This window comes from Streptomyces sp. NPDC016677 (assembly GCF_055562815.1).
Genome location: NZ_JBVHEO010000015.1, coordinates 54,627 through 109,994, shown reverse-complemented (window position 1 = coordinate 109,994; position 55,368 = coordinate 54,627). Strand labels below are relative to the sequence as shown.

The 55,368-nt window shown below is 73.6% G+C and carries 51 protein-coding genes (2 of these 51 running past the window's edge); 26 read left to right on the top strand and 25 right to left on the bottom strand.

The genetic code is table 11. From position 1 onward, the window contains the following. Positions 1–54, bottom strand: partial view of a nucleotidyltransferase family protein gene (locus ACZ3IG_RS29595; RefSeq protein WP_467435883.1) — the 5' portion only. 639 nt of this gene lie to the left of the window's left edge; the window shows 54 of its 693 coding nt (coding positions 1–54); the start codon lies at positions 52–54; its stop codon lies off the left edge, out of view. A gap of 140 nt (positions 55–194) precedes the next feature. Between ACZ3IG_RS29595 and ACZ3IG_RS29590 the strand changes: the two genes are divergently transcribed. Continuing rightward, the gene (locus ACZ3IG_RS29590; protein WP_467435882.1) at positions 195–545 is read left to right on the top strand and encodes a hypothetical protein; all 351 of its coding nucleotides are present in this window, start codon (positions 195–197) and stop codon (positions 543–545) included. A gap of 21 nt (positions 546–566) precedes the next feature. Here the strand turns inward: ACZ3IG_RS29590 and ACZ3IG_RS29585 are convergent, their stop codons facing one another. Beyond that, complete coding sequence (locus ACZ3IG_RS29585; RefSeq protein ID WP_467435881.1) at positions 567–1,748, bottom strand: PP2C family protein-serine/threonine phosphatase; 1,182 nt, start codon at positions 1,746–1,748, stop codon at positions 567–569. A 194-nt stretch (positions 1,749–1,942) separates the two neighbouring features. On the opposite strand from ACZ3IG_RS29585, the gene ACZ3IG_RS29580 reads away from it, so the two are divergent. Beyond that, positions 1,943–2,344 carry an SRPBCC family protein gene (locus ACZ3IG_RS29580; RefSeq protein ID WP_467435879.1) on the top strand — a complete coding sequence of 134 codons (402 nt, stop codon included), beginning with the start codon at positions 1,943–1,945 and terminating at the stop codon, positions 2,342–2,344. 107 nt (positions 2,345–2,451) lie between these two features. Beyond that, positions 2,452–3,078 (top strand): hypothetical protein, encoded by a 627-nt coding sequence (locus tag ACZ3IG_RS29575; RefSeq protein WP_467435878.1) that lies wholly within the window; start codon positions 2,452–2,454, stop codon positions 3,076–3,078. A gap of 99 nt (positions 3,079–3,177) precedes the next feature. Here the strand turns inward: ACZ3IG_RS29575 and ACZ3IG_RS29570 are convergent, their stop codons facing one another. After that, positions 3,178–3,552, bottom strand: a complete 375-nt coding sequence (locus tag ACZ3IG_RS29570; protein ID WP_467435877.1) for a hypothetical protein — start codon at positions 3,550–3,552, stop codon at positions 3,178–3,180. A gap of 191 nt (positions 3,553–3,743) precedes the next feature. On the opposite strand from ACZ3IG_RS29570, the gene ACZ3IG_RS29565 reads away from it, so the two are divergent. Further along, the gene (locus ACZ3IG_RS29565) at positions 3,744–4,967 is read left to right on the top strand and encodes a cytochrome P450 (protein ID WP_467435875.1); all 1,224 of its coding nucleotides are present in this window, start codon (positions 3,744–3,746) and stop codon (positions 4,965–4,967) included. Between the two features lie 9 nt (positions 4,968–4,976). Here ACZ3IG_RS29565 and ctaD read toward each other — a convergent pair whose 3' ends face one another. Next, the gene (ctaD, locus tag ACZ3IG_RS29560) at positions 4,977–6,689 is read right to left on the bottom strand and encodes an aa3-type cytochrome oxidase subunit I (RefSeq protein ID WP_467435874.1); all 1,713 of its coding nucleotides are present in this window, start codon (positions 6,687–6,689) and stop codon (positions 4,977–4,979) included. A gap of 292 nt (positions 6,690–6,981) precedes the next feature. On the opposite strand from ctaD, the gene ACZ3IG_RS29555 reads away from it, so the two are divergent. The 3 genes from ACZ3IG_RS29555 to ACZ3IG_RS29545 all read left to right on the top strand — a co-directional run bounded on the left by ACZ3IG_RS29555 (position 6,982) and on the right by ACZ3IG_RS29545 (position 9,991). Beyond that, a complete protein-coding gene (locus ACZ3IG_RS29555; RefSeq protein ID WP_437089262.1) occupies positions 6,982–7,119 on the top strand; it encodes a hypothetical protein in 138 nt (45 codons plus the stop codon). A gap of 955 nt (positions 7,120–8,074) precedes the next feature. Further along, the gene (locus ACZ3IG_RS29550; RefSeq protein WP_467435872.1) at positions 8,075–9,385 is read left to right on the top strand and encodes a cation:proton antiporter; all 1,311 of its coding nucleotides are present in this window, start codon (positions 8,075–8,077) and stop codon (positions 9,383–9,385) included. A gap of 162 nt (positions 9,386–9,547) precedes the next feature. Then, complete coding sequence (locus ACZ3IG_RS29545) at positions 9,548–9,991, top strand: hypothetical protein (RefSeq protein ID WP_467435870.1); 444 nt, start codon at positions 9,548–9,550, stop codon at positions 9,989–9,991. Positions 9,992–10,300: 309 nt separating this feature from the next. Here ACZ3IG_RS29545 and ACZ3IG_RS29540 read toward each other — a convergent pair whose 3' ends face one another. Beyond that, positions 10,301–11,443 carry a S1 family peptidase gene (locus ACZ3IG_RS29540; RefSeq protein ID WP_467435869.1) on the bottom strand — a complete coding sequence of 381 codons (1,143 nt, stop codon included), beginning with the start codon at positions 11,441–11,443 and terminating at the stop codon, positions 10,301–10,303. Between the two features lie 593 nt (positions 11,444–12,036). On the opposite strand from ACZ3IG_RS29540, the gene ACZ3IG_RS29535 reads away from it, so the two are divergent. Continuing rightward, positions 12,037–12,789, top strand: a complete 753-nt coding sequence (locus ACZ3IG_RS29535; RefSeq protein WP_467435867.1) for an alpha/beta fold hydrolase — start codon at positions 12,037–12,039, stop codon at positions 12,787–12,789. 75 nt (positions 12,790–12,864) lie between these two features. Here ACZ3IG_RS29535 and ACZ3IG_RS29530 read toward each other — a convergent pair whose 3' ends face one another. Further along, entirely contained in the window at positions 12,865–13,773 is a 909-nt protein-coding gene (locus ACZ3IG_RS29530) for a hypothetical protein (protein WP_467435866.1), read from the bottom strand. Between the two features lie 400 nt (positions 13,774–14,173). On the opposite strand from ACZ3IG_RS29530, the gene ACZ3IG_RS29525 reads away from it, so the two are divergent. Both ACZ3IG_RS29525 and ACZ3IG_RS29520 read left to right on the top strand, forming a co-directional pair. Then, complete coding sequence (locus ACZ3IG_RS29525; protein ID WP_467435865.1) at positions 14,174–14,686, top strand: SRPBCC family protein; 513 nt, start codon at positions 14,174–14,176, stop codon at positions 14,684–14,686. Then, on the top strand, positions 14,679–16,307 hold the full coding sequence (locus tag ACZ3IG_RS29520) for a phytoene desaturase family protein (RefSeq protein ID WP_467435863.1): 1,629 nt from the start codon (positions 14,679–14,681) through the stop codon (positions 16,305–16,307). Before ACZ3IG_RS29525 ends, ACZ3IG_RS29520 begins: the two co-directional genes overlap by 8 nt. Positions 16,308–16,453: 146 nt before the next feature. Here the strand turns inward: ACZ3IG_RS29520 and ACZ3IG_RS29515 are convergent, their stop codons facing one another. The 3 genes from ACZ3IG_RS29515 to ACZ3IG_RS29505 all read right to left on the bottom strand — a co-directional run bounded on the left by ACZ3IG_RS29515 (position 16,454) and on the right by ACZ3IG_RS29505 (position 20,062). Then, positions 16,454–18,007 carry an FAD-dependent oxidoreductase gene (locus tag ACZ3IG_RS29515; protein ID WP_467435862.1) on the bottom strand — a complete coding sequence of 518 codons (1,554 nt, stop codon included), beginning with the start codon at positions 18,005–18,007 and terminating at the stop codon, positions 16,454–16,456. A gap of 94 nt (positions 18,008–18,101) precedes the next feature. Continuing rightward, a complete protein-coding gene (locus ACZ3IG_RS29510; protein ID WP_467435861.1) occupies positions 18,102–18,839 on the bottom strand; it encodes a class I SAM-dependent DNA methyltransferase in 738 nt (245 codons plus the stop codon). A 32-nt stretch (positions 18,840–18,871) separates the two neighbouring features. After that, the gene (locus tag ACZ3IG_RS29505; protein ID WP_467435859.1) at positions 18,872–20,062 is read right to left on the bottom strand and encodes a lycopene cyclase family protein; all 1,191 of its coding nucleotides are present in this window, start codon (positions 20,060–20,062) and stop codon (positions 18,872–18,874) included. Between the two features lie 412 nt (positions 20,063–20,474). Here ACZ3IG_RS29505 and ACZ3IG_RS29500 point away from each other — a divergent pair, with 412 nt between their 5' ends. From ACZ3IG_RS29500 to ACZ3IG_RS29470, 7 genes are all read left to right on the top strand, one after another. Next, positions 20,475–20,828 carry a hypothetical protein gene (locus ACZ3IG_RS29500; protein ID WP_467435858.1) on the top strand — a complete coding sequence of 118 codons (354 nt, stop codon included), beginning with the start codon at positions 20,475–20,477 and terminating at the stop codon, positions 20,826–20,828. Further along, complete coding sequence (crtI, locus tag ACZ3IG_RS29495; protein WP_467435857.1) at positions 20,825–22,312, top strand: phytoene desaturase family protein; 1,488 nt, start codon at positions 20,825–20,827, stop codon at positions 22,310–22,312. Before ACZ3IG_RS29500 ends, crtI begins: the two co-directional genes overlap by 4 nt. Then, positions 22,309–23,277 carry a phytoene/squalene synthase family protein gene (locus ACZ3IG_RS29490; RefSeq protein ID WP_467435855.1) on the top strand — a complete coding sequence of 323 codons (969 nt, stop codon included), beginning with the start codon at positions 22,309–22,311 and terminating at the stop codon, positions 23,275–23,277. The genes crtI and ACZ3IG_RS29490 overlap by 4 nt, the downstream gene beginning before the upstream one ends. A gap of 9 nt (positions 23,278–23,286) precedes the next feature. After that, positions 23,287–24,285, top strand: a complete 999-nt coding sequence (locus ACZ3IG_RS29485; RefSeq protein ID WP_467435854.1) for a DUF5914 domain-containing protein — start codon at positions 23,287–23,289, stop codon at positions 24,283–24,285. Positions 24,286–24,412: 127 nt separating this feature from the next. Then, positions 24,413–24,886 carry an MSMEG_6728 family protein gene (locus ACZ3IG_RS29480; protein WP_467435853.1) on the top strand — a complete coding sequence of 158 codons (474 nt, stop codon included), beginning with the start codon at positions 24,413–24,415 and terminating at the stop codon, positions 24,884–24,886. Between the two features lie 9 nt (positions 24,887–24,895). Continuing rightward, positions 24,896–25,378: a MarR family winged helix-turn-helix transcriptional regulator gene (locus ACZ3IG_RS29475; RefSeq protein WP_467435852.1), complete on the top strand. Its 483-nt coding sequence runs from the start codon at positions 24,896–24,898 to the stop codon at positions 25,376–25,378. 129 nt (positions 25,379–25,507) lie between these two features. Then, a complete protein-coding gene (locus tag ACZ3IG_RS29470; RefSeq protein WP_467435851.1) occupies positions 25,508–27,583 on the top strand; it encodes an MMPL family transporter in 2,076 nt (691 codons plus the stop codon). A 3-nt stretch (positions 27,584–27,586) separates the two neighbouring features. On the opposite strand, the gene ACZ3IG_RS29465 is transcribed toward ACZ3IG_RS29470, so the two are convergent. Beyond that, the gene (locus ACZ3IG_RS29465; protein ID WP_467435949.1) at positions 27,587–29,080 is read right to left on the bottom strand and encodes an MFS transporter; all 1,494 of its coding nucleotides are present in this window, start codon (positions 29,078–29,080) and stop codon (positions 27,587–27,589) included. A 405-nt stretch (positions 29,081–29,485) separates the two neighbouring features. Between ACZ3IG_RS29465 and ACZ3IG_RS29460 the strand changes: the two genes are divergently transcribed. Next, complete coding sequence (locus ACZ3IG_RS29460; RefSeq protein ID WP_467435849.1) at positions 29,486–30,328, top strand: RNA polymerase sigma factor SigF; 843 nt, start codon at positions 29,486–29,488, stop codon at positions 30,326–30,328. Positions 30,329–30,382: 54 nt separating this feature from the next. Here ACZ3IG_RS29460 and ACZ3IG_RS29455 read toward each other — a convergent pair whose 3' ends face one another. The 5 genes from ACZ3IG_RS29455 to ACZ3IG_RS29435 form a co-directional block, all read right to left on the bottom strand. Further along, on the bottom strand, positions 30,383–31,708 hold the full coding sequence (locus ACZ3IG_RS29455) for a lipase family protein (RefSeq protein ID WP_467435848.1): 1,326 nt from the start codon (positions 31,706–31,708) through the stop codon (positions 30,383–30,385). A 380-nt stretch (positions 31,709–32,088) separates the two neighbouring features. Continuing rightward, positions 32,089–34,158, bottom strand: a complete 2,070-nt coding sequence (locus ACZ3IG_RS29450; RefSeq protein ID WP_467435846.1) for an iron ABC transporter permease — start codon at positions 34,156–34,158, stop codon at positions 32,089–32,091. A 7-nt stretch (positions 34,159–34,165) separates the two neighbouring features. Beyond that, entirely contained in the window at positions 34,166–35,146 is a 981-nt protein-coding gene (locus ACZ3IG_RS29445; protein ID WP_467435845.1) for an ABC transporter substrate-binding protein, read from the bottom strand. Then, positions 35,143–36,003: an ABC transporter ATP-binding protein gene (locus tag ACZ3IG_RS29440; protein WP_467435844.1), complete on the bottom strand. Its 861-nt coding sequence runs from the start codon at positions 36,001–36,003 to the stop codon at positions 35,143–35,145. Before ACZ3IG_RS29440 ends, ACZ3IG_RS29445 begins: the two co-directional genes overlap by 4 nt. A 92-nt stretch (positions 36,004–36,095) precedes the next feature. Next, the gene (locus tag ACZ3IG_RS29435; RefSeq protein WP_467435842.1) at positions 36,096–36,662 is read right to left on the bottom strand and encodes an MSMEG_1061 family FMN-dependent PPOX-type flavoprotein; all 567 of its coding nucleotides are present in this window, start codon (positions 36,660–36,662) and stop codon (positions 36,096–36,098) included. Between the two features lie 170 nt (positions 36,663–36,832). Here ACZ3IG_RS29435 and ACZ3IG_RS29430 point away from each other — a divergent pair, with 170 nt between their 5' ends. Genes ACZ3IG_RS29430 through ACZ3IG_RS29415 form a run of 4 tightly spaced genes read left to right on the top strand, consistent with a single transcriptional unit; the run spans position 36,833 to position 40,858 of the window. Further along, the gene (locus ACZ3IG_RS29430) at positions 36,833–37,900 is read left to right on the top strand and encodes a FecCD family ABC transporter permease (RefSeq protein WP_467435841.1); all 1,068 of its coding nucleotides are present in this window, start codon (positions 36,833–36,835) and stop codon (positions 37,898–37,900) included. After that, positions 37,897–38,949, top strand: coding sequence for a FecCD family ABC transporter permease (locus ACZ3IG_RS29425; RefSeq protein ID WP_467435840.1), 1,053 nt, complete (start codon positions 37,897–37,899; stop codon positions 38,947–38,949). The genes ACZ3IG_RS29430 and ACZ3IG_RS29425 overlap by 4 nt, the downstream gene beginning before the upstream one ends. 54 nt (positions 38,950–39,003) lie before the next feature. Next, positions 39,004–39,810 (top strand): ABC transporter ATP-binding protein, encoded by an 807-nt coding sequence (locus ACZ3IG_RS29420; protein WP_467435838.1) that lies wholly within the window; start codon positions 39,004–39,006, stop codon positions 39,808–39,810. A gap of 31 nt (positions 39,811–39,841) precedes the next feature. Continuing rightward, complete coding sequence (locus tag ACZ3IG_RS29415; protein ID WP_467435837.1) at positions 39,842–40,858, top strand: iron-siderophore ABC transporter substrate-binding protein; 1,017 nt, start codon at positions 39,842–39,844, stop codon at positions 40,856–40,858. Positions 40,859–40,862: 4 nt separating this feature from the next. Here the strand turns inward: ACZ3IG_RS29415 and ACZ3IG_RS29410 are convergent, their stop codons facing one another. Continuing rightward, positions 40,863–42,029, bottom strand: coding sequence for a spore photoproduct lyase family protein (locus ACZ3IG_RS29410; RefSeq protein WP_467435836.1), 1,167 nt, complete (start codon positions 42,027–42,029; stop codon positions 40,863–40,865). Positions 42,030–42,183: 154 nt separating this feature from the next. Between ACZ3IG_RS29410 and ACZ3IG_RS29405 the strand changes: the two genes are divergently transcribed. After that, complete coding sequence (locus ACZ3IG_RS29405) at positions 42,184–42,360, top strand: hypothetical protein (RefSeq protein ID WP_403539451.1); 177 nt, start codon at positions 42,184–42,186, stop codon at positions 42,358–42,360. A gap of 3 nt (positions 42,361–42,363) precedes the next feature. Here ACZ3IG_RS29405 and ACZ3IG_RS29400 read toward each other — a convergent pair whose 3' ends face one another. The 6 genes from ACZ3IG_RS29400 to ACZ3IG_RS29375 form a co-directional block, all read right to left on the bottom strand. Continuing rightward, on the bottom strand, positions 42,364–43,155 hold the full coding sequence (locus ACZ3IG_RS29400; RefSeq protein WP_467435835.1) for an SAM-dependent methyltransferase: 792 nt from the start codon (positions 43,153–43,155) through the stop codon (positions 42,364–42,366). Positions 43,156–43,205: 50 nt separating this feature from the next. Next, on the bottom strand, positions 43,206–43,874 hold the full coding sequence (locus tag ACZ3IG_RS29395; protein WP_467435834.1) for a sugar O-acetyltransferase: 669 nt from the start codon (positions 43,872–43,874) through the stop codon (positions 43,206–43,208). 66 nt (positions 43,875–43,940) lie between these two features. Continuing rightward, positions 43,941–45,989, bottom strand: a complete 2,049-nt coding sequence (locus ACZ3IG_RS29390) for a beta-galactosidase (RefSeq protein WP_467435832.1) — start codon at positions 45,987–45,989, stop codon at positions 43,941–43,943. Positions 45,990–46,067: 78 nt separating this feature from the next. Further along, positions 46,068–47,408: an ABC transporter substrate-binding protein gene (locus ACZ3IG_RS29385; RefSeq protein WP_467435831.1), complete on the bottom strand. Its 1,341-nt coding sequence runs from the start codon at positions 47,406–47,408 to the stop codon at positions 46,068–46,070. A gap of 99 nt (positions 47,409–47,507) precedes the next feature. Next, positions 47,508–48,461: a carbohydrate ABC transporter permease gene (locus tag ACZ3IG_RS29380; protein WP_467435830.1), complete on the bottom strand. Its 954-nt coding sequence runs from the start codon at positions 48,459–48,461 to the stop codon at positions 47,508–47,510. Between the two features lie 7 nt (positions 48,462–48,468). Beyond that, complete coding sequence (locus tag ACZ3IG_RS29375) at positions 48,469–49,395, bottom strand: carbohydrate ABC transporter permease (RefSeq protein ID WP_467435828.1); 927 nt, start codon at positions 49,393–49,395, stop codon at positions 48,469–48,471. A 313-nt stretch (positions 49,396–49,708) separates the two neighbouring features. Here ACZ3IG_RS29375 and ACZ3IG_RS29370 point away from each other — a divergent pair, with 313 nt between their 5' ends. Continuing rightward, complete coding sequence (locus ACZ3IG_RS29370; protein WP_467435827.1) at positions 49,709–50,698, top strand: LacI family DNA-binding transcriptional regulator; 990 nt, start codon at positions 49,709–49,711, stop codon at positions 50,696–50,698. A 198-nt stretch (positions 50,699–50,896) separates the two neighbouring features. After that, on the top strand, positions 50,897–51,943 hold the full coding sequence (locus tag ACZ3IG_RS29365) for an SDR family oxidoreductase (RefSeq protein ID WP_467435826.1): 1,047 nt from the start codon (positions 50,897–50,899) through the stop codon (positions 51,941–51,943). Between the two features lie 34 nt (positions 51,944–51,977). Here the strand turns inward: ACZ3IG_RS29365 and ACZ3IG_RS29360 are convergent, their stop codons facing one another. From ACZ3IG_RS29360 to ACZ3IG_RS29350, 3 genes are all read right to left on the bottom strand, one after another. Next, positions 51,978–52,808 (bottom strand): ribonuclease BN, encoded by an 831-nt coding sequence (locus ACZ3IG_RS29360; RefSeq protein WP_467435825.1) that lies wholly within the window; start codon positions 52,806–52,808, stop codon positions 51,978–51,980. A gap of 208 nt (positions 52,809–53,016) precedes the next feature. Continuing rightward, positions 53,017–53,679 (bottom strand): GAF and ANTAR domain-containing protein, encoded by a 663-nt coding sequence (locus ACZ3IG_RS29355; RefSeq protein WP_467435948.1) that lies wholly within the window; start codon positions 53,677–53,679, stop codon positions 53,017–53,019. Positions 53,680–53,808: 129 nt separating this feature from the next. Beyond that, positions 53,809–54,570, bottom strand: coding sequence for a FadR/GntR family transcriptional regulator (locus tag ACZ3IG_RS29350; RefSeq protein WP_467435824.1), 762 nt, complete (start codon positions 54,568–54,570; stop codon positions 53,809–53,811). A gap of 232 nt (positions 54,571–54,802) precedes the next feature. Between ACZ3IG_RS29350 and ACZ3IG_RS29345 the strand changes: the two genes are divergently transcribed. Beyond that, positions 54,803–55,368, top strand: partial view of an MFS transporter gene (locus ACZ3IG_RS29345; RefSeq protein WP_467435822.1) — the 5' end (the start) only. 802 nt of this gene lie beyond the right edge of the window; the window shows 566 of its 1,368 coding nt (coding positions 1–566); it begins with the start codon at positions 54,803–54,805; the stop codon falls past the right edge of the window.

Genomic DNA, 55,368 nt, shown 5'->3' with positions numbered 1-55,368 from the left:
TTCCGACACGCCGGCGCGCTGGTCGAGAGCGTGATCGTCGGCGGGCTGCGTCATCGCTGTCCTCCCTTTCCGGACCGGGCCTCCCCGCGGCCGCCGGGAGCGGGCCCCCGGTGGCGAGGTGCCCTTCGGGTACCCGGCGGACCACCGTCGACACGAGACGGTACGGGTCATGCCGCCCTGGGCACCCGGGCGGCATGAAGGGCGACGAGCGGAGCAACCGGGGCGATGTGAACGGCGGCGAGCGCGGCACCCCGGACGGCGCGAACGGCGACGAGCGGACCACCGTGGAACGGCTGGTGTCGGCGTGGCTGGCGGAGACCGCGCGGCACGACCCCGCGGCGGCCCGCGAGGCCCGCGCCGGCTGGGCACACGGCAGCCTGTCCGACCGGGCCGCCCAGGACCTGGCCACCTGGGTCACCGCCCGGGTCACCGACACCGGCTTCAACGCGGACGAGGGCCCCTGTGTCGCCGGCCCGGTACGCATCACGCCGTCGGACAAGGAGACGGTGCACGGCTGGCTGCGGGCCCGCGGACACCCGGTCTGACCGGGGCGGGACCCGGCACTCTCAGCGGGCCGGCGGACGCCACTCGAACATCAGCAGCGTCGCGTCGTCCCGCAGCCGGTCCGTCTGCGCGTCCAGGATCGAGTGGATCAGGCGGCGCAGCGTCTCCGGCGCCAGCTCCCCGCCGGACGTGGCCCGGATGACGTAGTCCGCGAACCGTTCCAGGCCCATCAGCCTGGCCTCACGGGTGCGGGCCTCGGTGATCCCGTCGGTGTACATCAGCACCCGGTCACCGGGCTCCAGCGACATCTCGTGCGTCTGGCGCGGCCGGGGGGACAGCTGCGACGGCAGCCCCATGGGAGGGTCGGGCTCCCGCTCCAGGGCGTCCATGAGCAACTGGTCGTCGCGGATCAGCAGCGGCGCCGGATGCCCGCAGTTGCTCCAGCGCAGCACCCCGGTGGCCAGGTCCAGCTGGGCGATGACCGCCGTGCAGAACTTTTCCGGCAGCCACCGGGCGAGCGCCTCGTCGACGGAGCGGACCAGCTCGGGCAGGTCGGCACCGGAACGACGGGCGTTGCGGCAGGCGGCCAGCGACACGGCGCTGGTCAGCCCGGAGGCCAGGTCGTGCCCCATGGCGTCCAGGACCGCGACGTGCAGGGTCGTCTCGGTCAGCGAGTGGTCGAAGGCGTCGCCGCCGATCTCGTAGGCCGGTTCCAGGACGGCGGTCGACACCACCTGGCCGTCGCCGATGGTGCGCGGCGGCAGGAAGGCGCGCAGCATCTCGGAGGGCAACTGCATCCGTTCGGTGCGGGTGCGCCGGATGAAGGAGTCCTCGAAGGCCCGCTTCGACGTGATCATCATGGCGAGCAGCGAGGCCAGTGCCCGGCCCCGGGTGAGCCCCCCGGAGGTGAGCGTGGACTGGTTGACGGCGAGCACCCCGAGCCGCTCGGCGCCGTCCAGCAGCGGGAACCAGACGGTGACCCCGCCCGCTTCCCCCTCCTCCACCCGCAGCGACTGGGTCCGGTACGCCCAGCCCGCCAGTGAGTCGTCGACGGGCAGCGTGGCGGCCACGTCGGTGTGCGGGACGAGGTGCCGCTGCTGGAGGTCGACGAGGTAGACCACGGCATGCTGGAGCGCCAGGGCCTTGGCGCAGCGCGCCACCGCGGTGGACAGATCCAGCGTCAGATGTTCCGGATCGGCGAGGAACTCGTACAGCCGCCCGGCGTCCGGCTCTGCCGTCGACACCTCGTCCTCCCTCGTCGCGCGGGTGGGGCACGTCGTCCTGGATGAGTCACGCACCGGCCCGGGCGCGTTGCGCGCCAGTCTGGCACCGCCCGCCGTACCCCGCCCGTCGAGCGCGGCCGGACGCATCGACCGCGCCGGACCGGGCACGCGGGGGGTGTGGCAGGACCACCCCCGAGCCGAGGAGCGGTGCCGCGATGACCGAGTACGAGCGTTCCCGCACCATGCCCGCCGACGCCGGACGCGTCTTCGACCAGGCCGCGGACGCCGGGCGGCTGGACACCTGGATGCCCCGCGACCTGCACGTCCGCGTCGAGGACCCGCCCGCCGTCACCGTGCACGAGGACCGCACCGACCAGGACACCTCCGCACTGCTGCGGGCCCGGCCCGAGCAGCTGCGGCTCGAATGGGGCACCCGCGACGAGGGCGCCTATGCCGGCTGGCTCCAGGTCGCCGGCGTCGAGGGCGGCACCAGCGAGGTGACGGTCCACCTGTCCTTCTTCGACGACAGCCACGACCCGGGGCACCGGGCGGTGGCCGACGCCCTCGACACCAGCCTGCGGCGGCTGGAGGAACAGGTACGGCGGCACACCGGCTGAGCGCCGCGCGCGCCCACGGACGCGGGGCAACCTTTCAGAGGCGTGACGGGTCATACGGTGCATAAGCGACCGATCCGCTCGATCGGCCTGATCCACCTGGGGGAACCATGTACGTCCGTGCCCGTGCCGCCCGCCTCGCCGTCGCCGCGTCGGCGGGCGTGGCCGCGCTCGCCGTGGCCGCCGTCCCGGCCGCCGCCGTCCCGTCCGTCCCGACGGGATCGGAAGCACCCGGATTCCTGGAACCGGCCGACCTGCCGCCGCACCCGTCCTCCGACTGGTCCGCCGGCCCGGTCACCGCCGGGCAGCCGGACCCGCTGCCGATGTGCGTGGGCGACACCCTGCCCTCCACCTCCACGCACCGCCGCTACTGGACCGAGTACGACACCGGCGCGCTCCAGGTCACGGTCGTGGAGCGGGACGAGGGCCGGGCGGCCGCGTTCGCCGCCCTGCTCCGCGACGGCCTGGCCGGCTGCGCGCGCACCCTGGAGGAACAGGACCCCGAGGTCACCGCCACCCAGCGGTACTACGGCCGGCTGGACGTCGAGGAGGGTGCCGACGTCTTCGGCGTCCACACCGGCACCACCTGGGGCGCGTCCGACGTCGCCCTGTTCTCGGTGGGCCGGGACGGCAGGATCGTGACCGTCGTCCAGTGGGGCCGGATGGGCGCCCTCGCCGACGCCCCGGTCGACGCCTTCGAGGCGACCACCGTCACGGCCGTCGGCAAGCTTTCCTGACGGCGGGTCCGGGCCCCCGGGGCGGGCCGGGACCCGCCGTCAAGCAGGTCGCCGAGGCGGGCAGGCCGCCGTACGCCCCGCCCTCCGGATGGACGGCGCTCACATGGCCCGCCAGGACCCGGACCCAGACGTCGTCGCTGCGGCCGTTCCCGGTGACGGTCCCGCCGTGCGTCCAGCAGTAGGCGCCGCGGGCCGGCCGGGCGCGACGGACCCGGTCTTCGCGTGGGACCGGGCGGGGCCCGAGCGGACGTCGGCCCTCTCGCGGGCCTCGACCGTGCGGGGCGCCGCCGGGCCCCGGCCGCCGCTCCGTACGCCGGCGTCGGCCGCGACGGGGGACGTGGCGGCGGCCGGGCCGGTGACGGTGGCCGGGCCGGCGACGGTAGCCGTGCCGGCGGTGGTGACGGCGAGCGGTGCGAGCAGGACCAGGGTCCCGGCCGCGAGCATCGCGACCCCGCTGGAGGGACGGTTCGGCATGTCTGTCTTCCCTGTGCTGGTCTGCCGTGACCCGCACGGACGTACCGCGACGCGGCACCTGTCGGTCACCCGGCACTGCAGGGGGGCGGGGAGCGCCAGGGGTCCCTGACAAAAGTCAGGGCGGCGCCGACGGGTGTTTCGGCGGCCGGCCAGGGCACCCACCCCGCCTGAACGCACTGCGCCGCCCGCTGATGGACCGCACCCTCCCGGCACGGGCCGAGGGCTACGCGTGGCTGCCCGACCGGATGCGGGAGAGCGACGGTCCCGTGGTCGCCACCCGGCTCCTCGGCCGCCCGGCACTGGCCGTACGCGGACCGGAGGCGGTGCGCCTCTTCTACGACGAGAGCCGCGTCCGCCGCCACGACGCCCTGCCCGGGCCGGTCCTGCACACCCTCTTCGGACAGGGCGCGGTGCACACCCTCGACGGGGACGCCCACCGCGCCCGCAAGGCACTGTTCCTGCCGCTGCTCGGACCCGAGGAGGTCGCGGGCGTCACCGCAGAGGTCACCGCGGCCTGGGACGAGGCCGTCCGCGCCTGGAGCGCACGCCCCCGCGTGGTGCTGTTCGACGAGGCCGGCGTGGTCCTCACCCGCGGCGTCTGCCGCTGGGCCGGCGTTCCGCTCGCCGCGGATGAGGTGGAGCCGCTGGCCCGGGACCTGCTGGCGATGGTCGACGGGTTCGCCACCCTCGGCCCCCGCCACTGGCGGGCCCGGCGCGCCCGCGCCCGCCAGGAGGACCGGTTCGCCCGGCTGATCGAGGACGTACGGTCCGGCGCGGTCACCGCGCCCCCGGGCTCGGTGCTCGACCGGACCGCCCGGCACCGCGACAGGCCGGACGGGCCGTTCGACGCGCGGACGGCGGCGGTGGAACTGCTCAACGTGCTGCGGCCCACGGTCGCCGTCAGCTGGTTCGTGGCCTTCAGCGCCCACGTCCTGCACCGGTGGCCGCACCACCGCGACCGGCTGCGGACCGGCGACGCCGCCTTCACCACCGCGTTCGCGCACGAGGTGCGCCGCTTCTACCCGTTCGCCCCCTTCCTCGGCGGCCTGGCCGTCACCGACCTGACCTGGCACGGCGAGACACTGCCCGCCGACGGCATCCTGCTGCTCGACGTCCACGGCCAGAACCACGACGAGGAGCTGTGGGGCGATCCGTACGTCTTCCGGCCGGAGCGCTTCCTGGACCGGCCGATCGGGGCCGACGAACTGATCCCGCAGGGCGGCATGGACCCGGCCACCGGCCACCGCTGCCCCGGCGAACGCGTCACCGTCGGCCTGCTGGAGGCCCTCGCGACCCGCCTCGCCCGGCTGACGTACACGCTGCCCGCGCAGGATCTGTCCATCCCCCTGCGCCGCATCCCGACCCGGCCCCGCGACAAGGTGGTCCTCACCGGCGTGCGGGCGCCCGGCGCCTGACGCCGCCGGTCAGGGCCGGTCGCTCTCGTGGCCCGGCGCGTCCAGCACGTCGCGCTGTCCCGCCGTCTCCTTCTCGTCCAGCTTCGCCAGCGCCGGGTGGTGCAGGTCGAAGGCGGGCGACTCGGAGCGGATCCGGGGCAGCGCGCAGAAGTTGTGCCGCGGCGGCGGGCAGGAGGTCGCCCACTCCAGGGAACGCCCGTACCCCCAGGGGTCGTCCACCGCGACCGGCTCGCCGTAGCGGGCGGTCCGCCACACGTTGTAGAGGAACGGCAGGGTGGACAGGCCCAGCAGGAAGGCGCCGACGGACGAGACGGTGTTGAGCGCGGTGAAGCCGTCGGCGGCCAGGTAGTCGGCGTAGCGGCGGGGCATGCCCTGGGCCCCGAGCCAGTGCTGGATCAGGAACGTGGTGTGGAAGCCGACGAACAGCGTCCAGAAGTGGACCTTCTCCAGGCGCATGTCGAGCATGGTGCCGGTCATCTTCGGCCACCAGAAGCTGAAGCCGCCGAACATCGCGAAGACGATCGTGCCGAACAGCACGTAGTGGAAGTGGGCGACCACGAAGTAGCTGTCGGTGACGTGGAAGTCCAGCGGCGGTGAGGCGAGGAGCACGCCGGTCAGACCGCCGAAGAGGAACGTGACGAGGAAGCCGGCCGCCCACAGCATCGGCGGCTCGAAGGAGAGCGACCCCTTCCACATCGTGCCGATCCAGTTGAAGAACTTCACCCCGGTCGGCACGGCGATGAGAAAGCTCAGGAAGGAGAAGAACGGCAGCAGCACGGCCCCGGTGGCGAACATGTGGTGCGCCCACACGGTCGCCGACAGACCGGTGATGGCGATGGTGGCGCCGACCAGCCCCGTGTAACCGAAGATCGGCTTGCGCGAGAAGACCGGGATGATCTCGCTGACCACGCCGAAGAACGGCAGCGCCAGGATGTACACCTCGGGATGGCCGAAGAACCAGAACAGGTGCTGCCACAGGATCGCCCCGCCGTTCTCGGGGCTGAACACCTGTGCCCCGAACCGCCGGTCAGCCTCCAGCACCAGCAGCGCCGCGGCCAGCACGGGGAAGGCCAGCAGCACCAGCACCGAGGTGAGCAGCACGTTCCAGGTGAAGATCGGCATCCGGAACAGCGTCATGCCCGGCGCCCGCATACAGGCGATCGTGGTGATGAAGTTGACCGCCCCGAGGATCGTCCCGAACCCGGTCAGCGCCAGCCCCATGATCCACAGATCGCCCCCCACATAGGCACTGTGATCGGCGCCGCTCAGCGGTGTGTACGCCGTCCAGCCGAAGTCGGCGGCGCCCTGCGGGGTGAGGAAGCCCGCCAGCACGATCAGCCCGCCGAAGAGGAACAGCCAGTACGAGAACATGTTGAGCCGCGGGAAGGCGACGTCGGGGGAGCCCAGTTGGAGGGGCATGACCACGTTGGCGAACCCGGTGAAGGTCGGGGTGGCGAACAGCAGCAGCATGATCGTGCCGTGCATCGTGAACGCCTGGTTGTACTGCTCGTTGGAGACGATCTGCAGTCCCGGCCGGGCCAGCTCCGCCCGGATCATCATCGCCAGGGCGCCGCCGATCAGGAAGAAGCAGAACGAGGTGATCAGGTAGAGATGGCCGATCCGCTTGTGGTCGGTGGTGGTCAGCCAGGAGATGATCACCCGGCCGCCGCCGCGGGGAACTGCCTCCCGCACCGGAGCGAGCGGTTCCGTCTGTGTCGCCATCAGTTTCCTCGGGTCGGACCCATCAGTACTCCTGCGGTATTCCGACAACACGTCAGACGTCCACGGACGAGGGGCCGGATGGCTGATCGTTTTCTCTCCACCGGGTGTGTCACGGCCCTCGCCCCGGGCCCGGCCCTGCCGGTCCGTTCACCCGAATGGCCCCCGCACGGTAGGAGTGACCCCCGACTCGGTGTCTCCTGGAGAGTGACAGCGGCGTCCAACCTGGGAGGCCGGTATGTACGAGATGTGCGTAGGCCCGGAAAAGCCGGGCGGAGCCCTGGTGTGGCATGTGATGGCCAAACAGGCCGCGGCGACGTTGTGCGGGCAGAAGCTCCGCCGGCGTATCGCGGCGACCGACGGCGAGCGGGCACGGCACTGCCCGGACTGCATGTCCTCGTTCGAGAAACTCATGGCCACCACGCCGTGCTGACCGACCGTCGGCCACGGCGCCCGGCCCGCGGGGTCATGTGCCCGGTGATCCCCGCGTGTCCAGGATGCCCACACCGTTCGTGAGCCGGCCCCGCCGCACATCCCGCGGCGGGGCCGGCGCACGTCCGCGTGCCGTCGTCCGGGCCGTCCGGGCCGTCCGGGACTTGGGCGTGTCATCGTCCGGGCCCTGGACGTGCCGCCGTCCGGGCCCTGGACGCAGGCCGTGCTCCTCCGGCGCACGGCCGGGCGGACATCCGGGCTCCCGCGCCGGGCGCGGCGGCCGGTCCACCGGTGGGGCGGCGGTGGACCACCCGGACGGCGGAGTGTCCCCTTCCGCGGGTCGGGAAGCCGCACGGCGTACCCGGGCGTCACGTCCTCCCGCGCCCGGGTGCGGCGGTGGGCCGCGGCCGGCATCCCCGAGTCGGCCGCGGCCCTCTCGCGCGGGGCGGCTCCGGCGTACTGGGTGGCGGCCTCCCGCGGAATTGGGTGTCACCCCCGATGGTCGCCGCCGCCACGACATGTGACGGTGGAGGCACGCCGCGCCCCGGGCCGCCGGGGCGGGAAGGTGGCCGCGAGCCCGGACGCGGCCGGACCGTAGCCCGGCCGTAGCGGCCGGGACCGCGGGCCGCGTGCCGTGGTCCGGCCGGGCACACCGTCGTGCTCCGCGCAGGGCACGCCGTCGCGTCCCGCGCAGGGCACGCCGTCGCGTCCCGCGCAGGGCACGCCGTCGTGTTCCGCGCCGGGCCGGCCGACCGTCGGACCGCCGTACACCGTCGTCGTGCCCTTCCCGTCCGGCCGTTCGCGCCCCGCGTTCCTGCCGCCGCCCGATGGGCCGGTGGTTCCGGGCGGTGTCACCGCAGCTGAAGACAGTCGAGAACAGCCGAAAAGGAGGACCCGCATCCACCCCCGTGAAGTGAAGCGATCCCGACTCTCCGCGTGGTCGAAGGCGGTGCGCCATGGGGCACGCTGACACCCTGCTCGCCATGGGCGGCGCGTTCCTGGCCGCCGCGTTCCTGGCCCGGCTCGGCGGCCGGATCGGACTGCCGACGATCCCGCTGTTCATGCTCGCCGGCATCCTGCTCGGCCCGCACACCCCGGGCTTCGTCCTGGTGGAGGACGCGCACGACTTCGAGATGCTCTCGGCGCTCGGGCTGGTGCTGCTGCTGTTCTACCTGGGCCTGGAGTTCCACCTCGACGACCTCAAGAGCGGCGGCAGGCGGCTGCTGTCCGCGGGCGGCGTCTACCTGGTGCTGAACGTCGGGGCCGGCCTGGGCTTCGGGTTCGCCCTGGGCTGGGGGCTGCGGGAGGCGCTGGTCCTGGCCGGTGTGCTGGGCATCTCCTCGTCCGCGATCGTCACCAAGATCCTCATCGACACCGGGCGCATCGGCCGCCCGGAGACCCGTCTCATCCTCGGCGTCATCGTCGTCGAGGACATCTTCCTCGCGCTGTACCTCGCCGCCCTCCAGCCGGTCATCAGCGGGGCCGAGGGATTCGGCGAGACGGCCCTCCAGGCGGGCAAGGCGTTCGGCTTCCTGCTGGTGCTGGCCGCCGCGGCCCGTTACGGCACCCGGCTGGTCGGGCGTCTGATCGCCACCCCCGACAACGAGTTGCTGGTCATCAGCTTCCTCGGGGCCGCGGTGCTCGTCGCCGGTGTCTCGGAGGTCCTCGGGGTCGCCGACGCCATCGGCGCGTTCATGGTCGGCCTCATCCTCGCCGGGACGCCCTCCGGGCCCCGCATCCGGGAGCTGGTGCATCCGCTGCGCGACGCGTTCGCCGCCATCTTCTTCTTCGCCTTCGGTCTCGCCATCGACCCCGGCGACCTGGCCTCCGTCGCCGTACCGGTCGCCGTGGCCGCGGCCCTCACCCTCGTCATGAACGTCGTCGCGGGACTGTGCGTGGCCCGCGTCTACCGTTACGGGTCCGAGCCCGCCGCGGAGATCGCCACCACCCTGGTGGCCCGCGGGGAGTTCGCGCTGATCCTGGCCGCGATGGCCGCCAGCGCGGGGCTGGACGCGCGGCTCGCCCCCTTCATCGCCGGCTATGTCCTCGTGCTCGCCGTGCTCGGCCCGATCGTCGCGGGGCGGGCGCATGTGCTCGCCTCGGGCCTGCGGGCCGCCCGCGCGCTCGTCGCCGGCCGCTCCGGGCGGGACGGGGAGGAAGGCCGGAAGGGGAAGGAGGGCCGGACGGGGAAGGACGCCGTCGGCATCGACGACGACGCCCCGACGGAGCCGCCCGCCGCGCCGCTGCCCGCGGAGGCCGAGCGGTAGGCGGACCCGACGGCGACGGCTCCCGGGGGACCGGTCCGGTCGTGGCAGGGGCGTTGTTCGGCCGGGCCGCCGTACCGTCTCCGCGTCGGTGGGACAATCTGCCCGCGGGATGGGCGGCCGACGTCGTGGTCGACGCCGCCCGGGAGCGGAAGGAGCCGTCAGATGGTCGAGTGGGTGCCGTTGGGCCGCGGTGCGCGGCCCGTCCCCCAGCCGGTGGCGGCTCCGCTGGTGTGGACGGGAGCCTTCTGCGGCGCGCTGGCCCTGGTGGCCCTCCTCAACAGCGTCGTCGGCCCCGGCCGCCCGGGGCTCGCCCTGTCGGTACTGTCCCTGCTCGCCGCCGTACTGGGACTGTGCGCCCGGTTCACCGCCGCCCCCGGCACGGCCGTGCTGTGCTGGCTGTCCCTGAACGGCTTCGCCATACCGCCCGCCGGTACCCTCACCTGGGCCGGCGCCCGGGACGCGGGCTGGCTGGCCTGCCTGTTCGCCGCGGCCCTCGGTGGCACGGCCCTGGCCCGCATACGCCACGCCCGCGCCGCCTACCGCCGGCTGACGACGACGGGCGGCCACGAGGCGTGGGGGGCCGGCCGGCGCGCGGGGGACGACTGAACGGGTCCGCTGATCTCCGGGCTGTTCCCCGAGCCGACCTCCGGGGACGCGTGGCGCGGGCGAGTCCGTCGTACGCGGCGTCCCCGCCGTACCCGACGAGGTCCCCGTCGAAACCGTCGACGAGGTGTACGTGCCCCTGGTGCGGGGGCGCGGCACGGTGACCGGCTGAGCCCGGCGGGCGGCGACGGGCCGGGCTCGCTCCGGGCTGCGGCCGAAGGGGACGGCGCCGGTACTCGCCGTCCCCGCCCGGAAGGGGCCCGCCCGCCGGTGGCGGACCAGGTGGCGGGCCCCGGTGCGCCGCCGGGCCGGTCAGGCCGTGTGCAGGGTCAGCCCGTAGCGGTTGAGGATCTCGTTGACCGGCTGGAACCAGGTCTCGCCGCCGCTGGTGCAGTTGCCCCAGCCGCCGGAGGTGACCCCCTGGGCCTGGTCGCCGCTGATGAAGGAGCCGCCCGAGTCACCGCCCTCGGCGCAGACGCTGGTCTTCGTCATCTGGTGGACGGCGCCCTGGGCGTAGTTGACCGTCTCGTTCTTGGCCAGCACGGTGCCGCAGTGCCAGTGCGTGGTGGAGCCGGAACGGCAGATCGACGCGCCGATCGGGGCCTCCGCCGAACCACGCACCAACTGGTCGGAGACGGTGCCCCAGCCGAGCACGACCGGCACCGTCCACCAGCCGCTGCCCACGCTGACCCAGGCGTAGTCGTTGTCCGGGAACGACGAGCCCTGGAATGTACCGATGTACGAGCCGTCCCAGCCGCTCACCCCGGCTCCCGCCCCGCCGCAGTGACCGGCCGTCACGAACCCGCCGTGCACCGAGAAACCGATGGAGCAGCGGACGTTGCCCGTGTAGTACGGGTCGCCGCCGACCGTGCCGGCGGCGAAGGTGGACGGCGCGTCGGGCACCGTCCGCACGGTGACCGGACCGGCCGTACGGGCCCGGTCCAGGAAGCGCTGGACATCGTTGTCGGCACGCTCGTCCTCGACGACCTCGACGACCACCGAGTTGGCGGCCGGATCGACGTGCCAGCCGGCGACCCCCGACGGCGCGGAGAAGCCGTCGATCCGGGTCTTGGCGGCGTCGAGGGCGCGGGCGCTGTGCTCGACGGTGCGTACGCGGGCGCCGGTGGCCTCCACGGCCTCCGTCGTCGCGGGGGGAGCGTCGGAGGTGACGGCGACGGTCAGCCGTCCGGTGGCGGCGTCGAACCAGGACCCGCCGAAAGCGCCGCCGGCGGCGCGGCGGGCGACCGGCTCCAGGTCGGTGGCCCGTCCCTCGGCCGCCAGGCGGTCCTCGGCCTGCGCCCGGGTGAGGCCGAAGTCCTGCTGCATGGCCTGGAGAAGGCCGGCGGAGGCCGGTGCCTTGTCGTTCGCCGCGGCCGGCAGGGAACCGGCCGCGGTCCAACTGCCGAGCATGAGCAGGACGGCCAGCCCGGCGTGCTTGAGTCTGCTGCGTCTCACGGGAGTTGCCCTTCGTCGTTCCAGCAAGGTGGGGGTGGAACAACCGCTGTCTGAGAGCGCTCTCACAAGGGGTTGGGCAGAGCTTAGCCAGGCCGGTGCCGTCAGGTCCATGCCAATGCGGGACTCCGTGGGTGTGATGTGGTGCGGCACGCGCGGCGCGAGGAGCGTCACCAGCGTGGAAGCGCGGCGTAAGTCATCTCGCGGTCTGCTCGGGAGCCGGCCGACCCGGGGCCGGCCCGCAGGTCCGCCAGGAGCGCGGATCAGCTCGTCGCGCCGGCGGTGGACGGTGGACTCGGACACGTGGTCGCCGGCCGTGTCGGCCAGAAGCCGGCCGTGACGCGGCACCACCAGGACGATCACCACGATCCGTACGAGCGGCACGGCTCGCCGTCCGGAAGGGATCGCCTTCGGATTCGTCCAGTTGCGCGTGCCGCGCGATGAGCCGGCTGCCCTGGGTGAAGTACCGGACCAGCCGCAGATCCAGATCGGGAAGCATGCCCGTGCCGCACAGCCTGGCCGTTATGCGATTACTGCATGACGAGGTGCGAAACGGGTCTTGGACGGCCCGCTCCGGCCGCTGCTGTCATTCACCCATGACCATTGTCTTCGTCAACGGCGTTCCCGTGACCTCCGCGGTGTGGACGCCGCTGATCAACGAGTTGTCCACGTCCCAGCAGCAGGAGACGGTCCTGCTCTCACCTCCCGGCTTCGGCGCTCCGCTTCCCTCGGACTTCGGGGCCGCGTTCGTCGACTACCGGGACTGGCTCATCGACGAGCTGTCCCGGTTCGAGGCGCCCGTCGACCTCGTCGGCCACGACTTCGGCGGAGGGTACGCCCTGGAGGTGGCGATGGCCCGTCCCGACCTGCTCCGCAGCTGGGTCAGCGACACCATCGGCGGTTACGAACCGGACTTCACCTGGCACGAGATCGCGCAGCTCTGGCAGACGCCGGGCGACGGTGAGCGCCACGTCGAGGAGATGTTCTCCGGAAACGTCGAGGAGCGGGCAGCGCGCATGGTCGACTGGGGCATTCCCGAGCCGGCGGCCCGCGAGGTGGCGCTCGGTCAGGGACCGCAGATGGGCAAGGCCATTCTCGCTCTGTACCGGTCCGTGCCCCAGGCGGTGCTGATCGAACGCGGCCTCGATCTGCCCGGGGCCGCTGCCAGGCCGGGTCTGGTTCCCGTTGCCACCGAGGACCACACGGCCGGCAGTGTCGCCCTTCGCCACCGCGCCGCCCGGCGGGCCGGCGCTCGCGCCGTCGACCTCGACGGACTCGGTCATTGGTGGATGCTCCAGGACCCGGTGCGGACAGCCCGCGTGCTGTCCGAGTTCTGGAACAGCCTGTAGCGGACCACGGCGCTCGCCGCCCTCGCTGCCGGACAAGCGCCGCGCGGGCTGGCCCGGCTGCGGTGCCGCGTACTCTCAGGGGCGCCCGCCCCGGCGCAGATCGCGTTCCAGGAGAATCAGGGAGCGCTCGCGCACGCAGTCGCCGTGCACGACCACCTCGCAGGGGCCGAGGCCGTCGATGGCGGACTGCACGGCCGCCAGCGCCTCGTCGAACCGCCGCAGCCGGCGCAGCGCCGACGCCTTGCGGAGCAGGGCCTCGGCCCCCAGACCGTGCGCGAACGCCGGGGCGCGCAGCAACTCCAGCATCCTGCGCGGCTGTTCGGGGAGATCCTCGCCGAGCCAGAGACCGTGCAGCAGGGCGTGCACGACCTTCTCGTCGTGTGCCGCCCGGGCCAGTACGGTCTCCAGCAGCGGGAGACCGGACGCCTGGGACCGCCCGAGGAGGGCGAAGGCGCGCATGGCGGCGCTGTACGGGTCGAGGCCGGCTCCGTCGTCCGGCGCGCCGGCGAAGAACTCCTCGATGTCGCCGCACCGGAAGTCGTAGCGCAGGGTCGTCAGGAAGCAGTGCCACAGGGCCCTGCCGTACGGTGTGCCGGGATCGGTGCCCGCCACGTGAGGGCCGGTGAGGAAGACCAGGGCGCTGTGCCCCTCGGCGCGGGCCCGCCAGGCCAGGTCGCCCGTCAGCCGCGCCGACTCCTCCCAGCCGGCCCCGGCCAGCGCCAGCCAGGCCGCCGCCTCCCGCGTCCAGTCGCGCTCCGAGGCGATCTCCTCGGCCACCCGGGTCCGCACCATCACCCAGCCCCGGTCGCGCCCGGCCGGACCGCCCCCGGTCAGCGCGTGCGCCACGGCGTCGGCCGCGCGGGGCAGCCGCCACAGGCCGCGCGCGGTGTGCTCGGCGACCGGCGTCCACCGCGAGGGCAGGCCGTCGACCGCCTCGACCGCCCGCCGCAGGCCGGGGTCCCGCGCCACGTCCATCGCGTTCATCGAAGGAGACCTCCTGGTGACGGTGGTGGTCCATGTCTCCCGTGCCCGCGCCGCCGTGTAACGCCGGTGGGCGGTCGGTCCCGCGCCGGGCGGCCGATACGCGGCGGGAACGACGCCAGCCGTCCGCGGCGCCGCCGGTGCGAACCGGCGGCGCCGCGGAACCGGCTCCCCCGCGTCGCCCGCCGCGAGACAGCCGACGCGCCGGCCGCCCGGCCGCAGCCCGCCCGCGCCGCGACGGCTGCCGGGCGGCCCCGGGCGGCGGGTCCGCCCCTGAGAGCCGTTCTCCGCCCGCGAAGCCGGCAATCACCGTGAGCCTGGTTGACGGGGCGCGGAACGGGCACTCAGTGCGCGGTGCGAACGCGCCGTCGGTTGTGCACAGGATCGGACAGGGGAGAAGCGCGTGGCAGTGCGTCATCGACTGGTCCAGGCGAGCCCGCGGTCGGTGTGGGCGGTACTCGCCGATCCCGAGAGTTACGTGAAATGGGTGGTGGGCCCCTCCCAGGTCACCCCCGAACGGGGCCACTGGCCGGAGGTCGGCGCCGCCATCCACTACGAGGTGTGCCTGGGGCCCGTGCGGCTGACCAACGAGACGGTCGTCCGTCACCGCGAGGAAGGCACCCTGTTGGAACTGGAGGCCAAGGCGGGCCGGCTCGGCACGGCCCGCATCGCCGTGGAGCTGCGGCCCTGGGGCGAGGACTGCCTGGTCATCGTCGACGAGCACCCGCTGCGCGGACCGGGCGGGATGCTCCACAACGCCGGAGTGGAACTGATCATCCAGCTGCGCCACCGCGCCATGCTGGCCAGACTGGCGCAGCTGTGCGAGGCGCGGGACGGAGCGGACGACGGGCGCCACCGGGGCGCTCCGGTCCGGCACGGGGCCCACCGGACCGAGCCCGGAGCGGGCCGTGCCTGACGCGGTGGTGATCGGCGCCGGCCCCAACGGGCTGGTCGCGGCGAACCTGCTGGCCGACGCCGGCTGGAGCGTGGAGGTCCTGGAGGAGCAGCCGGAACCGGGCGGCGCGGTACGCCACGACAGCGGGGTCGCCCCCGGCTTCGTCAGCGACCTGTGCAGCTCCTTCTACCCGCTGGCCGCCGCGTCCCCGTTGCTGGCCGGCCTGCGGCTGGAGGACCACGGGCTGCGCTGGAGCCACGCGCCCCACGTCCTGGCCCACCCGCTGGGCGACGGCACCTGCGCGGTCCTCGACCGCGACCCCGGCACCACCGCGGCCTCCGTCGACGCCTTCGCGCCCGGCGACGGAGCGGCCTGGCACCGGCTGCACGAGGTCTGGGAACGGTACCGGCCGGACATCCTGGACGCCCTGTTCACCCCCTTCCCACCGGTACGGGCCACCGCCCGGCTCGCCCTGCGGCTGCGCGCCGGGGGCGCCCTGCGGCTGGCGCGCACCCTGGTGCTGCCGGTGCGCCGCCTGGGGGAGGAGGAGTTCCGGGGCGAGGGCGGCAAGCTGCTCCTGGCCGGCAACGCCCTGCACGCCGATCTGGCCCCGGAGGCCGCCGGCAGCGGGGGCTTCGGCTGGCTGATGTCCATGCTCGGACAGACGTACGGCTTCCCCGTCCCGGTCGGCGGCTCCGGCGCCCTGACCGAGGCGCTCGTCCGCCGGCTGCGCGCCCGGGGCGGCACCCTGCGCTGCGGGCGGCGCGTCGACCGGGTGCTCGTCCGCGACCGCCGTGCCGTCGGGGTGGTGACCGCCGACGGCGAGACGGTCGCCGCGCGGCGTGCCGTGCTCGCGGACGTGTCCGTGCCCGACCTGTACGGCACCCTCGTCGACCCGGCCGATCTGCCCGCCCAGGTCCTGGACGACCTGCGGCGCTTCCAGTGGGACTTCGCCACCTTCAAGGTCGACTGGGCACTGGACGGCCCCGTGCCCTGGCGGTCCGAGGCGGCGGCGCGGGCCGGGACCGTGCACCTGGCCGACGGCCTCGACGAACTGACCCGGTTCATGGCCCAGATCTCCCAGCGGCAGGTACCCGACCGGCCCTTCTGCCTGTTCGGGCAGATGACGACGTCCGACCCGTCCCGCTCGCCGCGCGGCACCGAGTCGGCCTGGGGCTACACGCACGTCCCGCACGACATCCGGGGTGACGCCGGTGACGAGGGGCTCACCGGCCGCTGGGACGCCAGGGAGCGGGAGGTCATGGCCGACCGGGTGGAACGCCAGGTGGAGCGGTTCGCCCCCGGCTTCCGCGCCCTGATCCGCGCCCGGCGCGTCCTGGCCCCGCCCACCCTCCAGGCGCTGGACCGCAACCTGTACGGCGGCGCCATCAACGGCGGCACCACCGCCCTTCACCAGCAGCTGTTTTTCCGCCCCCTGCCCGGCACCGGACGCCCGGAGACACCGGTGGCCGGCCTCTTCCTCGCCTCCGCCGGCGCCCACCCGGGCGGCGGCGTCCACGGAGCGCCCGGCGCCAACGCGGCCCGCGCGGCCCTGCGCCGGCACCGGGGCGTGGGGCTGGAGCGTCTGCAACGCACGTTGACCCGGCGCGACCGGATCGGCGACCGGCGCCCTGCCCGGTAGGGGGCTTCGGTACTCGGTCGGCCGCGGGTGGCCGGTGGTTGCTCGCGCAGTTCCCGCGCCCCTCCAGGCGCGTGCACCGCACGTACCTCAAGGGGCGCGGGGCCTGCGCGACCAGCCACGACGTACCCGCGGCCGAACGCGAACCCCTACACGTCAGCACCCCCGCGGCGGGCCAGCGCCCGCAGCACCGCGTTCCGCCCTCCGTCCGGCACCGTCCACAGCGTCTGCCCCCGCACCCCCCACCGCTCCAGCAACGCGGCCGCCGCGAGGAAACCGGAGGTGGCCGCACGTTCCATGAGGGCCACGGGCAGGCCCGTGCGCACCAGGTCCCCGGCGACGACGAGCGCCGGGTCCGGGGTGCGGACCGTGAGCCGGCCGGCGTACCCCCCGACGGGGAACAGCGGACAGTCCGCCCGCCACTCGTGCCGCTCGGCGACGACCCGCGCCGCCCGGGTCTCCGGCCAGACCCGGTGCAACTGGCCCGCCAGCCGCTTCTCCTCGACGTCCCGGACGGCGGTCCTCGGCAGCGCGTAGGCGTGGAGTTCGACGACCGAGCCTCCCGTGCGGGCCGCCCAGCGCGCCGCCTCGCCCTCCCAGTGGGAGAGCACACTGACGTTGTCCAGCGTCCCGTAGCCGCTGGTGCCGAGGAAACCGGGGCGGCCGGGCGCCACCGGCCGGTCCAGCCACAGGCGGCTGACCAGGAACGGCGGCGCGGTCCGCAGCCGCGCCACCCGGTCCCGCCAGGCCGGGTCGCCGAGTTCCGGCGAGCGGCCCACCACCGTCCGCAGCCCCCCGGTGTCGAGGGCGAGCACGACGGCGTCGTACCGCCGGGTGCCGCCGGCGGCGCTCACCTCGTGGCCGCCGCCCGGGTGCGGACGTACCGCCTCCACCGGCGTGCCGGTGCGCACCCGCACGCCGTGCGCGGTGAGGTGACGGGTCAGCGGGTCCCACAGGGCCTGCGGGTACGGTTCGCGCGGTACGTCGAACAGCAGTCCCTCGCTGGAGCCGAGGAAGTAGATGTGGAACATCAGCGCCATCTCGGCGGCCGACAGTTCCCGGGGGTCGGCGAAGAAACTCCGGGAGAACACCTCGAAGGCCAGGTGCCGGGCGGCGGCGGGGAAGCGCAGGGCGTCCAGGAAGTCATGGGCGCTGATCCGGTCCCACTGCCGGTGGACGCGCCCGGCGCGGATGTCGAGCAGGGGCAGCGCGGCGGCCGGGCGGAGCCCCAGCAGGTCCCGCAGACCGAAGCTGGGGCTGAGGGCGACGAAGCCGAGGGCACTGAACGGGGGCGTGCGCGGCACGCGGCGGAAGCCGTCCCGCAGGCCGTCGGCGTGGACGAGGGGGTAGTCGGGCAGCCCGGTCAGCATCCCCAGCGCCGGGTCGGCACGGCGCAGCAGGCTCCGCAGGTTGTAGTACTGGCGGAAGAAGGCGTGGAAGCCCCGGCTCATCGTGGCGGGCGTGCCGTCGGGCAGGGTGAGGGGCCATCCGGCGACCCGGCCGCCGAGCACCGGCTCACGTTCGTACAGGACCACGCGTACGCCCCGCTCGGCGAGGAGGGCCGCCGCCGCGAGTCCCGCGATGCCGCCGCCGACCACCGCCACGGAGGGCGGATCGCCGGTCACCCGTTCCCGTCCCGGCCGCGCGGGCAGTGCCCGGGCCCGCCGGTCGCGGCCCGGTACCGTGCCGCCACGCCGCCTCATCGGACGCCTTCCCGGTCCGCAGGTCCGGACGGCGGGCCGCCGGCGAGCCGCTTCCCGACCGGCCCGGACACCCGCGCCCGCCGCACGGGCCGCCTCATCGGACGTCCTCCCGGTTCCCGGCCGGCGGACGCCGGGCGAGGAAGGTGTGGGTGACGCCGGTCTGCCAGCCCGGCAGCGGCAGCACCCGGACCCGGTCGAAGCCCGCCCGGCGCAGCCGCGCGCCGAAGGCCGGCGCGGTGTCGAAGGACAGGACGCTGCGCCACAGATGGCGGTACAGGCCCCGGTTCCCGGTGGCCGTGCCGAGCGGCAGCACCACCCCCCGGCACACCGCCGACCACACCAGACGGTCGGCGCGCCGCCCGCCGAGGGCGTAGTCGTGCACCGCCAGCACACCGCCCGGCGCCAGCAGCCCGCGCACCGCGCGCAGCACGGTGTCCGGGTCGGACAGGTTGCGGAACAGGTACGCGGCGAAGACCGCGTCGAACGGGCCCCGCACCCCCGCGCGTTCCAGCCCCTCGGCCGGGGCGCGCAGGAACCGCACCCGCGCCGGCCAGGTCTTGGCCCGCGCCCGGCGCAGCATCCCCGCCGACGCGTCGACGCCGGTGATCCGCGCGGCGGGCAGGGCGGCGGCCAGCGCCGCCGTCGAGGCACCGGTGCCGCAGCCCAGGTCCAGCACCCGCCGCACCGGCGCGCCGCCGACGCCCAGCACGAGGCGGCGGGCGGAGCGGCGCAGGTGGGCGTGGTAGCCGGGGTTGACCGCGACCAGCCGGTCGTAGGTGTCGGCGCCGTGGTCGAAGGCGGCGGCCAGCGCGGTGTCGCGCAAGAGCGGCATCGTGGACTCCAAGGCTCCGGGAGGGCGAGAGGTCAGGGGGCGGGGCGGCGGCGCAGCCACGGCAGTTCCGCCGCGGTCCGCAGCATCGGCAGGACCGGCGTGCGCGCGCCGACCACCAGGTCCTCGTACAGCCGGGTCCCCCCGTCCAGGAAGCGCAGCAGCCGCCCCGCCGGTACCCGGTCGAACAGCCGGAAGAACAGGTCGGGGCCGTCCACCCGGCCGGTGTCCAGGGCACGCAGCAGCACCGCGTCCATCAGCCGGGCCCGCCCTGGGTACGGGGGCGGCGGCACCGGGCGGCGGCCCGCCCGGACCGCACCGGCGACGGCGTCCGACTGCCGCTGCACGGCGGCGAACGTGTACCCCGTGGAGGGCCGGGTCGCCCCGCCCGCCACGCCGATCGGGAAGACCGGGCCGGCGGTCCGCCGGGGGAAGACCGCGTCGGTCATCGGGATCACGCCCTGCTCCGTCGACAGGATGCGGGTGGCGCCGGTTCCCAGGACGCGGCGCGTGTAGTGGTCCAGCGCGCGGTCGTACGCGGCCCGGGTGAGCGGGGCCGGACCGAACTCCGTGTACTCGACCAGGGCGGTACGGCGGCCGGTGGGCAGGACGTAGCCGAAGGACAGGCCGCGTGCCGGTTGCGGGGTGCGGAAGTCCATCAGGTCGACCACCGCCGGGTCGAAGACCGGCCGTTCGGTACGGACGAACCAGCCGCGGAAGTGCTGGAGCAGACGGGTCCGGGCGGCCGGCGGGCGGGGCGTCGGACGGGAGTCGAACACCCAGCGGGCGCGCAGTTCCACGGGGCCGCCCGCGGCGTCCGTGCCCCGCACCCGGACGGTCCCGTCGGGCTGCGCGGCCACCGCGGTGACGGTCGCCTCGACGCGCCGCGTCAGCGGACACCCCGCCAGATCGCGGTCGACCAGGGCCTCGAAGTCGTCGGAGCGGATCATCTTGTAGCGCAGCGGGGCGATGTGCCGCCGGACCACCGCGCCCCGCGGGCCGCGCACCCGCAGCCACTCCCAGGACGCCGTCACCGCGGGGTCGAAGCGGCCCGGTCCCGCCTCCCAGAAACACCAGGTGCGCGCGGGCGCCCGCAGCGGGCCGGGCGGAGCGCCGACCAGGGCGACGGAGGGAGCGGTACGGCGGGCGCCCGCCGCCGGCAGCCGGTGCGCCAGCGACAGGCCCGCCGCGCCGGCTCCGACGATGACGATGTCCGTGTCCAGCACGACCGCCTCTCTCCGCACCGCCCGCCCGGTGCCCGCCCGGTGCCGGTCCCGCGTCGGGCCCGCGTCGGTCCGTGGCGGCTTCGGCGGGAGTATCGCGTCCCGCCGCCCGTCCCGGACGCAGCCGCGCCGACGGTACGGCGCCCGGCGCCGCCGAGCGGGTGAGCGGCGTAGGTGATCGGGCGAAGGCGGCGTGACGCGGCTCCCGCCGGGGGAACACATGAGCCCACCCCGCGGGGTCGCCACCGGGACGGGCGGCCGGCGGCCGGGGACCCGCGTCCGGAGCGCCCCACCGCACGAACGACCTCACGGAAGGCGCCTGGACCGCCACCGGCGACAAGACGACGAGACAGCGGCACGACAAGGCGACGAGACGACGAGACGACGAGACGACGAGACGACGGAAGGACACGGGATGCGCTCCAGCCGGGCCGGTCACACCCCGCACGACAGCCGCCCCCGCGCACGGAACGCCGCGGCGCCGCCCGCCCGCCCGCCCGGGTCGCCGGGTGCCGGTTCACCCGGGCCGCGCGCCACCGCCGCCGTCCGGGTCCCGTCCGCCACCCACCGGGAGCACACCCACCGGGAGCACACCCACCGAGGGCACACCGACCGGCAGCACACCGGCCGGGGCGCCCCGCGCACCGCCGGGGCCGCTCCCGCCCCCGCCACGCCCGCCTGTCCGGACCGGCCGCCCCCTGCGGAGCCGCCGTCGGACGCCGGCGCCGGCCCGGGCGCCGGCGCCGGGATCGGGCAGGGCACCCGGTGACCCGCACGGTCACCGGCCCTACCGACCACGTCGTGGTCGTCGGTGCCGGGCTGGCCGGGCTGTCGGCCGCCCTGCACCTGCTGGGCGCCGGGCGGCGGGTGACCGTCGTCGAGCGCGAGGCGGTGCCCGGCGGCCGGGCCGGGCAGCTGGAGCGCGGCGGCTACCGCTTCGACACCGGGCCCACCGTCCTGACCATGCCCGACCTCGCCGACGAGGCCTTCGCCGCGGTCGGCGAGCGGCTGCGCGACCGCGTCGACCTGCTGCCCCTGCACCCCGCCTACCGGGCCCGGTTCGCCGACGGCAGCACCCTCGACGTGCACACCGACCCGGACGCGATGGAGGCCGAGGTCGAGCGGTTCGCCGGCGCCCGGGAGGCGGCCGGCTACCGGCGGCTGAGGACCTGGCTGACCCGGCTGTACGCCGTACAGATGCGCCGGTTCATCGACGCCAACTTCGACTCCCCGCTCGGCCTGCTCACCCCCGACCTGGCCCGGCTGGCCGCACTCGGCGGCTTCGGCCGCCTGGACACCCGTATCGGACGGTTCCTCGACGACGAGCGGCTGCGGCGCGTCTTCTCCTTCCAGTCCCTGTACGCGGGGGTCGCCCCGGCCCGCGCGCTGGCCGCGTACGCCGTCATCGCCTACATGGACACTGTCGCCGGGGTCTGGTTCCCGCGCGGCGGCATGCACGCGCTGCCCCGGGCCATGGCCGACGCGGCCGTCGCCGCCGGGGCCGAGCTGCGCCTCGGACACGCCGTCACCCGCCTGGAGCGGTCCGGCGACCGGGTCACCGCCGTCGTCACCGGCCAGGGGCGCGTCCCCTGCGACGCCGTCGTCCTCACCCCCGACCTGCCCGTCGCCCACCGGCTGCTGGGCCGCCGGCCGCGCCGTCCGCTGCGGCTGCGGCACGCGCCCTCCGCCGTGGTGCTGCACGCCGGCACCACCCGCACCTGGCCCGGACTGGCCCACCACACCCTCTCCTTCGGCGCCGCCTGGCGCCGCACGTTCGACGAACTCACCCGGACCGGCACCCTCATGACCGACCCGTCCCTGCTCATCACCCGGCCCACGGCCGGCGACCCCTCACTCGCCCCCGAGGGCAGGCACACCCACTACGTCCTCGCCCCCTGCCCCAACACCGACATCGGACCGTCGGCCGCGCACTGGGCCGACCTCGCCCCCGGCTACCGCGCGCGGCTGCTCGCCACCCTGGAACGCCGCGGTCTGACCGGCCTCGCCGCCGCCATCGAGGAGGAGTGCCTGGTGACCCCCGCCGACTGGACCGCTCTCGGCCACGCCGCCGGAACCCCGTTCTCGGTGGCCCACACCTTCGCCCAGACCGGCCCGTTCCGGCCCCGCAACCTGGTGCGGGGCACCGCCAACGCGGTCCTCGCCGGCTGCGGCACGACCCCCGGCGTCGGGGTGCCGACCGTCCTGCTCTCCGGGAAACTGGCCGCCGCCCGCATCACCGGCGGCCGACGATGACCGCGCGCGAACTGGACGCCGCCGGCATCACCGACCCGCGGCTGCGCGCCGCCTACACCCGGTGCCGCCGCCTCAACGCCCGGCACGGACGCACCTACTTCCTCGCCACCCGCCTGCTGCCCGCCGACCGCAGACCGGCCGTGCACGCCCTGTACGGCTTCGCCCGCCGGGCCGACGACATCGTCGACGACCTGGCCGCCGCGCCCACCGAGGAACGCGCCGCCGCCCTCGACCGGCTCGACGCCCGGCTGCGCACCGCCCTGAGGGGCGGCCCGGCCGACGGAGACCCGGTGGTGCGTGCCGTGGCCCACACCGCCGCCCGGCACGCCATCGACCCGGCGCACTTCACCGACTTCATGGCGTCCATGCGCAGCGACCTGACCGTCACCGACTACGCCACCTACCAGGACCTGCGCGCCTACATGCACGGCTCGGCCGCCGTCATCGGCCTCCAGATGCTGCCCGTGCTGGGCACCGTGACCTCCCGTGACACCGCCGCCCCGCACGCCGCCGCGCTCGGCGTCGCCTTCCAGCTGACCAACTTCCTGCGGGACGTCGGCGAGGACCTGGACCGCGGCCGGATCTACCTCCCGGCGGACCTGCTCGCCGCGCACGGTGTCGACCGGGCGCTGCTGGAGTGGAGCCGCCGCACCGGCCGCCACGACCACCGGATCACCGCCGCCCTGCGCGCCGCCGAGGACCTCACCCGGTCCGTGTACCGCGAGGCCGTGCCCGGCCTGGCGATGCTGGACCCGGTGGCCAGGCCGTGTATCCGCACCGCCTGCGTGCTCTACCGGGGCATCCTCGACGCCATCGCGGCCGGCGGCCACGCCGTGCTGCACCGGCGGGCCGTGGTGCCGCGCCGCCGCCGCGCGCTCGTCGCGGCCGACGGGCTGGCCCGGGTGGCCGCGGCCCGGCTGCGGGCCCGTGGCCCGGCATGTCCGCCGTCCGAGAGCCGAGTGTGAGGAGGCCGGATGAGTCCCGACCCGGGCCGTTACCCCCTGCGGCTCAGGCGCCGCCCCGTCCCCTGGGAACGCCAGCCGCCGACCTGGCGCGCGGCCCGGCCCGCCGTCATCGCCGGGGCGCTGGAGCGGGCCCGGGCCCGCTCCTCCGGCAACTGGTACGTCATCGGTGCCCGGACGGACGTACGCCCTGGCCGTCCGCTGGCGGCCACGGTCGCCGGCGAGGAGGTCGTCGTCTGGCGGGACGCGCGCGGACGCCTGGTGGGCGGGCCCGGCGTCTGCCCGCACCTCGGCGCCCCGCTGGCCGACAGCCCGGTGCGGTGCGGCACGCTCGTCTGCCACTGGCACGGACTCGCCCTGGACGGCACGGCGCGGGCCGGCTGGGAGCCGCTGCCGGTCCACGACGACGGCGTCCTGGTGTGGGTACGGCTCGACGCGGCCGGCGGCGAACAGCCCACCGGGGCGCCCGTGGTGCCCACCCGGCCCGCGCTCCCGACGGCCGTCCGGTCGGTGTGGCGCGGAGCGGGGCGCTGCGACCCTCAGGACGTGGTGGCCAACCGTCTCGACCCCTGGCACGGAGCCTGGTTCCACCCCTACTCCTTCACCGACCTCACCGTGGTCCGGGAACCCGACGGGACCGACGACGGCGACCGCTTCGTCGTCGACGTCTCCTTCCGGCTCGGCGGGCGGCTCGTCGTCCCCGTGCGTGCGGAGTTCACCGCGCCCGGACCCCGTACCGTGGTCATGCGCATCACCGAGGGGGAGGGGACGGGCTCCGTCGTCGAGACCCACGCCACGCCCCTGGGCCCGGACGCCCTCGGCACACCCCGTACCGCCGTCGTGGAGGCCGCGCTGGCCACCTCCGACCGGCCCGGATTCGCGCTCGCCCGGCGGCTGTCGCCGCTGCTGCGCCCCGCGATGAGGGCCGCCGCCGGCCGGCTGTGGCGCGACGACCTCGCCTACGCCGAACGGCGCCGGCACCTCCGCGTCCGCGGACGCTTCCCCGGCTGACCGACGGATGACCGACGCTGACCGACGGCCGACCGACGGCCGACCGATGTCCGGTCCACGGCCGACCGATGTCCGGTCCACGGCCGACCGATGTCCGGTCCACGGCTGACCCACGAAGGACGAGGCCATGCAGACCTTCCTTCCGCACCCCGACTTCTGCGCGTCCGCCCTCGCCCTGGACCGTCGCCGGCTCGGCAAGCAGCGGGTCGAGGCGCTCCAGGTGCTGCGCGGTCTGACCGTGCCCGGTTACGGGTGGCGCCATCACCCCGCGGTGAAGATGTGGACGGGGTACGAGGAGGCCCTGGTCCGCTACGGCCTGGAGATCTGCCGTGTCTGGCGCGAGCGGGGACACCAGGACAGCTGTGCCGCCTCCCTCGTCGCCGGACTGGCCGGAGTGCGCCCCGGCGCCCCGGTGCGCGACCAGGCGGAACTGGCGGACGCCGGTGAACTGCCGCCCTGGCTCGGCGACGAGCCGTTCCACCGCAGCCACCGCTCGGCGCTGGTGCGCAAGGACCCGGAGACCTACGGCGCCCTGTTCCCGGGCGTGCCGGACGACCTGCCGTACGTCTGGCCGGACTCCGACCGGGAGAGCCTTCTATAGGCTGATCACGTGGCCAGTGCGGAAGACAAGAGCGGGGCGGCGGACGGCGGGACCGATCTGTGGAGCTTCGCCGTCCAGTTGCGCAGGGTGAACGGCGAGATCAACCGGCTGGCGCACGGGTTCGCCGCCGACCAGGGGCTGCACCCCACGGACGTCCAGGCGCTCGCGGCGATCCTCGACGCCGAGGAGCCGATGACCCCCGGGCGGCTGCGCGAGCACCTCGGCCTGACCTCCGGCGCCGTGACCGCCTGCGTCGACCGGCTGGAACGCGCGGGCCACATCCGCCGGGTCCGGGAGAGCGCCGACCGCAGGGTCGTCCACCTCCACTACGCCGCCGACGCGATGGCAGCGGCCCGCTCCTGGTTCCGGCCGCTCGCCCAGGCGACCGACGCCGCCCGTGACCGGTTCACCGAGGCGGAGCTGTCGGTGGTGGTGCGCTTCCTGGCCGCGCTGAACGAGGAGATGGCCACGCTGGAGACCGGCCGGCACTGATCCGCCGTCCGGGTGCCTCCGAGCGGCGGGGCGCGGGCAGAAGGAGCACGTGTCGGATACGCTCGACCCGAAACTATCTTGATGATTAAGATTGTTTTTGGTTGAGATACCTTGTCGCTCGGGAGAGTCATGCCTGTCACCACGCGCCGGGCCCGTCGGGTCCGGTTGCTGCTGCCCGCCCTGCTGCTGATCGCCTGGCTGGGCGTCGGCACGACCACCGGCCCGTTCGCCGGACGCCTCGGCGAGGTCGCCACCAACGACCAGGCCGCGTTCCTGCCGCGCAGCGCCGAGTCCACCGAGGTGATCGACGAACAGGAAGCCTTCCGGCAGGACGAGACGCTGCCCGCGATCGTCGTGTGGACCGCCGACGGCGGCGGCGAGGTGAGCGGCCGGCGGGCCGCGGCCACCGAGGCGCTCGCCTCGCTCGCGGACACCCCCGGGGTGACCGGGCGGGTGTCGCCCGCCGTCGTGTCCGAGGACGGCGAAGCCCTGGAGGGCGTCGTCCAGTTGCGGCCCGACCTCGGCGACGACCTCGCCGGCGTCCTCGACCGCGTCCGGGACGCCGCCGGGAAGGTCCCCGGCACCCAGGTCGGCATCGCCGGACCCGCCGCCGTCCAGGCCGACCTGTCCGACGCCTTCGCGGGCATCGACGGCCTGCTGCTGATCGTGGCGCTGGTGGCGGTCCTCGTCATCCTGCTGCTGGTCTATCGCAGCGTGCTGCTGCCCTTCCTCGTCATCCTCGGCGCGGTCTTCGCCCTCGGCGTGGCCTGCGCGGTCGTCTACGTCCTCGCCGACCTGGACGTGGTCCGGGTCGACGGCCAGGTCCAGGGCATCCTGTCCATCCTGGTGATCGGCGCCGCCACCGACTACGCCCTGCTGCTGACCGCCCGCTACCGCGAGGAACTCGCCCGTCACGAGGACCGCTTCGCGGCGATGCGCGCCGCCCTGCGCGAGTCCTGGGGCGCGATCGTCGCCAGCGCCGCCACCGTCGCGCTCGGCCTGCTCGCCCTGCTGCTGAGCGACCTGACCAACAACCGCGCGCTCGGCCCGGTCGGCGCCATCGGCATCGTCTGCGCCGTCCTGACCACCCTCACCTTCCTGCCCGCCGTCCTCGTCCTCCTGGGCCGCGCCGCCTACTGGCCCGTCAGGCCCCGTCCGGCCGAGGACAAGCGGGGCGTGTGGCACCGGGTCGCCGGCCTGGTGGACCGGGCGCCGCGCAAGGTCTGGGCCGTCTCCCTGGTGTGCCTGCTGGCCGCCGCCGCCTTCGCGCCGGCCCTCGACTCCGAGGGCGTACCGCTGGACGAGACCTTCGTCGGCGAGGCGCGGTCCGTCGAGGCCCAGCGCACCCTGGGCGAGCACTTCCCCGGCGGCTCCGGCAACCCCGCGGTCGTCATCGCGAACGCCGGCCGCGCGGACCGGGTGGTCGCGGTGGCCGAGGACACCGACGGCGTCGCCTCGGCCGCCCCCGTCACCGCGTCCGGCCGGCCCGGCGGGGGCGAGCCGCTGACCGTCGACGGCCGGGTCCGCGTCGACGTCACCCTGAGCGCCGCCGCCGACAGCGACGCGGCCAAGGAGACCGTGGCCCGGCTGCGCGACGCACTGCACGCGGTGCCCGGCGCGGACGCGAAGGTCGGCGGCTACACCGCCCAGCAGTACGACACCCTGCGCACCGCCGAACGGGACCGCACGCTCATCGTGCCCGTCGTCCTCGCCGTCATCTTCCTCATCCTCGTCGCGCTGCTGCGCTCACTGCTGCTGCCGGCCCTGCTGGTGCTCACCGTGGCGCTGAACTTCCTGGCCACCCTCGGCGTCTCGGCCCTCGTCTTCCCGCACGTCCTCGGCTTCACCGGCACGGACCCGTCCGTCCCGCTGTACGGCTTCGTGTTCCTGGTCGCCCTCGGCGTGGACTACAACATCTTCCTGATGTCGCGGGTCCGGGAGGAGTCCCTGCGGCACGGGGTGCGCCAGGGCGTCCTGCGCGGCCTGGTCACCACCGGCGGGGTGATCACCTCCGCCGGTGTGGTGCTCGCCGCGACCTTCGCGGCGCTCGGGGTGATCCCGCTGGGCTTCCTGGTGCAGATCGCCTTCATCGTCGCCTTCGGCGTGCTGCTCGACACCCTGGTCGTACGGTCCCTGCTGGTACCGGCGCTCGCCCGGGACATCGGCCGGCGGGTGTGGTGGCCGGGACGGCTGAGCCGGCGGTGAGGCTCAGCGGGACGCGGAGCGCTCCTTGGCGAAGTCGTACAGCTCCTCGGAGGTGGTGATCAGCTCCTGCCGCTCGGTGCGGGAGCCGACCATCGGCCGCGATCCGCGCAGCGGCACCTGCGCGCTCTCCGGCAGGAACCGGACGGTCAGCAGACCGATGGCGCCGGCCGTCATCAGGTAGTACGCGGGCACCAGGTCGTTGCCGGTGGCGTTCACCAGCGCCTCGGTGAACAGCGGGGTGGTGCCGCCGAACGCGGCGACGGCGAAGTTGAAGCCGATGCCCATGGCGGCGTAGCGCACGGCCGTCGGGAAGAGGGCGGGCAGGGTGGCGGCGCTCGGCGCGGCGAAGCAGGCGAGCAGGGTGGACAGCAGCAGCATCCCGAACACCGGCGCCACCGTGCCGTCCGACTTCAGCAGCAGGAACCCCGGCACGGCCAGCACGATCATCGCCGCCGCGCCGACCGCGTACAGCGGACGCCGGCCGACGTGGTCGCTCAGCCGCCCGAGGAAGGTGATCAGCAGCACGATCCACACCATGCCGATCAGGACCAGGACGTCCGCGAAACCGCTGGAGCGGTCCAGCGTCTCGGTCTGGTACGTCGGGAGGTACCCGGTGAGCATGTAGTTGGTGACGTTGTACAGCAGCACGATGCCCACGCAGATGAGCAGCGGACGCCAGTGGTTCTTGAGGATGGTCCTGAACTCACTGCCCGCCGACTTCTGGGCGAGGCTCTTCTCGTGCTCGTCCAGCTGCTGCTGGAAGGCCGGGGACTCCTCCAGCTTCAGCCGCATGTACAGACCGATGACGCCCAGCGGACCGGCGATCAGGAAGGGCAGGCGCCAGCCCCAGGAGAGCATCTGGTCGTCGGTGAGCAGGAGATGGAGCACGGTCACCAGCGCGGAACCCAGGGCATATCCGACAAAGGTGCCGAAATCCAGCCAGCTGGAGAGGAAACCGCGCCGGCGGTCCGGTGAGTACTCGGCGACGAAGGTGGTGGCGCCGCCGTACTCGCCGCCGGTGGAGAAGCCCTGGACCATCCTGGCGAGCAGCAGCAGGACCGGGGCGGCGATGCCGATGGTGGCGTAGCTCGGGATCAGGCCGATGGAGAAGGTGCCGAGCGCCATCATGATCATGGTGGTGGCGAGCACCTTCTGCCGTCCGACGCGGTCACCGAGCGGACCGAAGACCAGGCCGCCCAGCGGACGGACCACGAACGCGGCGGCGAAGGTGGCGAAGGAGGAGATCAGCTGGACGCCGGGGGAGGCGCCGGGGAAGAAGACCTTGCCGACGGTGGCGGCGAGGTAGCTGTAGACGCCGAAGTCGAACCACTCCATGCAGTTGCCCAGCGCGGAGGCGCCGACCGCCCGCTTCAGCAACGGCCGCTCGACGACCTGGACGTCCTCCTCGCGGAAGGCCCGCTTGTTGCGCCGCAGCCGGTGGGTCAGCTCCTCGCGGACCTGTCCCGGCAGGTTCGCGACCGCTTGCGGCATCTTCATCCGGCCCAGCGGCCCCGGCCGGGCGTCGGGCTTGGGATTCCTCACGCTGCCGCCTTTCTGTTCCGTCATGGCTTTTGCCTACGCGAATTCTGTGCCGCACTGATCGTCCGGCGCACGCCGTGGCTGCTGCCCGGGTCCGCGCCGGCTCACACCGGGGCACCGGGCCGGGCCCCGTCCCGCCGTGGTGCCGCGTCAGACGCGCCGCCGCGGCGGGGCGGTGGCCCGGTCCGGCGGCCGGGTCGCTCGCGTGGTGGTACGGCACTCGGCCGTCCGGTGGACCGCCGGCGTCCAGATCAGTGGAAAGACGTAGGCGTGTTCGAGGAAAGCCGGGGTACGCGACCTGTTGCCGGCTCAGTGGGCCGGTACCGGAACGACAACTCGGGAGGGCTCGTGATGACGTCGGCGATGACGACGCGGAAGACGGACGTCGATGGAGAAGCGGTCCGGCTGCCCCAGGTCGCCGACCCGTCGAAGGTGGCACCGAAGGACGCCCGCGAACTGTCGCGGCTCTTCTTCGACCAGCTCGCGGTGCTGGAGGAGGGGACTCCCGAATACCAGTACGCGCGCAACACCCTGATCGAGATGAACATGTCCCTGGTCCGCTACGCGGCGTCCCGCTTCCGCAGCCGGGGCCCGGAGGAGCGCGAGGACATCGTCCAGGTCGGCATGATCGGCCTGATCAAGGCGATCGACCGGTTCGAGCTGACCCGTGAGGTGGAGTTCACCTCCTTCGCCGTGCCGTACATCGTCGGCGAGATCAAGCGCTTCTTCCGCGACACGTCCTGGGCGGTGCACGTGCCGCGCCGCCTCCAGGAGGCCCGGGTGGAGCTGGCCAAGGCGACGGACGAGCTGCGCAGCCGGCTGGGCCGCACGCCGACCGTCAGGGAACTGGCCGAGCTGATGAGCCTGACGGAGGACGAGGTCGTGGAGGCCAGGCTGGCCGCCAACGGCTACAACTCCTCCTCGCTGGACGCCGCGCTCGGCGGCAGCGAGGACGGCGAGACCGTCCTCGCGGACTTCATCGGCACCGAGGACGCGGCGCTGGAACTCGTCGAGGACTTCCACGCGCTGGCCCCGCTCATCGCCGAACTCGGCGAACGCGACCGGCAGATCATCCATATGCGGTTCGTGGAGGAAATGACCCAGGCGCAGATCGGCGAACGCCTCGGCGTCTCCCAGATGCACGTCTCCCGGCTGCTGTCGCGGACCCTGGCCCGGCTGCGCGAGGGCATGCTCACCACCAAGTGACGGCAGGCGTGGAGGTGCCGGTGACCCCCGGGTCACCGGCACCTCCATGTCGGGTCAGGGCTGGAGCGGCAGACTCCGGCAGTCGGACGTGGCCGGTTCGCCCGCGAGGCGGTCGGTCAGCCAGGAGACGGCCTCGCCCTGGTCGGCGAGGAGCGCGCCGAAGTGGTTGACGAGCTTGTCACCGACGTCGGGCAGCAGCACCGGCTCGTAGTCCACCTTCGCGCCCAGCGCGCACCAGTCGGCGGCCATCTCGCGGGTCTGGCCGTGCGGGACCAGGTCGTCGCTGGTGCCGGTGGCCACCCGGACCGGGCCGGCCGGCTTCCTGGCGCCGATGCGCTGCTCGGCCAGGAACGCCTGGAGCGTGGGCTCGGCGCGGATGATGTCGCCGAGTGACTGTCCCGTCTTCGTCCAGGAACCGCTGCGGGCGAAGGCGTAGCCGAACAGCGCGTCGCCGACGCACATGGTCGACAGGTCCTCCAGCGCCTTTCTGCCCGCCTGGTTGACGTACTGGTCCGCGACGGGGCGCAGGGCCGGCTCGGTCTGCAGGAAGCCGTTGAGGGACCAGCCCAGCGCGCCCGCCAGATCGCTGCCGTCGATCGCCTCGGTGACCTCGGTCAGGTCGGCGGGCGCGGCCCCCGAGTAGGTGCCGGACAGTGCGACGTCGGGAGCGTAGGAGGGCTGGAGTTCGGCCGCGGCGGCCGTCGCACCGCCGCCCTGGCTGTAGCCGAACAGGCCCACCGGGGACCCGGCGGTGACGGAGGTGTCCGGCAGGGACCGGGCGGCCCGTACGGCGTCCAGGACCGCGTGCGCCTCGTCGACGCGGTTGACGTAGGTGTGCAGCCGGTCGGTGGCGCCCAGCCCGGCGTAGTCGGTGACGACGACCGCGATGCCCCGGGCCAGCAGCCGGTAGACGGCCAGGTCCTCGTAACCGACCGAGACGGTCCGGCCGTTGAAGCGCACGGGGTGTTCCAGGCCCATCGAGGCGGCGCACTGGTCGCCCTGGCCCATGGTGCCGGGGGCGACGACGACCAGCGGACGCGGCCCGTCGCCGCGCCACTTCGCGGTGGGCTCGACGTAGGCGCCGGTGACGGCCACCGGGCCGCCGCCCGCGTCCGTCGACTTGTACATCAGCCGGGTGGCCCGGCCGGGCAGCGGACCGCCGAGGCTCGGCAGGCTCAGCGCCAGCTTCAGCGGCTCGCTGCGGACCAGGGCGCCGTCGGCCTCGGGCAGGGCGGACGGCGGGGTGTAGAAGGCGGGTATCTCCACGCCGCGGGAGACCACGGCGGCCGAACCGCCGGCCGCGGCGGCGGGCACGGCCTGGGTGCCCAGGGCGAGCGCGGCGGCGATCGCGGTGGCGAGCAGGGCGGGGCGTGCGGGCATGGCGGACCTCCTGGTGGAGTGTGCTCGCGCTGCTTGTGCAGAGGTGTCGGGACCGTACCGGGCCAGGAGTTACCCGGGGTAGCACCAGACTCATTACGGTTCAGTAACTTGACGTGACGTCTCATAGCCGTCAGGGGGCAGGACGGTGTGTACCGCTCCCGCTGCGCCCAGGGCCCCGCCATGCCGGCTTCCGGGGCAGCCCGGTACCCCTCGGCGAAGACGGCCTCGGCGTCGGTGTGCTCCGCTCGGGCGCTTGGCCGCAGGGGCGGGGGACGGCAAGCCGACGCCGGTCTCCGCATCCGCCTGTCACCGCGCCCGGCGGCGGGGTTCCTCCCACGGCGGCACGGCAGCAGCCCCGCAGCCGGCCGTCCCCCCCCCGTCTACCGCCGGCTGCGGATCAGCAGATACAGGAAGTACGGCGTGCCGATGGCCGCCGTCATCAGGCCGGCGCCGAGCTGGGCCGGGGCGATCACGGTGCGGCCCAGCAGGTCGGCCGCGCAGACCAGCGTGGCGCCCAGCAGCATCGCGACCGGGACGACCCGAACGTGCCGCCGGCCCACCAGCGCGCGGGCCGCGTGCGGGGCCACCAGGCCGACGAAGCCGATGGTGCCCGCGCAGGCCACGGCGGTCGCGCTGAGCAGGACGCCCACGACCAGGAAGCCGAGGCGGCCCGGGGCCGGCCGCAGCCCGAGCAGCCGGGGCGTGTCCTCGTCCAGCGACACCAGGTCCAGCTCGGTGCGCCGGGCCACCGCGAAGACGACGCCGACGGCCAGGACCAGCGCGACCGGCAGCACGTCGGGCAGGGTCCGCCCGTAGGTGGAACCCGACAGCCAGGTCAGCGCCTTGGTCGCGTTGAACGGGTCGGTGAGCACGATGAGCAGGCTGATCAGCGCCGTGGTCCCGGAGGCCACGCCGATGCCGACCAGGACGAGGCGGTTGCGTCGGAAGCCGTCCCGCGCGGCGAGGCCGAAGACCAGGGCGGCGGTGACGCCGGCCCCCGCGAACGCCGCCCCGGCGACGCCCCATCCGCCGGCCGTGGGCACGGTCGTCACCAGCAGCACCGCGCCGAGCGCTGCCCCGCCGGAGACGCCGAGGACACTGGGGTCGGCGAGCGGGTTGCGGGTGACGGCCTGCACCAGCGTGCCGGACAGGGCGAGGGCCGCACCGGCGCCGAGCGCGGCCAGCACGCGGGGCACGCGGGTGTCCAGGACGAAGGAGACGGTCTGCCCGGCCCGTCCCTGCACCCAGTTGGCGACATCGCCCAGCAGCAGCTTGCTGTCGCCGATCAGCACCCCCGCGATCGTGACGCCGACGAGGGCGGCCACCAGGAGGACCACCGCGGTCAGGAACGCCGCCCGGCCGGGCACGCGCAGCCGGTCCGGTGCGCCCGACTCGCCGGTCTCCCGCAGCCGCGTCGCCATCACGACCAGGAACACGGCACCGACCAGGCTGGTGACCACACCCGTGGGCACGGCCACCGACAGGTCGTCCGGCGCCAGCGTCCGCAGCAGCACGTCCGAACCCAGGACCAGCGCCGCGCCGGTGAGCGCCGCCGCGGGCAGGCTGCCGCGCGAGCGCGCGAACCCCCGGAACCGGCGGGACAGCGGCCGGACGAGCGCGGGCGCGCACAGGCCGACGAAGCCGATCGGCCCGGCCAGTGTGACCGCCGCCGCGGACAGCAGGGCGGCCAGCGCGACCACCGTGACGCGGGTGGCACGCACCGGCACGCCCAGGCCGCGCGCCGCGTCGTCCCCGAGGGCGAGCGCGTCGATCCGGCGGGCCGTCAGCAGCAGTCCCGCGAGGCCGAGCACGGCGACCGGCAGCATCTGCAGGACGCCGTCGAAGCCGTTCTGGCCGATGCCGCCCTGGTTCCAGGCGTAGAGGCCCTCCGTCTGCTCGGGGAAGAGCAGGAGCAGCCCCTCGGTGACCGAGGTCAGGCCCAGCATCAGCGCGGTACCGGCCAGCACCAGCCGGACGGTGCCCGTGCCGAGGCCGGACAGGCCGAGCACGGTCGCCGCCGCGGCCAGGCCGCCGGCGAAGGCGACGCCGGAGGAGGCGAGCAGCGGCAGGGAGAGGCCGGTGGCGCCGGCCAGGCCGAGCGCCAGGTACGAACCGGCGTTCACCGCCAGGGTGTCGGGGGAGGCGAGGACGTTGCGGCTGACCGCCTGGAGGACGCCGCCGGCCACGCCGAGGACGGCGCCGACCAGCAGGCCGGCCGCCGCCCGGGGCAGCCGGGAGGCGATCACGACCGACGCGTCGGAGGCGTCGGCCCGCCCGGTGAGGGCCTTGAACACCTCGGCCGGTCCGACCGAGGCGGTGCCCTGGGCGATGTCCCAGACGGCGAGGACGGCGACCAGGAGGACGAGTCCGGCCGTCACCGCGCCCGCGCCCGGACGGGAGACGGGAGCCGCCGACGGGCGGGTGACGGGTTTCGTCGTGGTGACGGCCATGACCTCGCTACTTCGTCAGCGCGTCGACGAGGGAGTCGATGTACGCCGACATCGACCCGGGTCCGCCGAACATCCAGATGCCGTCGTCCAGCCGGTGCACGTCACCGGACTCGACGAACGGCAGCGACTTCCACACCGAGTTCTTGGCGAGGACGCCGGTGAACGGGGTGGCGTTGTCGTCCGCGTCGTTGCCGATGTACGCGAACTTCGTGTCGTCCGGCAGGTCGGTCAGGCCCTCGACGTCGGTGGAGCCGAGGCCGTACGCCGCGTCGCCCTTGACCGTCCAGGCGTTCTTCAGCCCGATCTCCTCGGCGACCTCACCGAGCAGCGAGTCCGCGGTGTACGGGCGGATCGACACCTGGTTGGCGGTGACGTAGCCGTCGGCGAAGGCGTAGTCGGCGCCGTCCAGACCGGCGTCGGCGATGGCCTTCTTGCCCTCGGCGACCTTGGCCTCGAAGTCCTTGCGGACCGTCTTGGCCTTCTCGGTGGTGCCGGTGGCCTCGGCGATGAGGTCGACGTTGCCGAGCATCCGGTCGATCTGGCCGGTGCCGTCGGCGGACTTGACCGACAGCACCGGGGCGACCTTCTTCAGCTGCTTGACGGCGGAGGCCGGCAGGTCGGTGGTGGTCACGATGAGGTCGGGCTTGAGCGAGGCGACGGTGTCCATGCTGGGCTCGCCGCGGGTGCCGATGTCCTTGGGCGAGTTGGTCAGCGGCACCGCGCTGTCCCAGGTGTCGTAGCCCTTGGGGTCGGCGACGCCCACCGGCTCCACACCGAGCGAGACGAGGCTCTCGATGACGTTCCACTCGGTGGCGACCACCCTGGTGGCGGGCCCGTCCAGCTCGACCTTCGCGCCGGTGCCGTCCGTGAGGGTGATGGCCTCGGAGGACTTCCCGGAGCTGTCCGCGGCCGGCTCGGTGGTGCCGCAGGAGGACAGGGCGAGCGCCGCGGTGGTGACGGTGACCGCGGTGAGGAGCGTACGTCTCATGAGGTGGTGCCGAGCCTTTCACGTCGGGTGTGGTGACGGCCGATCGGGCGGGTGCGCAGCCGGCCGGTGAGGGGGTCGGTGTCGACGTCGATCCGGATGCCGTAGACGGCGGTCAGCCGTTCCGGCGTCAGGACCTCCTCGGGCGGACCGTCGGCGACGATCCGGCCCGCTTCGAGCAGGGTGACGCGGTCGGCCACGGCCGCCGCCTGGTCGAGGTCGTGCAGGACGACACCGACGGCGATGCCGTGGTCGTCGGCCAGGTCACGGATGAGATCGAGGAGTTCGACCTGGTAGCGCAGGTCGAGGTAGGTGGTCGGTTCGTCGAGGAGCAGGACGCCGGTCTCCTGGGCGAGACAGCTGGCGAGCCAGACCCGCTGCAACTGCCCGCCGGAGAGGTGGTCCGCGCCGCGTCCGGCCAGCTCCGTCACGCCGGTCAGGGCCAGCGCCCGGTCGACCGCGGCCGGACCGTCCGGGTCCGACCGACCCCAGCGGCCCCGGTACGGGTAGCGGCCGAACTCGACCACGTCGCGCACCGTCAGCCCGCTCGGAGTGGGGCGGCCCTGGGTCAGCAGCGACACGTACCGCGAGAACTCACGGGACGTCAGCGCCGACGCGTCGGTGTCGCCGTCGATCCGTACCGTGGCGCTCCGGGCCCGTTGCAGCCGGGCGATCGTACGCAGCAGCGTGGACTTGCCGCTGCCGTTCGGGCCGATCAGGACGGTCACCTCGCCGGGCCGCAACTCGACCCCGGCGCCGTGCACGACGTCCACGCCGTCGTACGCCACGGTCACGTCCGTGGCCGACAGCTCATGGCCGCGCAACCGCACGGCGCCGTCCGCTTCTTCACCAGATCTCACGAGGCGAAGGTTAGCCTAACCTAATAACTGCTGGTAGTGCCGGGTCGTGACGACGGCGAGACGGCGGCTCGGCCCGCCTGGCCGGACTCCGGCTAACGCGCCTGCCAGGACTCCGGCTTCCACAGGCCCGAGCGGTTCAGGGAGGCCGGGCAGTGCAGGTATATCTCGTCGATGTCCAGCACGATCGCCAGCGCGGGGCGCCTGCCGTCGCCCGCCGCCATCGCGTCGAAGAACGGCGCGTCGGTGAGGATGCGGGCCCGGCCGTTGATCCGCAGCACCTGCTTGCCGCCCGGGACCAGGTACAGCAGACCGGCACGAGGGTTGTCGAGGATGTTGTGGAAGCTGTCCCCGCGCCGGTTCCCCGGGCGGTCCGGCAGGGCGATCCGGTCCGGCCCGAGGACATGGGTGAAGCCCGGGGCGTCCCCGCGCGGGGAGACGTCACAGTTCCCGGCGGCGTCGGAGGTGCCCAGCAGGCAGAAGGAGGAGCGGGCCAGGATCTCCAGGTCCTCCTCGGTCAGCCGGTCGTGGACCTTGTCGATGACCAGGGGCCAGGGCTCGCCCAGCAGTTCGCGCAGCTCGGCGCGGGAGCCGAGCTCGGCCCAGCCCTCGCCGGTGCCGGTGTCCGGCCGGTCCTCGGCGGTGTCGATCGTGTGCGGCAAGGCCGGCTCCAAGCTGTGCGGGGACGATGAGTGGTTGCGAACCGAACGATATCTGATGTTAGGTTCGCCTTACCTGATCATCCGGGCGGGTCCGCCCGGTGACTCGGGCCGTTCACCTGCCCCAAGGACTTTCCCATGCGCCCAGTCCCTTCCCCGCGGCCGGCCCCCCGGTGACCGCTCCCGCCCCGGCCCGTCCGCAGGACGCCGGGAACACCGGGACCGGTGCCGGCCGGCGGCACGGTGGCGCGGCCCTCACGGCGGGGCTCTGCCTGCTGGCCGTCCTGCTCGCCGCGTCGGTCGCGCTCAGCCTGGCCGTCGGCTCGGGCGACGTGCCCCTGCGCGACGTCGTGCGGGGCGTGCTGGACCCCGACCGCTCGGTCCGCGCCCAGCTCGTCGTCCAGGAGGTACGCCTCCCGCGCACCCTGGCCGGAGTGCTGGCCGGCGTCGCCCTCGGCCTCGCGGGCACCGTGATGCAGGGCGTCACCCGCAACCCGCTCGCCGACCCCGGCCTGCTCGGCATCAACGCGGGCGCGGCCGTCGCCGTCGTCTTCGCCATGAGCGTCCTGTCCCTCACCGAACCCGGCCAGTACATCTGGTTCGGCTTCCTGGGCGCCTGCCTGGCGGCGGGACTCGTCTACGGGGTGGCCGGCCTCGGGCGCGAGGGCGCCACGCCCGTCAAGCTCGCCCTCGCCGGAGCCGCCGCCACCGGGCTGCTGGTCTCCCTCACCGACACCATGCTCCTCACCGACAGCCAGACCTACGACCAGTACCGCTTCTGGCAGGTCGGCGCGCTCGACGGCCGCGACCTCGACGTCCTCCTCCAGGCAGCGCCCTTCGTCGTCGCCGGAGGCGTCCTGGCGCTGGGCATGGGACCGCGCCTCAACGGCCTCGCGCTCGGCGACGACATCGCCCGCGCCCTCGGCCAACGGGTCGCCGTCGCCCGCCTGGTGGGGGCCGTCAGCGTGGTCCTGCTGTGCGGCGCGGCGACCGCGATCGCCGGACCCATCGGCTTCGTCGGCCTGGCGGTGCCGCACGCGGTCCGCGTGCTCACCGGCCCCGACCACCGCTGGGTGCTGCCCTACAGCGCCCTGCTGGCCCCGGTCCTGCTGCTGGCCGCCGACGTCATCGGCCGGGTCGTCGCCCCGCCCGGCGAGGTCCAGGTCGGCGTCGTCACCGCCGCCGTGGGCTGCGTGCCGTTCATCCTGCTCGTCCGCAGACGTGGGAAGGCGGACCTGTGAACGCCCGCACCGCCACCCTGGAGGCCGCCGCGCACATCGGCCGCCTCCGCCGCGCCCGCAGAACCCGGTTCACCGCCGTGTGCGCGGCCCTGGCACTCGTCGCGTCGGCCGCGCTGGTGCTGTCCCTCGCCGTCGGCGACATCGACGTCCCGTTCACCGACGTACTGGCGGTCCTCACCGGACGTGCGGACGCGGGCACCTGGTTCATCGTGGGCGAACTGCGGCTGCCCCGCGCCCTGCTCGCCCTCCTCGTCGGCTGCTGCTTCGGCCTGTCCGGCGCCGTCTTCCAGGCACTGCTGCGCAACCCGCTGGCCAGCCCCGACGTCATCGGCGTGAGCGCGGGCGCCAGTGCCGGCGCCGTCCTGGCCTCCATGGCGTTCGGCCTCAGCGGCCTCGCCATGTCGGGCAGCGCCCTGGTGGGCGCGCTCGTCGCCGGCACCGCCATCTACCTGCTCGCCTGGCGCGACGGGGTCAGCGGCGGACGGTTCGTGCTCATCGGCATCGGCGTCGGCACCGGGCTGATCAGCCTGCGCTCCTACCTGATGACCCGCGCGGAGGTCACCGAGGCGTCGAATGCCTTCGTCTGGCTGACCGGCAGTCTCAACGGCCGCTCCTGGGACCAGTTCTGGCCCCTGCTCGGCTGCGCCGTCGTCCTGCTGCCGCTCACCCTGGCCGCCGCCCGCGGCCTCGGCGCGCTCCAGCTCGGCGACGAGACGGCCGGCGGACTCGGCGCCCGGGTGCAGCGCGACCGGCTCGCGCTGCTGGCGAGCGCCACCGCCCTGGTCGGCGTGGCCACCGCGGCGGCCGGACCCATCGGGTTCGTCGCCTTCGTCTCCCCGCCCATCGCCCGGCGCCTGGTGCCCGGCCAGGGCGCCGCCCTGGTGCCGTCCGCGCTGACCGGCGCCGCGCTGGTGTGCCTCGCCGACTTCGCCGCCCAGCACGCGCTGCCCGGCACCCAGGTGCCGGTGGGTGTGGTCACCAGCGTGATCGGCGCCCCCTACCTGCTGTGGCTGCTGGCCCGGGCGGGCCGGGTCGGCCGCGCCGGCTGACCGCACCGCACCCCGTCCGTCACCCCCGTACCCGTCCGACGTAGGAGAACCCCGGTGTCGTCCCAGCACACCCTTAAGACCCGTGACCTCGGTCTCGGCTACGGGGAGCGCGAGATCATCTCCGGTCTCGACGTCGACCTGCCGCCGGGCCGCCTCACCGTGGTGGTCGGCCCGAACGCCTGCGGCAAGTCGACGCTGCTGCGCGCCATGGCCCGGCTGCTGACCCCCACCGCCGGCACCGTGCTCCTGGACGGCGAGGACATCCACCGCACCTCCACCCGCGAGGTGGCCGCCTGCCTCGGCATGCTGCCGCAGAGCCCCGTGGCCCCCGACGCCATCACCGTGGCCGACCTCGTCGGCCGGGGCCGCTACCCGCACCAGGGCTGGTTCCGCCGCTGGACCACGGCGGACAGCGAGGCCGTCGCCGCGGCCATGCTCGCCACCGACGTCCTGGAGCTGGCGGACCGGTCCGTGGACGAACTCTCCGGCGGCCAGCGCCAGCGCGTGTGGATCGCCATGGCGCTCGCCCAGGAGACCGACATCCTCCTGCTCGACGAACCCACCACCTACCTCGACATCAGCCACCAGCTGGACGTCCTGGACCTGCTCACCGACCTCAACCGGGACCGCGGCGTCACCCTCGCCGTCGTCCTGCACGACCTCAACCTGGCCTGCCGCTATGCCGATCACCTGATCGCCATGAAGGCCGGCCGGGTCGTCGCCGAGGGCGCCCCGTCCGACGTCGTCACCGAGTCCCTCGTGCGCGAGGTGTTCGGACTGCGCTCGACGGTGATCCCGGACCCGGCCTCCGGCACCCCGATGGTGGTCCCGCTCGGCCGGCACCACGTCCCCGCCCCGTGAACCGCGTGAACCGCACAGAAAGAGCCCCCTCATGTCTCCTGCGTCCGCCTCCCGCCGCCCCTGGCGCCTGTTCGCCCCGGCCCTCGCCCTGTCCCTGATGGGCGCCCTCGCGGCCTGCGGCGGCTCGTCCTCGGACGACTCCGCCGCCGCCGGCTCCTCGGCGAAGGCGGCCTCCGGCGCCTTCCCGGCCGAGGTCGCCACCAAGTTCGGCACCGTCACCATCGACGAACAGCCCAAGAGAGTGGTCGCCCTCGGCTGGGGCGACGCCGAGACCGCCCTCGCCCTGGGCGTGCAGCCGGTCGGCCAGAGCGACTGGCTGGCCTTCGGCGGCGACGGCGTCGGCCCGTGGGCGAAGGACCTGTACGACAAGAGCCCCGAGAAGATCGGCACCCTGGAGCCCGAGTACGAGAAGATCGCCGCCCTCAAGCCGGACCTGATCCTGGACACCAAGTCCAGCGGCGACCAGACCCGCTACGACACCCTCAGCAAGATCGCCCCGACCATCGGGGTGCCCAAGGGCGGTGAGCAGTACAAGATCGGCTGGGAGAAGCAGACCACGATGATCTCCCAGGCGCTCGGCGTCGCCGACAAGGGCAAGGAGCTGATCGCCGACACCCAGGACGAGTTCGCCGCCGCCGCGAAGGCGCACCCCGAGTTCAAGGGCAGGACGATCACGGTCGGCTCCCGCACCTCGGCCGGCTGGGGCGCCTACGTGCGCGGCACCGACCGGATCGGCTTCGTCGAGGAGCTGGGCTTCGAGAACAACCCGGAGGTCGAGGCGGAGGCCGGTGAGGGCTTCTCGGTGGCGGTCTCCGAGGAGAACCTCCAGATGCTCGACGCCGACCTGGTGGTCATGGCGCCCATCGGCATCGAGGCGTCCAAGATCTCCGGTGACGCGCTGTACAAGTCGCTGCCGGCGGTGAAGAAGGGCCACGACGTCGTCTTCGACGACACTGACATCAGCACCGCTTTCGCCACCAACTCCGTGCTGTCGGTGGGTTACGCGCTCGACAAGGTCGTCCCGCTGTTCGCCGACGCCCTGAAGTGACGGCTCAGAACGCGTAGCGCACCCGCAGCCAGGGCGCGCGGGCGGCGATCAGACCGCGCAGGGCCTCCACCGCCTCCGCCTTGGCCCGGCTGCGGTAACGGACGTTGAGTGCCCCGTTCTCGGAGCGCTTGGCCTGCTGGAGCTCCGGCCGCCACAGCACCTCCTCGGCCCGGGGGTGCCAGCCGAGGTTGACCTCGTGCAGGTCCCGGTTGTGCGTCAGCATGATCACCTCGGCGGCGGCCTGCCGCTTGACCCGTTCCGGCAGGACGTCGTCGAGGTGATCCAGCAGCTCGGCCCAGGCGTCCCGCCAGCCGGGCCGGAGCACCACGGGGGAGAGGTTGAAGTGCACCTCGTACCCGGCGTCCAGGAAGTCGGCCGCGGCGGCGATCCGCTCGGGCACCGGTGAGGTGCGCAGGTCCAGCAGCCGGGCGTCCTGCGGGGGCATCACCGAGAAACGGATCCGGGTCCGGCCGCGCGGGTCGAGGGCCAGCAGGTCGGGGTTGACGAACTTGGTCGCGAACGACGCCTTCGCGGTCGGCCACCGCCGGAACGCGTGGACCAGGTCCGCGGTGTTGTCGCTGATCAGCGCGTCCACCGAGCAGTCGCCGTTCTCGCCGATGTCGTACACCCACGCCGTCGCGTCGCACTGGTTCGGCTCGGGCTTCGGCCCCTGCCGGGCCACGTGCCGGCCGATGTGTCCGATGATCCGGTCGATGTTGGTGAAGACCGTGACCGGATTGGCGTAGCCCTTGCGCCGGGGCACGTAGCAGTAGGCGCAGGACATGGCGCAGCCGTTGGAGGCGCCGGGCGCGATCCAGTCGGCGGAGCGTCCGTTCGGGCGGGTGGTGAGCGTCTTGCGCTCGCCGAGCACCAGCGTCTCGCCCTTGACCCGGACCCAGCGCTCGACGTTCCCCTCGTTGCCGTGCAGCCCCGGGATGCCCCAGTGGGAGGCGACCTCGGTCAGCCGGGCGCCGGGGAAGCGGGCGAGGATCTGCCGGCCGCGCGGTGAGGCGGCCGCCGCGGGCTCGGCGTGGATCTCCCGGACGGGCAGCAGCCGGCGGGCCGTGGCCGAGTCACGGAAGGACGGACCCGTCCCGGCCGGCTCCGTCAGGGCGTCGAGCCCGAACAGCGTGCCGGGATCGTCGTCCGGGGCGGGGGACGGGGGGTGCATCGGTGCTCCGCGGTGTGGGGTATGTCCGTAAAGGACCGTTGTTCCACTGTACGGGCATCAGCGAGGGAGTAGTCCGCCACCGTGTTCCGGGCCCGGACGGGGGCATACGGGTGGCACGGCGCCGATCGGCGCCGTCCGACCAGAGGAGGCCCCCGTGCTCGCCATCGTCGCAGCGGTTCTGTTCCTCATCGCCTTTCTGATCAACGCGGCGGACATCTCGACCAACGACGTCTTCACGTCGGTCAACTTCATGCTCGTCGGGCTCGCCCTGCTGGCGCTGCACGTCGCGGGGATCGGCAGCGGCTGGGCGGCCCGGAGCCGCCGGCGCTGACGGTCAGGGCACGCGCGCGACCGCCGCGTAGATACCGCTCTCCTCCGGCTCGGGACGCTCCTGGTCCGGGCCGTACCACTCGGGCGCGGTGACCAGCCCCGGCTCGATCAGCTCCAGTCCGTCGAAGAACCGGGCGACCTCCGCCCGGGTGCGGAAGCCGAGGCGGATGCCGCCCTTCGCGTACTGCGCGATGACCTGTTCCGCCAGCTCGGGGAAGAGGTCGATCGCGGCGTGCGAGAGCACCAGGTGGCTGCCGGAGGGCAGGGTGTCGACCAGCCGCCGGACGATGCCGTGGGCGTCCTGGTCGTCGGGGATGAAGTGCATCAATGCGATCAGGGACAGGGTGATCGGCCGGTCGAAGTCGAGGACGGCCCGGGCGTGCTTCACGATCTCGTCCGGGTCGCGCACATCGGCCTGGATGTAGTCCGTGGCACCCTCGGGACGGCTCACCAGCAGCGCCTCGGCGTGCCGCAGCACGATCGGGTCGTTGTCGGCGTAGACCACCCGCGCCGTCGGCACCGTGCGCTGCACGATCTGGTGCAGGTTGGGCTCGGTGGGGATGCCCGTGCCGATGTCGAGGAACTGGTCGATCCCCTGGGCGGCGAGGTGGGCGACGGCGCGGTTCATGAACGCCCGGTTCTGCCGGGCCGCGTCGTGCGCCTCCGCCGGCAGGGTCCGGCCGACCGCCTCGTCGACGGGGTAGTTGTCCTTGCCGCCCAGCAGCCAGTCGTAGACACGCGCGGGATGGGCCTTGCTGGTGTCGATCTCCAGGGGCCGGGAACTGTCCGTCGTCATGGCACGCTCCGTCGTCCGTCGTCCGGGTGCGTCGGGACCGCACCTGGTGATCATCCTACTGTTGGGGGAAGGGGAGTCGGGACGCGCACGGGGCGGTCGAGCGGCAGGGTGCGCGGCGGGCGGTACGTCCATTCCCGGTCCGCGTCGGTGATCTCGCGCAGGACCCGCGCCGGGGTGCCGGCGACCACCGTCATGGGCGGTACGTGGGCCGTCACCACGCTGCCCGCGCCGACCACCGACCCCCGGCCGATGATGATGCCCGGCATGATCAGCGCCCCCGCGCCGATCCACACGTCGTCCTCGATGCGCACCGGCGCCGAGAACTGGGTGCCGTCCCGGCGCAGCTCCGGGTGGACCGGGTGACCGGTGGTGCTCACGGTGACGTGCGGGGCGAACATCACCCGGTCGCCGACGACCACCTCGACGTCGTCGACCAGGGTGAGGCCGAAGTTGGCGTACACGCCGTCGCCCAGGCGGACGTTGCCTCCGTAGGCCACGTGCAGCGGCGGCTCGATCCACACGCCCGTGCCGAGCGCGCCGAACAGCTCCGTCAGGAGCGCCGTACGGCCCGCCTCGTCGCGGGGAGCGGTCCGGTTGTAGGCGTCGGCCAGCTCCTTGCCGCGCAGCCGCTCCTCCGTCAGGCCCGGTACGCCGTCGGAGTACAGCTCCCGGGCCGCCATGCGCCGGCGTACGTCCTGTTCGCGCGGGTCGGGTGTCACAGGTCCTCCTGGGTCGGGTGCGGGTCCGCGCGCCCCCTGAGGGGAGCGCGCGGACGGCGGGTGCGGCTAGGCGTCGGGCTGCCGCAGTACGGCGACCTCGCGGGGGCCGAGGACGAGGGTGCCGTCGGCGCCGGTGGTGCCGGTGAGGATCTCGCCGGGCAGCTCCGGCACCGGCACCGTGTCGTCGGTGCGGTTGACCAGGAACAGGAACCGGGCGTCCGGGCCGCGCCGCACGGTCGCCTCGACGCGTCCGCGCAGCCCGGCGGGGAGGTCGCTCGCCACCCCGGCCGCCTCCAGCAGCCGGGGGAGCAGCTCGGTGAGCCCCGCGACGCCGAGCCGGGTGGAGACATAGGCGGCCGAACCGTCGCCGGCGGGCCGCCGGGTCACGGCCGGGCGCCCGGCGTGGTCACCCGTGCCGTAGCGGGCGAGCACCTCGGTCTCCTCGGCGGTGACGGTGATCCGGTCGGTCCACAGCGAACCGGTCAGTGTGCCGTCGTCGAGCCGCACCGTGTCGCCGTCGAGCAGCGGCCCGAACTCCTCGATGCGGATGCCGAGCAGTTCCCGCAGGGCGCCGGGGTAGCCGCCCAGCCAGACGTGGTCGTTCTCGTCGACGACACCGGAGAAGTACGTGGTGACCAGGTGGCCGCCCCGCTCGGTGTACCGGGTCAGCTCCTTGGCCAGGTCGGCGGGGACCAGGTGCAGTACCGGCGCGACGAGCACCTTGTGGCGGTTCAGCTCGGCGCCGGTGGTGACCAGGTCGGCCCGGACGCCGAGGGCCAGCAGCGCCGAGTACCAGTCCAGGGCCTCCTGGCGGTAGTCGAGCAGCGAGGTGGGGTGCGAGTCCTGCTCGCTCGCCCACCACGACTCCCAGTCGAAGAGGATGCCGACCTCGGCCGCCTCCCGCTCGCTGCCGGCGACCGGCGCCAGGGCCTTCAGGGTCTGCCCCAGGGACACCACCGCGCGGAACAGGTCGCTGTCCGGGCCGGCGTGCGGGACCATCGCCGAGTGGTACTTCTCGGCGCCCGCCGCCGACTGCCGCCACTGGAAGTAGCAGACGGCGTCTGCGCCGTGCGCCACGTGCAGCAGCGCGTCCCGGGCCAGCTCGCCCGGCCGCTTGGCCACGTTCACCGGCTGCCAGTTCACCGCGCTGGTGGAGTGCTCCATCAGGAACCACGGCCGCCCGCCGGCGATGCCGCTGGTGAGGTTGGCGGAGAAGGACAGCTCGTCGCGGTCCTGGGGACCGGGGTGCACGTAGTGGTCGTTGGAGACGAAGTCGATCTCCGGCGCCCAGTCGGCGTAGTTCATGCCCTTGGTGCCGCCCATCACCATGAAGTTGGTGGTGACCGGGATGTCCGGGGTGATCTCCCGCAGGATGTCGCGCTCGGCCCGCAGGTGGTCCTTGAGCGCGTCGGACGAGAACCGCTTGAAGTCCAGCTGCTGCGTCGGGTTGGGGTGGGAGCCGGCCAGCCGGGGCGGCAGGATCTGGTCCCAGTCGGTGTAGCGCTGGGACCAGAACGCGGTGCCCCAGGCGTGGTTGAGGGCGTCGAGGGAGGTGTACCGGGCGCGCAGCCAGGTGCGGAAGGCACGGGCCGCGTCGTCGGAGTAGTCGTACACGTTGTGGCAGCCCAGCTCGTTGGAGACGTGCCAGGCGACCAGCGCCGGGTGGGCGGCGTAACGCGTCGCCAGCTCGCGCACCAGGCGCAGCGCGTGCTCGCGGAACACCGGTGAGGTGGGCCGCCAGTGCTGCCGGGCCCCGGGCCACACCGTCTCGCCCCGGTCGGTGACCGGCAGGATCTCCGGCTGGGCGGTGGTCAGCCACGGCGGCGGGGAGGCGGTCGCGGTGGCCAGGTCGGCCCCGACGCCGTGCGCGTGCAGCAGATCCATGACCTCGTCGAGCCAGCCGAAGTCCCACTGGTCCGGGCCGGGTTGCAGCCGGGCCCAGGAGAAGATCCCCACCGAGACGACGTTGACGCCGGCCTCGCGCATCAGCCGGACGTCCTCGTCCCACACCTCGCGGGGCCACTGCTCGGGGTTGTAGTCGGCACCGAAGAGGAGGCGGGGGGTCCGGTCGTCGTCGTCCGGGCCGCCGGGGCGCGACAGGAGAGTGGAGATCATGGCGGTCCTTCCAGAGGTGCAGATGTGCGAAGGGGCGGCGCGGACTCGCCGCGCCGCCCCGGGAGTCGAGCTGTCGGGTCACTCGACGGTGAAGCCCTGCTCCTTGCCGTACTTGACCGAGGCGTCCTGCCAGGACTTCAGGGCGTCGCTCAGCTTGGTGTCGGAGACGTAGGCCTTGCCCACGGTGTCGTTGAAGATCGAGTTCGCGTACACCTGGAAGGGCAGGTACGACCAGTCGTCCGCGACGTCGGCCGCCGACTCGGCGAAGATCTTGTTGGCCTGCTGGCCGCCGAAGTACTCGAACTTGGTCTCCTGGAACGTCGAGGACTGCAGGTCCTCGGTGGTCGCCGGGAAGGCGCCCTCCTCCAGCCGGGACTGCACACCCTTGCCCGAGTTGGCGTACTCGACGAACGCGTAGGCCAGTTCCTCGTTCTTGCCCAGCTCCGGCAGGGCCAGCGAGCTGCCGCCGTTCTCCGCGCTCGACTTGCCGCCCTCCTTCCACTGCGGCAGCGGGGCGACCCGCCAGTCACCGGAGGCGTCCTTGGCGCCCGACTCCAGGTTGGCGGGCATCCAGGCGCCGGTGGCCAGGGAGGCGATGGTGCCGTCGGCCAGACCCTTGAACCACTCGTCGCTCCAGGCGGCGATGGGGGCGACCAGGTCGTCGTCGAGGAGCTTCTGCCAGGTGTCGCTGTAGGTGGTGGCGCCCTGGTCGGAGAAGTCGACCTTCACGTTGGTGCCGCCGGTCACCGAGTACGGGCGCGAACCGGCCTGCCACAGCAGGCTGGTGGTGGTGCCCGCGTCACCGGCGTCGGCGGTGATGTACGCCTTGGGGTCGGCGTCGTGCAGCTTCTTGGCGGCCTCGACGTACTCGTCCCAGGTGCTGGGCACCTCGATGCCGTACTTGTCGAAGACCTTCTTGTTGTAGAAGAGCGCCATCGGACCGGAGTCCATGGGCAGCGCGTACACCCCGTCGGTGCCCGACTGGACCGCGGACCACGGGCCGGGGGAGTAGTGCGCGGCGAGCTTGCCCGCGCCGAACTCGCTGAGGTCGGTCAGCCCCTTGGACAGCGCGTACTGGCCGATGGCGTAGTACTCGATCTGCGCGACGTCCGGGACGCCCTTCTTCGCCGATATGGCGTTCGACAGGGCGGTGTACTGGTCGGCGTTGGTGCCGGCGTTGACCAGGTTGACCTTGACCTTCGGGTGCGCCTTCTCGAAGTCCGCGGCCACCTTCTTCAGCGTGGGCTCCCACGCCCACACGGTGATCTCGCCGCCCTTCTCCAGAGCCGCCTTGATGTCGGACTCGGAGACCGACTTCCCGCTCGATTCTCCGTCGGAGTCACCGCAGGCGGTGGCTCCCAGCGCGAGAGCGCAGACGAGTCCGATGCTGCGCAGCAGTCGGCGCGAGTGCTTGTGCATGGTCGAGCTTCCACTTCCTTGTGGCCGGGTTCGGCCCTGTCGGGGGTGTGCAGAACGAGGAACATGCGTGGGGGGAGTTCGTGCTGGGGGGAGCTGCCGTCACTCCTTGACACTCCCGGCGGCGAGCCCGGACTGCCAGTACCTCTGGAGCAGCAGGAACGCGGCGACCAGGGGCACGATGGTGATCAGAGATCCGGTGATGACCAGGTTGAACACCACTTCGCCGCCGGCCGTTTGGGCTTGAGCGTTCCAGGCGTTCAGTCCCAAGGTCAGGGGGTACCAGTCCGGATCCTTGATCATGATCAGCGGCAGGAAGTAGTTGTTCCATGTCGCGACCATGGTGAACAGCAGGACCGTCACAATACCGGGAGCCAGCAGCGGCAGTGCAACCCGGAAGAAAGTTCGAGCCTCGCTCGCGCCGTCGATACGGGCGGCTTCCATCAGTTCGGTCGGTATGGCATCGGTGGCGAACACCCACATCAGGTACAGACCGAACGGCGAAATAAGTGACGGGATGATGACTGCCCAAGGGGTGTTGGTGAGCCCCATCTTGCTGAACATCAGGAAGGTGGGCACCGCCAGCGCCGTGGTCGGCACCGCGACCGCGCCGATCACTACGGCGAACACGGCCTTTTTTCCCGGGAACTGGTACTTGGCGAGGGCGTAGCCGCCGAGCACGGCGAGGAAGGTGGCGCCGCCCGCGCCCAGGACGACGTACATCAGGGTGTTCAGCAGCCAGCGGGTGAACACACCGTCGTCGTAGGTGAACGTGTCGGCGATGTTGCTCCACAGGGCGAAGTCGTCGTCGAACCACAGGCCGAACGAACCGCCCAGCCCCTCCTGGGTCTTGGTGGCGCTGATGAGCAGCCAGAGCAGGGGCACCAGGGCGTAGAGCAGCACCAGGCCGGTGAGGACGGTCAGCAGGACACTGCGCTTCGGCTTGCCGGGCGACGGCCGGCGGCGGTGGGAGCGCAGCCGCGGCGGCGCGGCGTGCGAACGGCCGGACGGGGCGGCGTGGTGACGGCCCGAGGCGGTGGTGACAGGACTGGTCATCGCTGCTTCACACTCCCTTGCGCGTGCCGCGCAGCTGGACGATGTAGGCGATGACCATGGTGATCAGCCCCATGATGATGGCGACCGCCGCGGAATAGTTCTGCTGCTGTCCGTTGAAGGACAGCGAGTACGTGTAGAAGTTCGGCGTGTAGTCGGTGGTGATGGCGTTCCTCGCCAGCGGCCGGATGATGCTCGGCTCGTTGAACAGCTGGAAGCTGCCGATGATGGAGAAGATCGTGGCGATCACCAGGGCGCCGCGGATCGCGGGGAGCTTGATGGCGGTGATGACCCGGAACTGCCCCGCGCCGTCGATCTGCGCCGCCTCGTACAGCGAGTTCGGGATCACCCGCAGCGCCGAGTAGAAGATCAGCATGTTGTAGCCGATGAACTCCCAGGTGACGATGTTGCCGATGGAGGCCAGCATCAGGTCGGCGCCGAGCGGGTCGGGCAGCGAGATGCCCAGGGCGTCGTTGATGTCACCGACCAGGCCGTAGCGGGTGCCGTACATGAACGACCACATCAGGGTGGCGACCACGGCGGGCACGGCGTACGGCAGGAAGATCGAGATCCGGAAGAAGTCCCGGCCGTACAGGCGCCCGCTGTCCAGGGCCAGGGCCACCAGCAGCGCGAGACCCAGCATGATCGGCACCTGCACGACCAGGAAGAGCGTGACGCGGCCGAGGGCGGACCAGAACCGGTCGTCGTCGAGGGCCTGTTGGTAGTTGTCCAGGCCGACGAAGGTGGTGCCGCCGATCAACTGCTCGCGGAACAGGCTCAGGTAGATCGAGTACGCGATCGGCGCGAGGAAGACCAGGGCGAACACGGCCACGAACGGGCCGATGAAGCCCCAGCCGGTCCAGGACCGGCGGTCCCGGCGCGCCTTGGGCGGTGCGGGACGCGGTCCGGAGGCCGCTGGGGGGTGCAGCGTCGTCATCTCGTTCCTTGCTGGGGTTCATATGCTGAACTCGCGATGTTTACGTAAACATCGACAGCGCGGAGACGGGCTGGGGTTGTTAGGTTTACGTGAACATCCGGTAGGCGGCATGTCTACCGTGCTCCGGTCAAGACGGTCAAGGGCCTCTCGGGCAGCGGCCCGTGCGAGCCCCGCACGAACAAGGAAAGGCGGCGGACGGCGAGTGGACATGGCTGAGCGAGCCACGACGAGCACGCCCGCACCGGCGGGATTCGCCGGAGCTTCCGGAACAGGCCCCCGGCGCAGGCGCGGCGGCCGGGCGCAGAACGCCTCCATGGCGGATGTGGCCAGGCTGGCGGGGGTTTCCTCGCAGACCGTCTCCCGGGTCTCCAACGGGTACGCAGGGGTGACCGAGGAGACCCGGCGGGCGGTGCGGGCGGCCATGAAGGAGCTCGGTTACCGGCCAAACAGCGCGGCCAGGGCGCTCAAGAGCGGTGAGTTCCGCACCATCGGAGTGATCACCTTCACACTGTCCACGACCGGCAACGTGCGCACCCTGGAGGCCATCGCCCAGTCCGCCGCGCACGAGGGGTACGCGGTGACCCTGCTGCCGGTCGCCGTGCCCACCCAGGACGAGGTGCGCGGGGCCTTCACCCGCCTGGAGGAACTCGCCGTCGACGCGGTGATCGTCATCATGGAGGTGCACCTGCTGGACGCGGCCACCGTCACCCTGCCGCCGCAGGTGCAGGTGGTGGTCGTGGACTCCGACGCCGGCGACCACTACACGGTCGTCGACACCGACCAGGCGGGCGGCACCCGCGCCGCCGTACGGCACCTGCTCGGCCTCGGCCACGAGACGGTGTGGCACCTGGCCGGGCCCGAGGACTCCTACGCCGCCCAGCGCCGCGCCGACGCCTGGCGCGCGACCCTCACCGAGGCGGGCCGCACCCCGCCGCCCCCGGTCCGCGGCGACTGGTCGGCCCAGTCCGGCTACCGGGCCGGGCTGGAGCTGGCGGCACGCGAGGAGTGCACCGCCGTCTTCGTCGCCAACGACCAGATGGCACTGGGGCTGCTGCGCGCCCTGCACGAGAGCGGGCGGCGGGTGCCCGAGGACGTGAGCGTCATCGGCTTCGACGACATCCCCGAGGCCGGTGTGTTCCTGCCGCCGCTGACCACCGTGCACCAGGACTTCGCCGAGGTGGGCCGGCTGTGCGTGGAGGCGGCGCTGCGCCAGATGCGCGAGGGCGCCCCCGAGCGGGGCACGACCCTGGTGCCGACCCGGCTGGTGGAACGGGCGAGCACGGCACCGCCGCGGGGCCGCTGACCGCCCGGTCCACGGGGGTGTGCTCGTGCCGTCCGGGACCGGGAGGCGCCGTGGTGTGCCCGGTTCACGGGCCGGTCATGGCCTCCGGATACGCGCCGTCGTGCCCGTGAGTCGCGGTCCGGGGAGCCCCCGGTTTACGGCCAACCGGTCACGGCAACCCGGGCACTCGCCGTCTCCGTCCGTGACCGGGAGGTTCCCATGGCCCACACCGCCGACCGAACGGCCCGCCGCGCCGCCCCCGTGGTGGTCGTGACCGGGGCCAGTGCGGGGGTCGGCCGGGCAACCGCCCGGGCCTTCGGGGCACGCGGCGCCTCCGTCGCCCTGCTGGCCCGCGGCCGCGAGGGCCTTCAGCGGGCGGCCGAGGAGGTGCGGGCGGCGGGCGGCCGGGCACTGCCGCTCGTCGTGGACGTCGCCGACGCGGCGGCCGTGGACGCCGCGTCGGGCCGGGTCGAGGACGAGCTGGGGCCGGTCGACGTGTGGGTGAACGCCGCCTTCACCACCGTGTTCGCGCCCGCCGACGAGGTACGGCCCGAGGAGCTGGCACGGGCCACCGAGGTGACGTACTTCGGCTTCGTGTACGGCACGCAGGCCGCGCTGCGCCGGATGCGGCCCCGCGACCGGGGCACGATCGTGCAGGTCGGCTCGGCGCTGGCGCAGCGCAGCGTGCCCCTCCAGTCGGTGTACTGCGGGGCCAAGCACGCCATCCAGGGCTTCACCGACTCCCTGCGGTGCGAGCTGCTGCACGACCGCAGCGGGGTGCGGGTCACCATGGTCCAGCTGCCCGGCCTGAACACCCCGCAGTTCAGCTGGGTCCTCACCAGGCTGCCCCGGCATCCCCGCCCGGTTGCCCCGGTGTACCAGCCCGAGGTGGCCGCCGAGGGCGTCCTGCACGCCGTGGACCACCCCGGGCGCCGGGAGCACTGGATCGGCGGCTCGACCGTCGCCACGCTGATCGGGCAGCGGATCGCCCCGGCGCTCCTCGACCGCTACCTGGCCCGCACCGGGTACGACTCCCAGCAGACCGGCGAACCGGTCGATCCGGCCCGCCGGCCGGTCAACCTGTTCGACCCCCCGGACGACACCGCGGGCACCGACTTCGGGGCGCGCGGCGCCTTCGACGACGAGGCCCACCCGCGCAGCCTGCAACTGTGGCTCTCCCGCCACCGGGGCGCCCTCGCCGTGGGCGCGGGCCTCGCCACGACGGCCGCGGCGGCGGTGACGGGCGGGGTGCGGCGGCGGTCTTGAGGACGGCACGGCGGGACATCGGCCCCCGCTCACGTCACTCACCGCCGAGAGGGTCCGTGTCCGTGTCGGCGGCGTCGCGTTCGCGGCGGGGCAGCCAGTGGTGTTCGTGGAACCAGCGGCCGGCGAGCGCGCCGCCGAAGACCACGAACCCCACCCCGATGAGCCAGGACTCCACCACGAGCACGGTGCCCACCGTGCCGTAGCTGATCGCGTTGTCCAGGATGAGCGGGGTGAACACCAGGTAGGAGAAGCCCCGCAGGCCGATCAGCCCCACCATCGTGGCGAGCGCCCCCGGGAACAGGTCCCGCCAGCGGACGGAACTGCCCAGCAGGAAGTGCTGGCCCCACCAGAAGAACAGCGTGCCGGTCACCGTGGACAGCACGATCCGCGCGGTGCCGTGCAGCCCGGTCCGGGTCTGCACCTCCTGGTAGAGGTACACGGTCAGCATCGCCACCCACGCCAGCTGGCGCCAGACCCGGTGCCAGGGGCCGGACGGCAGGCCCCAGATCCGTTCGTAGCCGTTCTGCACGCTCGCCGCGAAGGACACCCCGAACACAGCGAGCAGCAGACCACCCCAGATGCTGGTGGTGCCGATGATCTCGCGCGGCGGGCTGATGATCTCGGTCAGCACCCGCGCCGACCGCCCCGACAGCCCCATGCCGTCGGCCAGCCACGCCGCGAACCCGCCGCGCCCCAGCGGATCGGCGGCGGCCACCACGATCAGCAGCGGAGCCAGGGTGACCAGCGCGATCGTGGCGAAACCCATGGCCCGGTGCATCAGCTCCAGCTCCCGGGCCTGCCGGACGAGGGCGGTGGCGGCCAGCCTGTCCCACAGGGAGTGGAAAGGGCTCAGGAACCGGTTCACGGAAAGGCGCTCCTCCAAGCGGTCCTGAATCCTCGGTCCTCGGTCCTCGGCCGTCGGTCGTCGGCCTCGGTCGTCGGTCCGGTTCCCGGGACGGCTCGTGGGCGCGGCCGTCCGGACCGGGCCGATTGCACCAACCTAGCCCGGCGCCGGGCACCCCGCTCGCCGCGCGGGTGCGCCGGTGCGCCGCACGCCGTACCGGGGGCCGGACTCAGTCCAGGCGGCCCAGTTCGCACACGCGCCGGGCCACGTCCCGCAGCTTCACATTGTGGTCCTGGGAGTAGCGGCGCAGCACGCCGAACGCCTGCTCCTCGGTGAGCCGGTGACTGCCCATCAGGATGCCCATCGCCTCACCGATGGTGTGCCGGGTGTCGATCGCCTGCTGCATCTGGGCGTGGCTGCGGGCGCTGGAGAACGCCACCGCGGCGTGCGAGGCCAGCAGCCAGCCCGCCGTCTCGCTGGCCTCGGTGAAGGCGCCGGGCCGGCGGGAGTAGAAGTCCAGCGCTCCCAGCTCCTCGTCGTCCGTGTACAGCAGGATGCCCATCATGCTGCCCAGGCCCAGCTCGCGCGCGGCGGGCACGTAGGCGGGCCAGCGCTCCGGCTCGTCGTTGAAGTCGGTGATCCGGAAGCCCCGCTCGTCGGCGACGGAGCGGGCGATGTCGAAGCAGGGGCCCTCGGCGAGGCGCTCCTGGAGCCGGTCGCTGTCGACCACGACCTGGTCGGTCGGCGCGACCGACCGCACCCGGCCCGCCTGCACGATGAGGATGCCGGCGGCTTCGCAGCCCTCGACCAGCTCGGTGGCCGCGTGGGTGATCCGTCCCAGGGTGTCGTCCACCGTTTCCTGGGCCAGCAGATCCCGCGCCAGCAGCGCCATCCGCTCCCCGAACTCACGCCAGTCCACCGTGCCCGCCTTCCGCCGTACCGGTCCTCCCGGCACCCAGCATGCCGGGACCCGACCGGGTACGCCTGCCCGGAAACGGGACGGGCAACGGGACGGGCAGGCTCAGACCTCGCCGTCCACCGAGGCGCGCAGCCGGGCGCTGGCCATGCGCATGTGTTCCGCCATGGCCCGGTCGGCGGCCTCCGGGTCGCGGGCGCGGATCGCCTCCAGTACCGCGTCGTGCTCGCACAGCGTGCCGCTGACCGTGCCCTCGATGTCGCTGACCCGCTCCATCCAGACCTGGAGCAGGGCCCGGATGCTGTGCAGGATGTCGCTCAGGACGCTGTTGCGGGCGATGCGGGCGCACTCCAGGTGGAAGGCGATGTCCGCGTCGATGAACGCCGTGACGTCGCCGCGCGCCTCCCGCATGCGCTGGAGGTGCTCCTCCAGCAGGGCGATGTCGTCGTCGGTGGCCCGCTCGGCGGCCAGCCGGGCGGAGACGCCTTCCATGTAGGTGCGTACCTCGACCAGGTCCTGGGTGCGCCGCTGGCCCAGCATCAGCCCCCAGTTGATCGCCCGGGGCAGGAACTCGGAGGTGCCCTCGCGCACGTACGAGCCGGAACCGGGCCGGATCTCGATGATGCCGAGCACGTCCAGCGCGGACAGTGCCCCGCGCACGCTGGAGCGCGCGACCCCGAGCGCCTCGGCCAGCTGCCGCTCGGCGGGCAGCCGGGTACCGGGCTTGATGTGTCCGGCCGAGAGGTGGTCGAGGAGCCGCTTGGCGACCTCGCTGACAGAGGACTCGCGCACCACGGGGCGCAGCAGCCGCGCCAGGTCGGGAGCGGCGTCCGGAGACTGCTGATCAGGCTGACTGGTCACGGTCACCAGTCAACCAGATGCCGCCGCACCCGCTTTGACCAGCCGGTTCATCGGCCGGATGGGTGAGGTTTGTCAAGAGTTGGGCCGTTCGGAAATCTATGACGGTCACCACACTGGTAAATTGGTGACCAATTTAGATCGGCGGCATAGCGTGAGAGCGATCCGGTCGGCCGCCTCGACGGCGCCACCGGCGTGAGCCATCCCGGACGGAGCTGTCCGGGCGAGCCGAGGAGTCGCCATGGGTGCCGACGCGCCAGCCGCGGCAGTCGAGAGAACTGCCATCAAGAAGGTCTCGGTACGCCTCGTGCCGTTCGTGGCCCTGATGTTCTTCGTGAACTATCTGGACCGCACGGCCGTCTCGTTCGCCGAACCGAACGGAATGGGCCAGGACCTGGCCCTGACCGCCGCCCAGTTCGGATTCGCCTCAGGGATCTTCTTCCTCGGCTACATCGTCCTGGAAGTCCCCAGCAACATGGCCCTGCACCGCTTCGGAGCCCGTCGCTGGCTGGCCCGGATCATGGTGACCTGGGGCATCGTCTCCCTGCTGTTCACCTGGGTGAGCAGCAGCGGTCAGCTCTACACGCTGCGCTTCCTGCTCGGTGTCGCCGAGGCCGGGTTCTTCCCCGGCGCGATCCTGTTCCTCAGCCAGTGGGTGCCCTCCCGCCACCGCACCAAGATCCTCGGCCTGTTCTACCTCGCGCAGCCGCTGACCACGGTCTTCGGTGCCCCGCTGGCGGGCTGGCTCATCGGCCACCACGGCCTGTTCGGCCTTGAGGGCTGGCGCGTGATGTTCCTCTTCGTGTC

Excerpts from the sequence above, each read along its gene's own strand:
- ACZ3IG_RS29590 (WP_467435882.1), top strand. The coding sequence starts at position 195 with ATGAAGGGCGACGAGCGGAGCAACCGGGGCGATGTGAACGGCGGCGAG.
- ACZ3IG_RS29580 (WP_467435879.1), top strand. The coding sequence starts at position 1,943 with ATGACCGAGTACGAGCGTTCCCGCACCATGCCCGCCGACGCCGGACGC.
- ACZ3IG_RS29575 (WP_467435878.1), top strand. The coding sequence starts at position 2,452 with ATGTACGTCCGTGCCCGTGCCGCCCGCCTCGCCGTCGCCGCGTCGGCG.
- ACZ3IG_RS29570 (WP_467435877.1), bottom strand. The coding sequence starts at position 3,552 with ATGCCGAACCGTCCCTCCAGCGGGGTCGCGATGCTCGCGGCCGGGACC.
- ACZ3IG_RS29565 (WP_467435875.1), top strand. The coding sequence starts at position 3,744 with ATGGACCGCACCCTCCCGGCACGGGCCGAGGGCTACGCGTGGCTGCCC.
- ctaD (WP_467435874.1), bottom strand. The coding sequence starts at position 6,689 with ATGGCGACACAGACGGAACCGCTCGCTCCGGTGCGGGAGGCAGTTCCC.
- ACZ3IG_RS29555 (WP_437089262.1), top strand. The coding sequence starts at position 6,982 with ATGGCCAAACAGGCCGCGGCGACGTTGTGCGGGCAGAAGCTCCGCCGG.
- ACZ3IG_RS29550 (WP_467435872.1), top strand. The coding sequence starts at position 8,075 with ATGGGGCACGCTGACACCCTGCTCGCCATGGGCGGCGCGTTCCTGGCC.
- ACZ3IG_RS29545 (WP_467435870.1), top strand. The coding sequence starts at position 9,548 with ATGGTCGAGTGGGTGCCGTTGGGCCGCGGTGCGCGGCCCGTCCCCCAG.
- ACZ3IG_RS29535 (WP_467435867.1), top strand. The coding sequence starts at position 12,037 with ATGACCATTGTCTTCGTCAACGGCGTTCCCGTGACCTCCGCGGTGTGG.
- ACZ3IG_RS29530 (WP_467435866.1), bottom strand. The coding sequence starts at position 13,773 with ATGAACGCGATGGACGTGGCGCGGGACCCCGGCCTGCGGCGGGCGGTC.
- ACZ3IG_RS29515 (WP_467435862.1), bottom strand. The coding sequence starts at position 18,007 with ATGAGGCGGCGTGGCGGCACGGTACCGGGCCGCGACCGGCGGGCCCGG.
- ACZ3IG_RS29510 (WP_467435861.1), bottom strand. The coding sequence starts at position 18,839 with ATGCCGCTCTTGCGCGACACCGCGCTGGCCGCCGCCTTCGACCACGGC.
- ACZ3IG_RS29500 (WP_467435858.1), top strand. The coding sequence starts at position 20,475 with ATGCGCTCCAGCCGGGCCGGTCACACCCCGCACGACAGCCGCCCCCGC.
- ACZ3IG_RS29490 (WP_467435855.1), top strand. The coding sequence starts at position 22,309 with ATGACCGCGCGCGAACTGGACGCCGCCGGCATCACCGACCCGCGGCTG.
- ACZ3IG_RS29485 (WP_467435854.1), top strand. The coding sequence starts at position 23,287 with ATGAGTCCCGACCCGGGCCGTTACCCCCTGCGGCTCAGGCGCCGCCCC.
- ACZ3IG_RS29480 (WP_467435853.1), top strand. The coding sequence starts at position 24,413 with ATGCAGACCTTCCTTCCGCACCCCGACTTCTGCGCGTCCGCCCTCGCC.
- ACZ3IG_RS29470 (WP_467435851.1), top strand. The coding sequence starts at position 25,508 with ATGCCTGTCACCACGCGCCGGGCCCGTCGGGTCCGGTTGCTGCTGCCC.
- ACZ3IG_RS29465 (WP_467435949.1), bottom strand. The coding sequence starts at position 29,080 with ATGAAGATGCCGCAAGCGGTCGCGAACCTGCCGGGACAGGTCCGCGAG.
- ACZ3IG_RS29460 (WP_467435849.1), top strand. The coding sequence starts at position 29,486 with ATGACGACGCGGAAGACGGACGTCGATGGAGAAGCGGTCCGGCTGCCC.
- ACZ3IG_RS29455 (WP_467435848.1), bottom strand. The coding sequence starts at position 31,708 with ATGCCCGCACGCCCCGCCCTGCTCGCCACCGCGATCGCCGCCGCGCTC.
- ACZ3IG_RS29450 (WP_467435846.1), bottom strand. The coding sequence starts at position 34,158 with ATGGCCGTCACCACGACGAAACCCGTCACCCGCCCGTCGGCGGCTCCC.
- ACZ3IG_RS29445 (WP_467435845.1), bottom strand. The coding sequence starts at position 35,146 with ATGAGACGTACGCTCCTCACCGCGGTCACCGTCACCACCGCGGCGCTC.
- ACZ3IG_RS29415 (WP_467435837.1), top strand. The coding sequence starts at position 39,842 with ATGTCTCCTGCGTCCGCCTCCCGCCGCCCCTGGCGCCTGTTCGCCCCG.
- ACZ3IG_RS29410 (WP_467435836.1), bottom strand. The coding sequence starts at position 42,029 with ATGCACCCCCCGTCCCCCGCCCCGGACGACGATCCCGGCACGCTGTTC.
- ACZ3IG_RS29400 (WP_467435835.1), bottom strand. The coding sequence starts at position 43,155 with ATGACGACGGACAGTTCCCGGCCCCTGGAGATCGACACCAGCAAGGCC.
- ACZ3IG_RS29390 (WP_467435832.1), bottom strand. The coding sequence starts at position 45,989 with ATGATCTCCACTCTCCTGTCGCGCCCCGGCGGCCCGGACGACGACGAC.
- ACZ3IG_RS29385 (WP_467435831.1), bottom strand. The coding sequence starts at position 47,408 with ATGCACAAGCACTCGCGCCGACTGCTGCGCAGCATCGGACTCGTCTGC.
- ACZ3IG_RS29380 (WP_467435830.1), bottom strand. The coding sequence starts at position 48,461 with ATGACCAGTCCTGTCACCACCGCCTCGGGCCGTCACCACGCCGCCCCG.
- ACZ3IG_RS29375 (WP_467435828.1), bottom strand. The coding sequence starts at position 49,395 with ATGACGACGCTGCACCCCCCAGCGGCCTCCGGACCGCGTCCCGCACCG.
- ACZ3IG_RS29370 (WP_467435827.1), top strand. The coding sequence starts at position 49,709 with ATGGCGGATGTGGCCAGGCTGGCGGGGGTTTCCTCGCAGACCGTCTCC.
- ACZ3IG_RS29365 (WP_467435826.1), top strand. The coding sequence starts at position 50,897 with ATGGCCCACACCGCCGACCGAACGGCCCGCCGCGCCGCCCCCGTGGTG.
- ACZ3IG_RS29355 (WP_467435948.1), bottom strand. The coding sequence starts at position 53,679 with ATGGCGCTGCTGGCGCGGGATCTGCTGGCCCAGGAAACGGTGGACGAC.